Genomic DNA, 57,671 nt, shown 5'->3' with positions numbered 1-57,671 from the left:
CCATACCAACATCGCCATCGGGATTTTGTTCCGTGAGGCCGGAGGAGCCTGCGGGGAGAAAGCAAGGGCCTGCACGACAGCGCGGAGCCGCTCAGCGTGCTCGGGCGTGATGCTCCAGCCAGGCGACTGCGAAGCTGCAGATCGAGGCCGCATCGACCAGCACCGATGGCGCGTCTCCGACTGGACCCTGTGTGCCCTGCCCGCTGGCGAGAAAGGCGCTGACGATCCGGGCGAAGTAATCGCTTTCGAGGCCAGGCACGACCGGGTCGCCGGTATCGAATTCCTCGAGCATGCGCCATACCACGCCTGCTGGCGTGGCAAAGGGCACCTCGTAGCGGCGCAGGCGCTTGTTCGGGATTTCAGCCAGATGCTCGGCATGGTGGAGAAGGGTCATCGTGTCGAGCGGGGCTCCGGCTATGAGGACCTTGCCGCCGGCCGCCACGAGTTTGGCGAGCGGCGAGCCATCGCCATAGCCGTAATCGAGCGGATGATCGGCGGTGAGCCAGTCGGCCCTGACGCCGATCGCCGCGACCGAGGCGCCCGGATTGCCGCTGCGCCGCGCCCCTGGCGTGGTTCGAAGGAATTCCGGGAAGATGCCGTTATCGCGGATCGCCCGGGAACTGATGGGATCGAAAGGCGCAATATGGTCGCGCCATTCGAAAGGAACGCGGCCGTTCTCGTCGAGCAGTTCGTCATAGGCGCCGTTCCAGTCCGCATAGGCGACGATGGTGCCCGACGGGCCGACGACATCGCGCAGCGCATCGATGAACATGTCGGGACCGTTGAGCAACCGCCCCAGTCTGCTCATGGCGGCATGCACCATGACCATGTCGCCGGCGCGAAGTCCGAGCTTTTCCAGATCCTTGCTGAGCGAGAGACGGGTGTGAAAGTGCGGAGCGGTCATCGGCCAACGATCAGCAGGACACGACCCGGAGTCAATGCTCCCGGGCGGACCTCAGGGCACCATCGCTCGCGATACCCTGCTGCCGCTCACGCGCCTCCTGCCTCCGCGCCCGCGGCGGGCTTCCGTTTGGTGCACCGCTTTCAAGGACATGAACCTGGTGGTCATCGATGACGGTCCGTGGAAGCCTCCCTGCGGCCGCCGGTATGGATCTTCTACCGCCGATCGGTGCCCCCTGGGCCATCCTTGCGATCTATGAAAGCTTCGGCTTCATCCACCACGCGTTCCTTGATGGCATCGTGAGCATCGGACGCAACGTCCACGGCCTTGTGATAGACTTCCGACGCTACCTCTTTGCCTTGCGAGACGACGTCCTGGGCCTGATGACTGAGGCTATCTCTCGTGCTATCTGCGGCTTCGCCGACCAACTCATCCTCGGTATCGGTATGGGGCAGCGCCGCGCCGATCGCTGCACCGACCGCGAAAGCCAGGGCACCGCCGACGAGCGGCTGGTCGCGGAAATGGGTGAGGATCGACTCGTTGAGTCTGCTCGTTTGCTCCTGAAGACTGGTCGCCGCCGAAGAGGATCGGCTCGACAGCGAGCTCGCCGCGTCAGACGCACGGGCGCTGAGGTCGCTCGCGGCGCTTTTCGCCTGCTCCCATTTCTCCGCCGCCCAGCCGGTTGCCGCGTCGAGCATTGCACCAGTCTCGTCGGCGATCTGATTGATCTGCTTTCCGCTGGCGTCGGCGAAGCCACGATAGGTCTTGCCCGCCTCGTCCATGAAATGGCCGGCACGACCTCCTGTTTCGTCAGTCAACGCTTTCAACCTCTTGCCGGATTCATCGGCAAAATGGCTGTAACGGGCTCCGTTTTCCATTGCCGGCGGGCCAATCCGGCGAACCCGTCCAGTCGCCGGGTAAAGCGGGTATTCAGGATCCTTGCTCCAGGTCGCCGTGTCGCCTGATGAAGGACTGCCTTTTGCCATGAGCCAGGCGAGGCTCACGCCCATCAGCGCGACCGGCAGAGGGTTCGCCTTGAGGGCGTGGCCAAGATTGCTGACATACTCTGCGCCGCCGCTTCCCTTGGCATATGCGATGACCTCATCGATGAGTTGGCCCGGCGACATCCGTTCCTGAATCGCGTCAATCCGATCTCCTATGCGGCGGCGGTCTTGGTCGATCTCCCACTGAAGCTCGGCCGATGTTTTTTCCGTTGAATTTTCCATCAGATTTTGTCCTTCACAACATCGACGTCGCGGCGAAGCGAAGTCGCAGTACGATCCAGTTTCATGTTGTTGGCGCGAAGCGCGGCGAGGCCCCGGGCGACCAAGCCCCAAGCGATCCCGGCAATGATGATGCCGACGATCAGAGAGGCGAGCGCACTGGCAGTGGTTTGGGTAAAACCCTGTGTCACGAGGAAGGCCGCGAGCCCGCCGACAAGGGCACTCAGCAAGACGCCGACTGCCCCGATCGCCAGGACCACTCCGAATAGGAGAACCTCCACGCCGCTGAGCGCCTGCGAAAATTTTTCCGAGGCTTCCGTCTTGGCAAGGTCGATTTCCTTGCGGAGCAGGCCCGTGACATCACCCAAGAGGCCACCGACGAGCTCGGAGAGGGGTGTGTTCTCTGAAGTTTTAGCCATTGTTCTCACCTCCGGTCGTTGCGGCGCCGGGGCGCAGGCCAATCGACGGTTCGCGCGGCGCGGCAGCTGTTTGCCTTTTCGCGGAGGCTGTCAGGAAGCGGCTTGCCGCCAGGCCCGCAAGTGCGGCGATCCCGAGAAAGGCGAGCGGTTGCTTGCGCCCGAAATCCTCGGCCATGGTGGCGATTTCGCCGATGTCCTTGCCTTCCATCCGCCGAGCGACGGTCTGCACGCTCCGCCCGATTTGCCTGGCGTATCGCCCGACCTCAGCCTGACCGGAGCTTTCCATTTCGGCGCCAGCTTTCTCAAGTGCCGTTGCAACGCCGCCAACCTGGCGAGCAGCGAAGCTGGTGCGTTCGGAAATGACTTCCTTGGCTTTCTCGACGGCCGTGTCGGCGCCTTCCTTGATCGCTTCCTTGGCCGCGGAAATGTCTTCGCTCACCTTCGCTTCCAGATCGGAAACGGACGTGCGCGTTCCCGGCGAAGAACCAAAGGCTGGGGATGAGGACGGTGTCTGCGCCGTTGCGCTTCTTCCTGCCGGATCTGTGAAATCGTTTTGCATGTCTAACCTCCCATGTCGTGGCGGCGACTGCCGCAGCCCCGAACCACGGGTGCCCCGCTTTGTTCCGCAAATGCCAAACGTTCCGCTTCGGCATGGCTCAGATCTGCGACTGCAATGAAGCAGCGCCGTCCTCGGCTCCTTCTTGATCTTTGGCAGGCGTGACAATGGACGCTGCGACGTAACGCTCCTCCCTGTCGCCATCGTTGAAGTAGTAGACGGCGAGCAGGGATCCCTCCCCGCGTTTTACCATTCTGGGATAACCGAGATCAGCCGTGCCGCCGTCGCTGCGGATGACCTTCTCGGCGCCCCATGTCTGGCCGTCATCGAAACTCATGCGCATCCGGATACCAAATGGCGGATCACGATAGCCGTAGACGAGCAGCAGCATGCCTTCGATGCGTCCGAGCGCTGGCGGGTTGCCATTGCTGCCGGTGTCGCCGACAATGCAGCCTTTCCGTGTCCAGGTCTTCCCTTCGTCGTCGGAGGTGAAGGCTTCTATCCAACCCTTGCCACCACCCCTCCCCATGCAGCGCGTCAAGGTCAGCATGGCGCCACCGGCAAGCGCCACCGATGCCGGCATGATCGAATAGCCCTCAGGTTCCGGGCCGACAAAGCCTTGAAGGACGAAGCTGCGCCCGCCGTCGGCAGTGCGCGCGCAGAACACCCTGCCTTCCGAACCGTCCTCTTTGGAGGTGCTGAGCATGAAGAGCGCATGTTCCCTGCCAAGAGGCACGATATCGGTGCGCGCCGAGATCGGAAGGTGCAAACCGGTGAAACGATACGGACCCTGCCATGTCAGGCATCGATCCCGGCTGACATAGAACCAGCTGACCGCGTCGCCCTCTACATCGGTTCTGGCGCACATGACGATCGTCTCGGGATCGAGAAAGTCTATGGGTTCATCCAGACGGGCGAGGTCATCACGAACCGACAGATGCGGACGGATCTTGAGATCGGCGTTCAGGTGCTCATCGGCCGAAAGCGAGAGCCCACCGGGCACCCGGCCGCAGAACGGCTCGTCCATCCATGTCAGTCCGCCGTCGAGGCTGCGTGCCTGCCAGGGTACGAATGGATAATCACGGTCCAGTTCGTGAAATTCCCCCTTCGCTCCGAGTTTGCCGCGCGCGAAGACGACAACGATTTCCTCACCCCAGGACCAGAGGCCATAATTTGCCGGCCAGCCTGCGAACTCGCCCTGTCTCCTGTAGATTTCAATATGGCGGAATTGCATGTTCATTGGGGCTTCCGCTGTCATAGCGTCTCGACTGGAAGTGCCCGCACGAGCAGTTCATCCTGGCCGAGCAGCCGTTCGAGTTCGCGACGGTATTGGCGCCACCACGCCCGATCGAGACTGCCCACCATGACTTCGATCACGATGACGGTATCTTCTTCAGTGCCCTCGTCATTGGACCAAAGCCCTTTTGCGGGGGAATTGAGATAGGCCGTCACACCGCCATGGCGCTCCGTCATCTCGCGCTGAATTGTCGCGATAATGTCTCCGATGTCGATCGTCGCTTGCGGCGCTGCCGGAATAAACAACTGAATCAAATGCATGTGGAATTCTCCTCGTCTCGCAAACTTCGCAGATCTGACGAGGTTCCAGCCCGGCTCTAAATCTGGTGCGATGTCATGGTGTCGGCTCCGCGCCGAAATCGCCGAGATCCGTCGGACGACAAGGAAAGCGGCAGCAGGCGGTGGTCGCCTTCGTGCAAGGTGCTCCGGGCCGCGGTGGCGAGCCCAGACGCAAGGTGCCGTCATAGGGCTGATCAAGCATCCCTTTTCAGTTCATCCCGAAGACAGATACCAATTAGTCTTGACTCATCAATTAGTCACGACTATTGTGTTTACATGATCGAGACCACCCCAATTACCACCGTCATGCGCGCCCTTGCCGATCCTACCCGGCGGGCGGTGTTCGAGCAGATCGTCCTCTCCAAGGAGATCACCGTCGTCGAACTGACACGGGCGAGCACCGTCACTCAGGGCGCCGTCTCGCAGCACCTCAAGGCGCTGAAGCAGGCGGGCCTCGTCGCCGAGCGCCCCGAGGGCCGCAATGTCTATTACCGCGCCGAGCCCGAAGGCCTTGCGCCGCTTGTGGACTGGATGAGCCATTACGGCACCTTCTGGCGCGAACGTTTTGCCGATCTCAGAACCTTGCTGAAGGAAATCGATCCATGACCGACACCGCATTGAAGTCCGACACGCAGGAGATCGTCGTCGACGGAGTGTTCCCGCACGCGCCGGAAACCATCTGGAAAACGCTGACGTCAGCCGAGCTGATGGGCCGCTGGCTGATGATGCCGGCGGGCTTCGAGCCGGTCGAAGGCAAGCGCTTCACCTACCAGACGACGCCGGCCGGCGCCTGGGACGGCACCATTCACTGTGAGGTGCTGGAGGTGAAGCCGAATGAGCGTCTCTCCTATGCCTGGAAAGGCGGACATGCCGAAAATGCCGGCTACGGCTCGCCGCTCGATACCGTCGTCACCTTCCTTCTCTCCAGGACGGAAAACGGCACACGGCTGCGCCTCATTCATTCCGGCTTCCTGCTTCCGAGGAATGAAACCGCCTTCCAGAAGATGGGCGAAGGCTGGAAGAAGGTCGTGAAGAATATCGGCGCCCTCGCCGGCAGCGAGGACTGATCCGGCAGCAGCCACATCACAAATTTGTTCAGGAGAAAGCAATGAGCAAGCCTTATACCGGCGGCTGCGCCTGCGGCGCCATCCATTACGAGATTTCGGCCGAGCCGATTGCGATGAACGACTGCCAGTGCCGCGACTGCCAGCGGACGAGCGGCACCGGCCACGGATCCTATCTGACCTTCCCAAGCCGGCAGGCGGTGAAGCTTGAAGGAGAGGCCAGCCACTGGCAGATGGTCGCCGACAACGGCAATGTCAAAACGCGCGGCTTCTGCCCGGCCTGCGGCGCGCCTGTTTACCTGACCTTCTCATACATGCCCGATTTCTTCACGATCCACGCCGCCAGCCTCGACGAGCCCGAGCGATATCAGCCGCAAATGGCAACCTACACCGTGCGCGGACTCGCCTGGGATCGGGTCGACCCTGACGTGGCGAAATTCGAAAAGATGCCGCCGATGTGAGGCTGGCGCAGCGCCCGCAAAATGGTCTCTCGGGTGCTCGGTCGCGAGCGGGGAAGGTCCCGCTCACGACATCGTCGCTTAGCCACCGGGGTCGAGTTTTTTCGTGCGTTGCCGATCCAGCATAAATTGTCTTTGACATTTCTCCGCATAGAATATAACCATATGGCTATATAGCTGATTGGTGATGCATGGACGACAGGCTTGATGCGATTTTTTCCGCCCTCTCCGATCCTACGCGGAGAGCAATTCTCGCGCGGCTTGCCAGTGGCAAGGCGACCGTCGCCGAGCTCGCCGATCCCTTCGCGTTGTCTCAACCCGCCATCTCAAAGCATCTCAAGGTCCTGGAACAGGCCGGGTTGATCCGCTCCGGCCGGGAAGCGAATTCGCGTCCCCGCATCCTGGAGCCGGCAGCCTTGAAGACAATTGCGGATTGGATCGCCGATTACAGGCGCTTCTGGGATGAAAGCTTTGATCGTCTCGATGACTATCTGTCCAAGGTACAAGGAAACGAAAATGGCCAAACCCGAGACCGAAACAGACAATAGCCGTGACTTGGTTCTCGTGCGAAGGTTCGATGCTCCATGCGATCTCGTTTTTGGGGCATGGACCGACCCGAAAGCCCTGGTGCAATGGTGTGGCCCTCACGGCTTCACGGCGGTCGGCGACAGGCTGGAAGCCTGGCCAGGCGGCAGACACCGCGCCTGTCTGATTGCCCCGGATGGAGAAGAGCATTGGGTCGGCGGAAGATATCTGGAGGTCGAGCCGCCGCACAGGCTTGTCTTCACCCATGCCTGGGAGACCGCAACCGGCGAAACCAGCCCCGAAACGATCGTCACCATCACCTTCAGGGAAAGCGACGGCGGCACGGAAATGACTTTTCGGCAGAGCGGATTTGCCAGCGCATCCTCGCTTGAGGGTCATGAATCCGGTTGGTCTCAAAGTTTCGAACGATTGAACTCTTTTCTGGGAACCGCCGAAGGGCAAAATCATGGGTAAGGCGGCGATGAAGCTCTACTATTGCGAGACGCTCAATCCGCGAAAGGCATGCGCCGCCGCGCGTCTTCTTCAAGCCGACGTCGAGTTCGTCAGGGTTGACCTGGCGAGCGGAGAACAGCGAACCGCGGAATTCCTGGCGCTGAACCCGAACGGGAAAGTCCCGGTGCTGCAGGAGGAGGCCGGGACCTTATGGGAAGCGAACGCCATCATGTGCAGGCTGTCCGACACAGTCGCGTCGGATTTCTGGCCGCATGACCATCGGCAGATCGACGTGCTGCGCTGGTTGAGCTGGGATGCCAGCCATTTCACCCTGCATGGAGCAACGCTGTGGTTTGAAAGTTTGATCAAGCCGTTGTTCGGCGGGAAGCCTGACGTCGCCGTGATCGAAGACGCGAAGACGAGTTTTCGGCTCCATGCCCGGGTGCTCGACGATCATTTGGCCGAGAACAGCGTCGCCGTCGGGAAGACACTGACCGTTGCCGATTTCGCACTGGCAGCTGCGCTTCCTTATGCAACCGCTGCCGACATACCACTCGCCGAATTCCGGCATATCCAGAAGTGGTACGCACGGCTTGAAGAACTGGATGCTTGGCAAAACCCTTTTCCAGCCTGAGAGGCACGCGCCAAGGGCTATTGCGGTTTGATAGGTGTTATCGCCGAAGCCCCGCTGAGGACATCTTCGTCTCTCGACCTCTTCTCCGCAGCAACGATTCGTGCCTATATTGCCGCTATGCCGAGCACACCACGCCGTAATAGGCCGCGTTGCTGCAAAGCGTCCTGGGCATTGCCAAACCGGCGGGTACATTCTGTCGTGAGCACCACAAAGTACTTGCTGATCTTGCCGCTGATGGCGGTCATCGCCTACATGGCGATCGTGGCTCTGGTCTATTTTTCGCAGGCAAGACTGCTTTATCCCGGAGCCGGCGCCACACCTGCTCCGGACCACCCGAGTTGGGGCGAGTCGGTCCACGTCAAGACGCCCGACGGCGAGATGCTTCAGGGATTGTACAGCCAGGGCGACAGCGACAAGCCCTGCGTGCTCCTGTTTTTCGGAAACGGTGACCGCGTCGACAATTACGCGTTTCTCGCTCGGGCGCTGGCCGCGCGCGGGATCGGCTTGCTGGCGATTTCCTATCGCGGCTATCCCGGATCGACCGGCTCACCCAGCGAACAGGGGCTGCTGACCGACGGCATCGCCGCATTCGACTGGCTTTCGGCACACGCCGGAAGCGAGATCGTCGTGCTCGGCCGGTCACTTGGCACCGGCGTCGCCGTGAACACCGCCGCGAAGAGGCCTGCCGCCGGGGTCATTCTTGTATCGCCGTACCTGTCGGTTCTGTCGGTTGCGCAGGCGCGCTATCCGTTCCTGCCGGCTGAAATTCTTCTCAAGGATCCGTTTCGCTCGGACCTCAACATAGGCAAGGTCAGACAACCGAAGTTGTTCCTCCACGGCAGGCTTGATGACAGCATCCCACTGTCTTCAGGGCAGGCGCTGTACGAGATCGCACTCGAACCCAAGCGAATGGTGATCTATGACAGTGCGGGTCACAACGACATCTTCAGCGATAGCCTGGTCGGCGACGTGGTCCGTTTCGTGGAAGCGCTGAACGGAAGCGGTCCCAGATCCCGTCAGGAACAGGAGCCGGTTCCCGGCGTGATCGAGCGATAGATGGCTTGACTGTGTGATCAGCAGACAGTTAGCGCTTTTGGCGTCACGCACCGCCACCACATAATCGTTTCGCTTTTTCAGATTGAGGGCCACGCATGCGCGGCCTACGCATGCGCCGGCCGCCAATGCGGATAGGTGACATAGGCGGTGAGCGCGCCCTCCTCATGCGAGCGGATCGTCACGGTCTCGCCCTTCGGCATATAGACGATCTCGCCCGGCCCGGCGCTGACCGTTCCCGCCTCTGTCGAAACCGAAAGCCGCCCTTCCAGAACGATCATGACATCGTCGACCGCCATCGTTTCGGTCAGGCTCTGACCTGGCGCGTAGTGTCCGTAACCGATGGTGATCGGCCCGCCATGCCGCTCATCGACGAGATTGCCGACGCGGATGTCTGCCTCCTGCCCGGGGGAACGCTCCAGCGAAGCGTCAGCAATCGTGAATTTCTGCATCTTCATCGTCATCCTCCATGCCGCCGGCTTAGGTAACGCGGAAATCTCCTGCGCCAGGTCCGCAGCGTGGCGCGCGCCACGAAAGCCCCGACTTCATCGGCGCATAGAGTGGCAAAGGTCGCGTCGTCCGCACCCATTAGCCAGCCTGCAGCTGAACTCCTGTGCACCAAGGGCGTGTGAGGAATGACAGTGTTCTACCAACAAAGAGCTAATTGGAAAGTCCAAAGGATCGGAGCATAGTCCGCGCAGTGGAGTTCAGCGCGCGTGGGGAAAAGCGGGACACTGGACTCCCGCAGCCACGCCTCGACGACTTAGCAGACAACATTGACAGGTTGATGCGGAGGTAGCGTGATGGCGCAGGGCGTTGTTTCTCTCAGCGGGACTCTGACTCAAGATCAGACTTTGGCGGCAAACGTCACGGATGTTGACGGGTTACCGTCAGGGACGGTCATTACCTATCAGTGGCAGCAGAGCAGCGATAACGGTGCCACATGGAGCAGCATAACAGGTGCAGCCACAGCCGCCCTGACCTTGCAGCAGACTCAAGTCGGAAAGCGGGTGCGGGCAACCGCTGCTTACACCGATGCTTTGGGTAACCAGGAACTGGTTGCCAGCACCACCAATACCGCCGTCGCCAACGTGAGCGACATAGGCGTAGTCGCGATCACCGGTACACCCGTACAAGGCCAAGCCCTGACCGCCGCGGTCTTGGATCTCGATGGGCTCGCCAATGTATCGATCACCTATCGCTGGCAGCAACTGATCGGAAACACCTGGAGCAACATCGCGAACGCCACCGGCTCGACGTGGACGCTTCAGGCAGCGCAGGTCGGCAGGCAGGTCCGCGTCCAGGTAACCTATACCGATCAGTCGGGAGGAACCGAAAACAATCGAACCAGCCTGGCCACATCCCCAATCGTCGCGAGCAATCCTGCCGGCAACGACATTGGCGTCGTCTCCATCATCGGGGCCGCAAATCAAAATCGCACGATCGCGGCTGGTGTTACCGATGTCGACGGGCTCCCGGCCGGGACCATCGTCGCTTACCAATGGCAGCAAAGCAGCGATGGCGGCGGCACGTGGGGCAACATTGCCGGCGCCACTGCGAAAACCCTCAGCCTGCAGCAAGCACTGGTTGGGAAGCAGGTTCGGGCGACCGCCACCTACACCGATGCCCTTGGCAACAACGAGACGGTCGCAAGCGGTCCGACGACGGCAGTCGCCAACGTGAACGACGCAGGCGTGGCGACGATCACCGGTACGCCCGTTCAGGGCCAGGCCCTGACCGCGGCCGTTACCGACCTCGATGGGCTCGCCAACGTGTCGATCACCTATCGCTGGCAGCAGCTGATCGGGACGACCTGGACCGACATCGCCGGAGCCACCGGTCCGAGCTGGACACTCCAGGCAGCGCAGGTGGGCAGGCAAGTCCGTGTGAGGACCACTTACACCGATCAGCTGGGTGGTGTCGAAACCAACCGGGCAAGCGCGCCGACCGCAGCGATTGTCAGTGCCAACAACCACCCGGGTGTGCTTGGCATCAGCGGGACCGCGACGCAAGGTCAGGTGTTGACCGCCGCCGTCACCGACGCGGACGGTGTGCCGGGATCGGTGACCTATCAGTGGCAGCAGAGCAGCAACGGCACCACCTGGAGCAATATCGGCGGAGCGACTGCCAATACGCTGACCCTGCAGCAGGCCCAGGTCGGCAATTTCGTGCGGGCAACAGCCAGTTACATCGACAACCTCGGCAACAGCGAGAATGTCACCAGCCCGGCGACGTCCTCGGCAGTCGCCAATGTCAATGATCCCGGCGTGATCTCGATCACTGGCATAGCGAGCCAGGGCCAGACCCTGACCGCCAGCCTCAGTGACATCGATGGCCTGCCGGCAAGCGTCACCTATCTGTGGCAGAGCAGCGACAACGGCAGTACGTGGAGTGACGTCGCCGGCGGGCAAAGCCTGATCCTCGGCAGCAGTCTCGTCGGCAAGCGCGTGCGGGTGAATGCCACTTATACCGACCTGCGTGGCACTGGCGAGACCGTCGTGAGCGCGGCGACTGCGCCGATTACATCAGTAAGTTCCAGCCCCGTCAGCCTCTTCACCACCCAGACGCCGGCCCAGCCCAACTTCACCGACGGGCCGGGAGTGGACTGGGAAGTCGGGATGCGCTTCGTCAGCAGCAATACCGGTTCGATCCAGGCGGTCCGCTATTACAAGTCTCCCAGCGAGACCGGCACGCATGTCGGCCGCATCTGGTCGGCTACCGGGCAGCAGCTGGCAAGCGTCACCTTCACCAATGAGACCGCCTCAGGCTGGCAGCAGCAGACCTTGGCAAGCCCGCTGGTCATCAATGCCGGCACCACCTATGTCGTCTCGGTCAATGCCAACAGCTACTATTCGCTGACCTCGAACGGCTTCGCCAACCCGATCAGCAATGGCGGATTGACCGCCCCGGTCGGCGCCGGTGTCTACAACGAAACCATCGGCACGTTTCCAGCCCTGGTCTACCAGAACGAAAACTACTTCCGCGATGTCGTGTTTTCTGCCGCGGCGGCCAATCCCGACAACCGTCCGGGTGTGCTTGGCATCAGCGGGACGGCGACGCAGGGTCAGGTGTTGACGGCCGCCGTCACCGACGCGGACGGTGTGCCGGGATCGGTGAGCTATCAATGGCAGCAGAGCGGCAACGGCACCACCTGGAGCAATATCGGCGGAGCGACTGCCAAGACGCTGACCCTGCAGCAGGCCCAGGTCGGCAATTTCGTGCGGGCAACAGCCAGTTACATCGACAACCTGGGCAACAGCGAGAATGTCACCAGCCCGGCGACGTCCTCGGCAGTCGCCAATGTCAATGATCCCGGCGTGATCTCGATCACTGGCATAGCGAGCCAGGGCCAGACCCTGACCGCCAGCCTCAGTGACATCGATGGCCTGCCGGCAAGCGTCACCTATCTGTGGCAGAGCAGCGACAACGGCAGTACGTGGAGTGACGTCGCCGGCGGGCAAAGCCTGACCCTCGGCAGCAGTCTCGTCGGCAAGCGCGTGCGGGTCAATGCCACTTATACCGACCTGCGTGGCACTGGCGAGACCGTCGTGAGCGCGGCGACTGCGCCGATTACCTCAGTAAGCTCCAGCCCCGTCAGCCTCTTCACCACCCAGACGCCGGCCCAACCCAACTTCACCGACGGGCCGGGAGTGGACTGGGAAGTCGGGATGCGCTTCGTCAGCAGCAATACCGGTTCGATCCAGGCGGTCCGCTATTACAAGTCTCCCAGCGAGACCGGCACGCATGTCGGCCGCATCTGGTCGGCTACCGGCCAGCAGTTGGCAAGCGTCACCTTCACCAATGAGACAGCCTCAGGCTGGCAGCAGCAGACCTTGGCAAGCCCGCTGGTCATCAATGCGGGCACCACCTATGTCGTCTCGGTCAATGCCAACAGCTACTATTCGCTGACCTCGAACGGCTTCGCCAATCCGATCAGCAATGGCGGGTTGACCGCCCCGGTCGGCGCCGGTGTCTACAACGAAACCATCGGCACGTTTCCAGCTCTCGTCTACCAGAACGAAAACTACTTCCGCGACGTCGTCTTCTCTGCTGGATCAAGCGTTGCCTTGCGGGACAACGCCACCATCTACGTCAGTGAAACAGCGGGCGCTGCAACAATCACCGTCGTTCGCACAGGCAGTACGAGCGGACAGCTGACACTGGAGTACACGACCAACGAGATCGGCGGAGCCGGAGCGGCACAGGCTGGAGCGGACTATACGTTGCCGACCTTCAATGGCCGAGCCAATACCGGGCAAGTTGTTTTCGAGGACGGCGAGAGCAGCAAGACGTTTGCCATCCCAATCGTCAATGATCCTGATGCCGAAGGGACCGAGACATTTTCGGTCGGCATCCAGAATCCCGGGCCTGGTGGCTCCCTGGCAGCGCCGCGGACTGTTCTGGTCTCCATCGTCGACAACGATTCCGCACCCACCATCTCCCTGAACAATCCGGTCACCACCTTGTCGGAGGCCGCCGCCGCCGCCACCATCACGGTTCAGCGCAGTGGAAACATCGACGCCACGGCCACCGTCGCATATGCAACGAGCAATGGCAGCGCGATCGCGGGCTCCGATTATACGACAACAACGGGCGTGCTCACCTTTGCCGCAGGGCAAGCGATCCAGACCATTTCTGTTCCGGTGCTCAACAACACGACGGCCGAGAGCAACGAAAGCTTCACTTTAACCTTGAGCAACCCGACAGGTGCTGTCCTGGGGAGCCAAACGACTGCGACCGTCAACATCCTGGACGACGACAGCAACCTCGGCAATCTGGTCCGACAGACCGTCGTGTCCGGCTTGACCGAGCCAACGGCCCTCGATTGGACCCCCGATGGCCGCTATATGGTTGTCGCGCAACAGAATGGCATTGTGCGGGTGGTGGACAACGGCACGCTGAGATCGACGCCGTTTGTCGATTTGTCCAGCCAGGTCAACTATACGCCCGGAGACCGGGGGATGCTGGGGCTGGCAATTCATCCGAACTTCGCGGCAAATCCATACGTCTATCTGCTCTACACCTACGATCCGCCGGAAACCGCGAATGGAACCGGCCTGGCGGGACCGGATACCAAAGGGAACCGTCCTTCGCGCCTCGTTCGGCTTACGGTCAACCCCAACACGATGATTGCCGATCCGGCCAGCATGGTCGTGCTGGCCGGTACCAACAGCACCTGGGCATACACCAGCCGTCCGGATCTCGACAGTACCGGCGCTGTGAACATCCCGCCGTCCGGCATCGTCAACGGCACCACCATCACCGCCCCTGCAAGCCAGATCGAGGTGGGAACACAGGACAACGATCCAGATCGCGCCGGAATCCAGAACCAGAATATTCGGGACTATCTGGCGACGGACAGTGACTCCCATTCCAATGGAGCACTCCATTTCGGGCCCGACGGCATGCTGTACTTCAGCAACGGAGACGGCACCTCATACAATTTCATGGACCCTCGCACGGTTCGCGCTCAAGACGTTCACAATCTGTCCGGCAAAGTCCTGAGGATAGATCCGATGACCGGCGCGGGCGTTCCGGGGAACCCCTTCTATGACCCCGCAGATCCGAACAGCAATCAGTCCAAGGTATTCTATTCGGGCGTGCGCAACGCCTATCGCTTCACCTTCGATCCAGTGACCAACCTGCCCGTGCTCGGAGATGTCGGCTGGACCACTTGGGAGGAAATAAATACCGGCCCTGCAGGATCGAATTTCGGTTGGCCGTATCTGGAAGGTCCTGGCCGAACGGGCGGCTACCAGGATCTCCCTCAAGCGATCAGCTTCTACAACAATGGGAACCGAAACAGCCCTTCTGATCAGCCTGCTGTTTTTCCGCTGCTATCGAGAAGCCACGGTTCGCCCGACAACGCCACTGCGATCACCGTCGGGGACTTCTACAACGACAACACCCTGATGTTTGCGGATCTTGTCAATGGAAATGTCTACACCGCCACGATGAACGCAAGCCGGCAGATCTCGAACGTACAGGTCTTCGATACGGGCGTCGCCTATCTCGTAGACATTCAGAAGGGACCCGACGGCTGGCTTTACGGCGCTGATTTGGGCACCGGCACTATCCGTCGCTGGGCAGACCCCAATGCGCCGACCGGCGCGACCCTGTTGACACCGACTTGAGCCGCAGCATTCAGGATGGGATTGGTGGCACGGCTCATTCGGTCGTCTTTAAGCGGTGTGCCGCTGGCCACCGCTGAAGTCGTCTGGTTGAAGCTCCATAATTCCTTCAAAGCTGAAGGTCGCCCCTTATGGCATATTGAACGCGTAACAGGCGATGCCGAGACAATGAGGGAGGTTGGTGATGCCGCTGAGACCTAATCGGTCAAGCTCAGGGTTCAGGAATATCGGCATATTGAACTTCCTCCGCAAAATCCTGGTGGCAGTACTTCTGCCAGTTCTTTCAGCAAATCTTTCATTCGCTGCGGAAAGGACATTTAAAGTTCCTGGCTTCACTCACCCCTTTAGAGTTACGACGGAGCGCAATCAGCCGGGCGGCTTTACTATGGTGAAAGACCCGCTGGATCAGCACAACGCGGCCAAGGTGTTCAAGTTCTCGATCAATCCAGGCCCGTGCGTGCAGGACGACTGCGAGCAACAGTCGGCTCGCGCGACGGTTCAGCAGGGACGCAAGGCCAAGCAACCCAAGGAGGCATGGTATGGCTGGGACATGTATTTCGTGCCCGACTTTCCGATTGGTTCGAAACAGGTAAGAGGTCACGAGATATTCGTCGAATTCAAGGATCAGGACCAATGCCAACTCGTGGCCCTGACCACCAATCCCCATAGCAACGACCAATTCCTTTCATGGAGTATGGAAAAGCCAAGCGGGAAGCAGATGACCCAGTTCGGCGGTGACTGTATTAACCTTTTCGACATGCGCGTCGCCTCTATCAGCGAACTGGCGGGCGCTTGGCACCGTTTCGAACTCTTTGTCCGATGGACCAGGGAAGGCGACGGACGCTTCTTGATGTTTGTGGATGGGAAGCAGGTCGTGGACTATCACGGCGTTACCTGTTTTTCATGCGATAAGCTGAATTACTTTCTTTTCGGCAACTACCTGTGCTGCACGACTGGCACCAAATTGGTGGTGCCCGCGACGGTCTACTATCGCTACGTCAGCATGGCGAAATCTCGTGAGGCTCTCGTTTGGAAGTAGCTCAGCAGGATCGACGGCGATGGAGCTCCGCGCACAACGAAGTTTGCGGAGCCGAAGTGCACGGAGGGAGGTGGGCGGCCCGTCATCAAAATTTCCACGACTCACGAACCAATCCGCCGTCCTTGATCAGCAAATGTGTTCGACACTTATGTTCATTTGGCTGGGCTGACAAAGAAGTCGTGCGTCGCGTTGGGAGCCCACTGGGAAACTTACTCCGCACGACCCCACTCCGGGGTGGGGTGGATCGCAAGCTGAAAGGCGTGTGCGATCCGAAGTAACTACCTCTCTGCCGCGATCCGGTGACTTAACATCACTGTGCTGCCTGTGGTTCCGGTACACTACCGGACAAAAGCCCTCGCAAGGGGGCAAGTCTTGGCAGGCGGCGCCAGGCATTGTGGACATTGGAACATGAGCCGCCGCCAAACATTATGTGCTTGCAACCTGGCTCATTCCCATTGAAGGAGATTCCACGTGAATAACTTAATCTGGCTCGTCGGCGCCGTCGTCATCGTGCTCGCTATCCTGAGCTTCTTCGGCTTCCGTTGAGAAAGAAGTGCGGCGGCTCAACTGCACCATCCATGAACGCAGGAGCACGCCGCTACGCCGGACGAACAACCCGACTGGCGCAGCATGTTATATGGGGAGCATTAGCAGCGACTTAAATGTCTGCTGTCGTACCCACTGTGGATCGAGGCTGTCCGGTCGAACTCGCGAACTGGATGCGTCCGCGTTTGATGGCGCCTCACATGGAAACGGCGCCATGAGGCCGCGGGCGTTAGAACCCCTCACCTTGATACGATCCGAAGATGAATTCGATTGAACATCACTCGGCGATTTCTTTCGAATTGTCTTGGAAGTGGGCTCGGGCAGTCTCGTCAAGATCGATCAGCTTGTCGATCGCTTCCTCAACAGCGGCGGGGTGATCGGGCATAGTGCGGTTCCGGTACGATGCCGGACAAAAAAAGCCCCGCCGAAACGGGGCAAGTCTTGACAACACGGATCGCACAGGAGGAACACCCGTGCTTTCCTGTTGCCTCAACGAACGAGGACCGGCTAGGTTCCGTTACAGCGTTGGAGATAGTTAAACTCAGCTTCGGCCTTCTTAATTAGGCCAATCTCCGCTTGCTACGGTTTCGATTCTCGCCAGCCGGCCGCTCAAGCTTCGTCTATGTGATCCGGAACGGCCTGCAGTGGAAGGATGTGCCGTTTATCCGAGCTCGTCGATCTCGCAATCACGAGATGAGGTGTTGAATGGCCCTTCCGACGAGCCGCAGTTCGTCGAACTGTGTCACAAATTCATAGGATATGACAAAGAAACCAGAGAAGAACAAACCTGGAAAGCGCTCCTCAGCCGTTAGCACAGACGGCATCAATAGCTTCTGAAGAGGGCGTGCAACCAGAAGGGCTGTGCACACGCCTACAAAAGCGCCACCCAGGATGTCGGTCGCATAATGATAGCCAGCATAGATGCGCGGCAGGCAAATCACGAACGTCGACCAGATGAAGCAGGCCGCACCAAGCGGTCGGGATGCACGCCACATTGTTGTCGATACCGCGAAGGTCAGCGCGGCATGGTCACTGGGGAAGGAACTCCAATGCTCAAGCGCATTCGGATCGACGCCCAAAGGCAGCACGAAGTCGGGATTGCCTGAATGCAGCGGCCTGAGACGCTCTGGCAGGAACAGTTGTATAAATCGCGATATGCCAATTCCGAAGAACATGTCGATGATGCATTCGGTAACAACTGGCTTCCACTTATTTCGAAAAAACCATAGAAACCACAGTAATATAAATAAAGTCAGAAATTTTACAGTGTTCAAGTCAAGAAAATGAATAATGAACTTATTCGCTATAATAGACTTGGATGAATATTGACCCATCAGCTTCATCACGAAGGTGTCGAGACCGTTCAGCATTGAGAAGCCAGCCAATTTCTTTGGTTTGGAATGATCTACGATGTATAGTTATGTCATCATCCCATTAAGACCACTCCGCGCAGCCGGCGACACAGCAATAGTGCTCGATAATCAGGTTAGCGCCCGGCGCCGATGATGCCTTTATGCCCTTGTCCACTCATAGTGGTTACAGCAAATTCGTTTGCACCGGCTCCCCGGCGTTGCTGATGATGGTGGAGCCATAGGCCTCGCGCGAGATCACCCTGATTGCATCGTTCGGCAGCGGGCGGGCGAGCGCCTTCGCCTCTTCCCAAGGGGCGCGCATCCACACGTCGACTTCTTCTTGCGTCAGCAGCAAGACCGGCATCGCCTTTCCATGGATCGGTTTGACGACGTCGTTGGGGTCGGTGGTCAAGAAGCCGTAGAGGTCGTCGGTCGTAAGACCATCCTTGACTTTCCGAACGCTTTGCCATTGCGGAACGTGGATCCCAGCGAAGAACATCAACGGCCTACTGTCGTCACGGGCGAACCACGCGTTCGGCGTGCTTCCACCGTCCTGTTTACTGGCGGGATCGGGTTCGGCAAAACTGGTCACCGGCACTATGCAACGGCTCTGGACGCCGAACCATTTCTTCCAGTGCGAAACATTGAGGTTGCGGACGTTGGTGACGCCCTTATCCGGCTCCATCCGGATGAGCATGTCCATGTCGACGGGCTTGGCTTTTTGGCGCAATTTCTCTGCCCGGGCCTCAGCTGCCTGTTTGATCACGAAGAATGGCGAAGGAAGACCCCATCTCGCATGGACAAGCTGCTTACGGCCATCTGGTGTGTTGCGGACGATCGGGCCCAATTGGTCCGGGTTCATCTGGTAGGCCGGCATCAAGTTGACCAGACTCTCGACGTCTTGAGCCCACTTATTGACCCAATCCTTCGCATCCATCCGGTATAGATTGCACACATCTCCCTCCCTCGGCGTCCAGGCCCCATTGCGGGCCACTTCGTCCGTATCGATTAACTGGCCGTCCCAGCGATCCCTGAATTGCTCTGCAGCTTCGCGGCTGCTGAAGCAAAAGACAAGATAGCTATCCCACTCGATCGACGCCCTATAGCTCTTCGATCTGCTGTCCAGTGCGAGCGCGGAGGTGATGACCGTACCCCGATCGTGAACGGAATAGGGGTGTTCGCCGGAGTGATAGTTGCCCCACCAGAGTATGACGTGATGAGGAAGATCAGTTTTTAGGCGCCAGCGGGCGCTAGGGTTATCTCGGCGCGACGCCATCCTACAAAACTCCGTCTTCCCAGATTGGTTTTTTGACCGGTGTCACTTTGACCAGTCGGCGCACTGGAAGCTTGCCGATTTCAGCCCCCCATATCTGGACGACCTTCAGGTTCATGTATTCCCTTCGGTCGCAGAGCTGACACCGGAAGCGGCCGGCCAAGCGATCGAGGCTCACGTCCTTCGTCAGCTTCAACAGATCTCGCGGAAAAAACCGGTAAGTCCTTCGACACAGCTGGCACGTTACCTCGAGCAATTGGTTAGCATCAGCCGCGTCGCGCAGGGTCCACCCGCGCAACTTCTTGGAATAGTTGATTTCCGGCATGGTCAGTCTCGGTCGTATCTCGGCCGCCACCCACGCGTGATCCCTCGGCCCATAGCGCCTTCGGTCAGCACTAGCTGCCAGCGAAGGTGACGGATGTCTGCCAGAAGCGTTCCTATCGCCGCTTGCACATCGCCTTTGTGATAGGCAAGCACCTCGGCAATCTCATCATCAACCATGGCTTCGCCAATCGGCTGCTCGCGCATCCCGTGCTCCATACTTTAGTTTTCAGATTGGCGGCCGCACGCCGATGTTCTCATTATGTTCACGCGGGGCGATGGAGTCAATAATCCTCTGTTTCTTTTCGAGGGCGGCTGATGTCGTGGCAGTGTGGAGGGCGGTTCCGCCTCTCAGCGAAGCTGACGACGCTGCGGACCAAGATTAACCGGGCTGATGATCTCGGGGCCGGTATTCTTCAGATTGTCAACGCCCGTGCCGATCGGCCACATGGTCATAAGTTCGGCCGAGTATGGCTTCATCAGGTCGGATGGATTTGGATCAGGAGATAGCCAGCGCTCATAGTCCTTCCGGCGGAGGATGACTGGCATTCGTTCATTGAGCGTCTTCATCATCTCATTCGGCGCGCAGGTGATGACGGCGAAGGTGCGGATATCGATGCCGGCCGGGTGGCGCCAGACCTCCCAAATGCCTGCAAGAGCGAACAGGACGTCGGTCTTCATCGCGATAGCATAGGGTTGCTTGTCTCGGCTGTGGGTGGACGATTTCCACCCAAAGAATCCGTTGACTGGGATCAAGCAGCGGCGAGACCGGTAGGCAGGTCCGGCAAGTCTGTGTGAGGGAATCTTTTCGCAGCGAACATCGGCCAATGGGAGACGCCGGTCGCTGGGCGTTCTAGATGCCGGCGCCAGTCCCCACTTTGCTATTGCAAAGACCGGGGCAACGATACCGGTTCCCGGCGCTGCTTCTTGGATGATGATCGGATAGACTTGGCCTGGTGAGCCGTTGTATCGAGGGATGCGGTCAACCAAGCCGTCAAGCTCGCCGTATCCGGCGAAAGAGAAACTACGCGCGAGCTCGTGAAGCGATTCTTTGATGTAAACGCGACTACACATTCGGTATTCCATGGGGAGACTACTTATTTAGATATAACCCTCCCTCCGCAGGTCAAGGCAGCAGAAATGTTTTCCCCGCCGGCACTTCTGAAGCGTCAATACTCAATATGGGTCAATTGCATTTTGAGATATGGCTGATCAACTTGCGGTATGACAACGGCGCCTCGCAAGCCTTCCCAGCCGGAACTGGCTTTAAGGCAAGCCGCAAAAACCTGATCTGGATCAAGCCGAAACTCGTTGCGGAGATCGAATACAGAGCTTGGACACATGACGGGAAGCTGCGGCACCCCTCATATAAGGGGCTGAGGGAGGAACAGGATCACGCCGTGGTTTACGAACTGGAACTGCCAGCTACCGACCGCAGTCCGCACAATGTTTAACGATTCCTAGCAAACCCAAAGCGAGCCCCGTCGTCAAAAAAGAGCTTATCGCCACTGTGAAAGGCATAATCACGTAAAACTTCGCTTTCGGCGGCGCCAGTAAGCCCCCAACGTGGACTTCCGGCCCGAAATCTTTGCTGAAATCGAAGCCGTTCCTGCGGTAAAAAACGATCGATCTGATGCACCAATACCAACTGCAAGCGCAAAGGCCGGCCAAGAAGCAAAAGGCAACCCATAAATTAAATCGCTCTTCACTCAATCAAAGCTTCTCCATCCGTCTTGCCATCTTCGTCGAGTTCGTGCACCGGCGCCCAAAAGCTGACCCATGGCTCCGCTTCCATCAAACCGAAGAACACCAGGACTTCGACCGCGCTCTCGTCGGCAGTAATGGATATCAAGGCTGCGGCCTCCGTGAAGCGTCGGTGGGGAATTTGGAGTAATTACAATTGTTCAATGAGTAGAAGGATATGTCGTCGCCTATTTTGTTGGCCGATAGTTCCCACTCAAAGGTATCTGGGCCGCCCAGACCGCCTATCAAAGCCATAGTGCTCAGTTCCCAGAACCGATCCGGAGGGGGATACGGAAAACCATACAATGTCGCCTTCTTGCCGGTGAAGGTGCCTTTGATGACCCTCTTAATCTCCAGATCGACCCGTATCATCCTGTCCGGAAAATCCTGACTGATCATAAGGCCGGACGCTCCGATCCAGAACGATGTCACGCGTGCCTCAACCACAATCTTGGCCTTCGCAAACGTGTCGTTACGACATGGAGAGGTAGCGGCGGCCACGCCTGGAAAGGAAAGCATGAGCGCCAGAATTATCTGTATGCGCAATCGCAGAGATGAGTTTGCGGGCATCTTCGGCATCGGTATCCCTCTGATTTAGCCGATGCCATTTCAGAAGGATTGTGTGAGGCTTGATAGCAGCACCGCGCAACACCTATCATGTTCAGGCCTGGACGCATGACGGCGCTGCGCGGTGCTGCTGAAGAGGTGGCCATTTGCTTAAAACGGCCAGGCTAATTAGTTCCCGCCAAGCCTAAAACTATGAAAATCAACATAACAGAGGTCACTACCACGAAAGAAGGTCCGGCGATAAAGAACTTCTCTTTTGGCTTCATCAACACGCAATCATCATCACCTCCGCGATCGGCCCAGTGGGCCTCAGGCCCGAAATCTTCGGTGAAATTGAAGCCGTTTCTACTGTAGAAGATGATCGATCTGATGAACCAATACCAGTAGTAGGCGCAAAAGGGGCCCACGATGCACAGGGCAATCCATAGCTGAATTCGATCTTCACGCAATCAACCTTCCCCATCAACATCGCCATCTTCGTCCAGTTCGTGCACCGGCAGATAGGTATTTTCACTCGCGGGACGTTGCATCTCCACCATCACTTCCAGAAGTTGTCGCGCGTAGTTTTGAGAAATGCGTAATATAGAAAAGAAAATATCCCCATAAGCAGCATAGCTCCCCACAATGTCTCCAGGTAAAGCTTTGAAAAATATGATCTTTTCTACCCAGAGCCCATTCGTAAACAGAGCATTTCGCAATAGTGCATCTGTCGGAGCCGGGAAATAACCCGAAAATTACATTAGATACAATGTATGAAGTCAGCAGAATCACGAAAGATTTAACAGCCCTTTGCGACGTTTCTTTAGACGTGAGATCCGGTGTTCCGCGCATGCCACTCGCATGCATGACAATAAAAAAGAATGCGCTGGAGATTATTTGATTGCCGATTAGCAGAGCAGTGAAGTTCCGATGTGAAAGAAATAACTGACACGCGATCGAGATAAGGCCGCCCAGGAGAAGAAATGCAGCTAAAAATGCCTCCCCAGTGGTTGGCCTTTGCTTTACCACAGCGATGCCGCAAGCGTAAGCAGCCCACACTGTCAGAACAATTGGAACTGGGCCAATGACCCAAGGTAAAGCCGGAAACGGCATCTATCCCCCACAGCTATGCAGGCGCATTTCTCAAACCAAACGTGCAACTTCCACCTTCATCTACCAGTGCTAAGGTGCCGCACCGATGTCAATAAGGTTCCATAGCGCCCATTAGGCGCTCCGATCGACGTCCCCATCTTCGTCCAGCTCGTGCACTGGCAGATAGGTGTTCTGCTCCATCCGCCAATGGACGATGCTAACTACTGCCCCGTCGGCAGAAGCGTACACGGGCCGTTGTCATACGTACCTGCGCGTGCAATTCTGTCGCGTAGACTGTTTGGGCAAGGTGCACATGGCGGCAACAACATTCGCATCTCCACCCTGGTGGAGAATTGCAGTTGCACTAATCGTAGTGCCTTTGGTGGCATCCTTCGCATATGCGGTTTACGCACCAGCCTATCAGGGCCTGCCGGATATGATGGAGCGCGTTGTCCAAACGACTGCAGTCGTCGCGTTCTTCGGCGCGTATCCGCCAACTGTTGTATTGGGGATACCATTGATCCTCTACCTCAGGGGACGAGTACGGGCATCTCTTGCAAATTGTGCGATGGTCGGGGCCTCCATCGCGACCTTCCCGTGGTTTTGCCTAACTGTATTTTTCGGCCCCGACGAGGCCTACACGAATGATCACATGACCTACCAGCACGGGATGATGACGTGGTGGGGATTGCTGGAAGCAATCGAATTGCTCACGGAAACAGCTGTATTCGGAATTGCCGCCGGTGGATTGTTCTGGCTGATCGCCGCGGCCGGCATCAAAAAACAGCCCCCTTCTAAAGTGTTTGAATAGCGGCTCTCGGTATCGCCTGATGACGGTGCCGGACATGGTCATGCGATCTCGGCTGCCGTAACCGCTATTCCGACGGGTTCGAGAAGCCGCGGTAGAAGCGTGTCGGCTGCAGCAGCGAACTGGTGATGTTGGCGATGATCGGCCCATCCGCCTCGCTCTTCGCCTTCGCTTCCTTCCACTCCGGATCGGCGATGAACTCGGACCATTTTTGCTCGCGCTCCGCCAGCGACCGCCATTCGAGCAGGTAGGTCAGATCGTTGCTGGAAGAACCGATCATCGTTGTCCAGAAGCCGAGTGAGCGGATGCCGAGCCGTTCCCAGATCGCCAGCGTCGCGGTTTCGAAACGTTGTTGCAGTGCCGGCAGCCTCTCCGGCAGACAAGTATAGATGCGCAATTCGTGGATCATCGGATGCTCCTCATGAATGCCCTTTGGAGCGTCCTCAAGCCGCTCACGGTAATGAGGGGCAGCTTATAAAGTTTCGCAAGGTAATCAATGGTTCCGCGGCGCGCCATCCTCGAAAGCGAGGATCGGAGCTCAGGCGCATTCCGAAAACCAGTGCGAACTGACCGGCCCCGGCCGCATGCTGTCCCCCAAGGCCGTCGAGGTATTGGCGGGAAGATTTCAGTGTGCGCCGCCCGCTTCCTCCTGTGCCCTCACGATGGCGTCCGCTTCCTTGCCGTATAGCTCCTCGAAGTGATCGAAGGTCTTGGAAAAGTAACCAATGCCCTGCGTCGCCGAGCGCAGCGCCCGCGCCAGATCGTCAAGTGCGCCGCCCGGAACAAGTGCCCGGAAGATGTCCCATCCCTTGGCGTTTTCATCCCGGTCGAAGCCGAGAACCTGGCCCTTGAGAGCCGACACGATCTGGACGAGGCTGCCGGAATAGATCGACGGAATGTGAATTTCGCTGCGGAAGACCGGTTGCATTAAAACCGCCGAGCCTTCGGAAAGCGCCTGTCGCACTCCCATTTTCGAAGCAGTCCTGAAGGCGTGTTCCGAACTGTCGACAGCATGGTGCTGACCATCGAACAGCGTTACGCCGACATCGATGACCTGGAAGCCGAGCGGCCCCTTCTCCATCGCTTCGCGCGCGCCTGCTTCGACGGCAGGAATGTAGTTGCGCGGAACGACGCCACCCTTGACGGTTTCGCTGAAGGTGAAGCCCCGGCCGCGCTCGTTGGGGCGAATGCTGAGCTTCACATCCGCGAATTGCCCGGCGCCGCCGGTCTGTTTGCGATGCCGGTAGTGAACCTCGGACGGCTTCGCGATTGTTTCACGGTAGATCGGGCGGGGCGTTCGATCTGTTACCTCGATGTGGAAGACGTCGGACAGGGTTCGGCAGAGATCGCGCAGATGTACCGGGCCCTGGGCGCGGACGAGCTGGGCGCCCGTGCCTTCCTCCTGCAGAACGACAAGACCGCGATCCGTCTCGGCAAGCTTTGCCAGCGTTTCGGAGAGTTTGTTTTCATCGCGTTCGCTGCCCGGGACCAGGATCCTTTCAAGCATCGGCGTCGGTGGCTCGGTCCATTCGGGCGGGGCGACCGCCGCGTTTGATGTCAACAGCGACGGGACGGGCAAGTGGTCGGACTTGACTGTTGCGAAGACATCCCCCGATGCAGGCGTGATCGCCGAGCTGGACCGTCCGTTTGCGGGATCCTGCACGGCGCCGAGGCCGGAGCCGCCGAGTGATGCGCCTTGCCGCAGTCCCTCGCCAAACGCACGCACCAGCACAGTCTTGCCGATATTCTGACGATGATAGGCATGGAAGCTCACGGCGCTCAGCTTGTTTTCATCGACATTGCCCGCACGAGCCAGGCGCTGTCGAAGAGCCGTGACCTGCGGCGCCTCGTGGCGCAGCGCTTTCATCAGCCTCATCATGCCGTTGCCGTGACTTGCGGCGCCGATCAGGACCGGAATAATCCTGTTTTCGCTCAGAACCCGCGATGAAATGGCATAGAGCGCGTCGCTGGGCGGCTCACGATCTTCGATCAGTTCCTCGAGAAGCCAGTCATCGAATTCGGACAGGTGTTCCAAAAGCTCGCTGCGCGCTGCGTGCTCGCGCTCGGCAGCACTTTCGGGGATTGCGATCAGCGCCGAAGTCTGGCCTTCCCGGTAGCGCCACGCCCGTTCTGAAATCAGATCGCAACTGCCGACGATCCTGTCTCCCTCGCGAATCGGGATCTGGCGAAGCAAAAGCGTGTGGTTGGCGTAGTCTTGAAGAGCGGCGATCACATCCCTCAGCCGCCCTCTCGGTTCGTCCATCCGGTTGACGAAGAGGATGCAGGGCGTCCCCGAGGCTTCGATTATCCGCAGATAGGGCGCGGCGAGCACGGCCTCTTCGGGAGCCGGAGAAACACACAGAATGCAGGCGTCGCTGGCAAGAAGCGCGTGCTGCACATGCGCCAAGGCTTCGTTCGGTCCCGGCGCATCGAGCGCGCACCACGCCTCATTTCCAAAGGTGAATTCCGTGAGGTTCAGTCCATAAGGGGAGCTGGATTTTCTCGGCGTTCCCTCCAACGAGCCGAGCTTTTCGACGACCGTCGATTTTCCAGTCTGCGAGGGTCCAAGTACGGTAAAGCAACGCATCGGCATTCCTCCAACTGCCATAGACACAACTTTCAGCCATCATAGGATGCCCTGAACCGCGGCAAGGCGCCAGAGGGGTTCAGCCCCCTTGCTCCGCTACACGATCCATGCCTCTATTTAACCTTAGAGGGGTGAGCTTCAACGTCATGGCATCACGCACGAAGATAGCCGCTTCGCGGCAGCGCGGAGCTAGGGTCGACCTCCATCCCCAAGCAACAACGGAAGGCTTGAGGATGAGTGTTTTGCGCAAGAATTCAACTCGGGTTGGCCCCGGCTACCCACAGGTCGTTGTGCTCGTCGGCGCGACGGGCGATCTCTCAAGGCGCAAACTACTGACCGGGCTGTTCCACCTTACGAATGCGGGCTTCATCCCAGGATGTCGCATTATCGGCGTTTCGCTCGACGACATCGATGCCGATGCCTTCCGCACCATCGCCCGTAACTCACTGGACAAATTCTTGACGCGCAAGTTCTCGCCGTCCGAATGGGAAGCGTTTGCCGCATCGCTCGACTATGTTCCGCTCGCTGCCGGCGCCAATGCTCTCAAGGAAGCGGTCGACAGGGCCGAGAAAGCGCTGGGCGCCGAGACGCGGCGCGTGCATTATTTGTCCGTGCCACCAAGTGCCGCCCTTCCGGCCGTGCAACTCCTCGCCCAGGCTGAGCTGACTGAACGCTCCCGTATCATCATGGAAAAGCCCTTCGGCACGGACCTTGCCAGTGCCGTTGCACTGAACAAGAAGCTGCACGAGGTGTTCGACGAGAAGCAGATCTTCCGCATTGACCATTTCCTCGGCAAGGAGCCGGCGCAAAACATCCTGGCCTTCCGATTTGCCAATGGCCTGTTCGAACCAATCTGGAACCGCAACTTCATCGACCATGTGCAGATCGACGTTCCGGAGACGCTCGGCCTTTCCACCCGCGCCGCCTTTTACGAGACCACCGGCGCCTATCGTGACATGGTGGTGACCCACCTCTTCCAAATCCTCGGCTTCATGGCGATGGAGCCGCCCACTGCCCTTGAGCCTGCGCCGATCTCGGAAGAGAAGAACAAGGTGTTCCGCTCCATGTTGCCGATCGAGCCGCGCGACGTGGTGCGCGGTCAATACATCGGCTACCGCAAGGAGCCTGGCGTCGATCCCGAAAGCGACCATGACACCTTCATCGCCCTAAAATGCGGCATCGACAACTGGCGCTGGGCCGGCGTGCCCTTCTACCTGCGTACCGGCAAGCGCATGGCCGAGGGGCAGCGTATTATTTCCATCGCATTCCGCGAGCCCCCGAAATCGATGTTCCCTGCGGGCTCTGGTGTGGGGGCACAAGGCCCTGACCACCTTACCTTCGACCTTGCCGATGCCTCCAAGGTCTCGCTTTCCTTCTATGGCAAGCGCCCTGGACCGGGCTTCCGGCTCGACAAGCTCTCGCTACAATTCGCCATGAGCGAAACCGGCCTGATTGGCGAAGTTCTGGAGGCCTATGAGCGTCTGATCCTCGACGCCATGCGCGGCGACCACACGCTGTTCACTACGGCCGAGGGTATTGAGCGGCTCTGGGAGGTTTCCCAATCTCTCCTCGATAACCCGCCGCCCGTACGCCTCTACGACCAGGGCGGCTGGGGGCCGAAGTCGATCCACCAACTCATTGCCCCGCACGCCTGGCGCCTGCCGTTCGAGCGCGCCTGGAGGGATGCGGCAAAGCGTGATTGAGGGTCAACCGTTGGATCGGTGCCGGCGACCAGAATGGCGCTGACCAATTGCATGCGGAGCGTCGGGGCCCTCTCTGGCTTCAGCCGCAGGTGATCGGCCGCGACAAGGAGGACGGCCGTGTCGCCGAGCCGGAGGACATCCGCATCTGGAATGACTCCCTCTGCCGGCGGCTTCCGTCCCCCACGTTGAGAGGCGTCGTCACGGCGGGTCACCGCTATGGCCGACGCAGGTGTCAGGTAGCTTAAGTGCCGACGGCGTGGTATTCTGTGGGGAAATTTCAAGGTGAAGCTATGCGCCGGTTTCTTACATCGGTGGCGTTGTTTTTTTCAGCGACAGTGGCGGCCGCTGGGGACCCCTTGTTCGATGCCATTTCAGCAGGAAACACCGTTGCCGTGGAACAGTCTCTGGCTTCGGGTGCCGATGTCAACAGCCGCACGCGCGATCAAGCGACACCACTCATCAACGCCGCGCTTGAAAATCAGCTTGCCGTTGCCGAGCTGTTAATAGACAGACATGCCGATGTTATGGCGAGGAATTCAGGCGGCTTTACGCCCCTTCATGCTGCGGCATTTTCGGGTAGCCTACCCATCAGCAAACTGCTCCTGGAGCATGGAGCAGTTCTCGACGATGCATCCAACAAAGCCGGTGTTACGCCCCTCATGGTTGCGGGCGAAGAGAACCATGTCCTCCTAGCTGAGTTTTTGCTTGCCAAGGGGGCCGATGTCAACCACGCCGAGGTTCACGGCTACGCGCCAATCACGAGGTCCATGTGGAAAGGCAATTTCGATATCGTCCGCCTGTTCAAGCGACATGGTGTGGCCTGCCCTCCGGGCAGCATCCTCGGCGCGGCCAATTACGCTAAGTGCATGGAAATACACGATTAAGACAGGAGGAGCAGATGCATTCTGGAAACGGGACACGATGCATTGGCCGTTCTTCGGCAATGATCGGTCTGGCTGTCGCAGGTGCAGTCAGCGGATCACCAGCCATGGCCGACGATTCCGTAAACACGGGCTACTTCGGCGGTGTCGCTATCATGGGGTACGACACTGTCGCCTACTTTACCGAAGGCAAAGCGACGAAAGGCTCGGAAAAAATCTCCTACGAATGGATGGGGACGCCATGGCATTTCGCCAATGCCAAACATCGTGAGATGTTTATGAGCGAGCCGCTTAGATACGCGCCTCAGTACGGCGGCTACTGCACGGGCGAGGTGAGCGGCGGGTCCGTCACCGTCAACATCGATCCGGAAGCCTTCAAGATCGTCGAGGGCAAGCTTTACCTGATGTATGACAAGGCGGATGCGGAGGACTTTGCCGCGCATCCGGCGGACACTGTGGCCAAGGCCGATGCCAAATGGGCGAAGGTCGCGGCCGATCTCGAGCTGGATCAGTACCACTGACGGACTGACAAGCGCCTATTGGGCAGGTGTAAAATAGAAGACCTTGGTTGAATTTACGTAAGCATAGCTGGTTTCGCCAGCCGGGTTTGCGTGTCTATAGACCGGGCCGCAATCGGCTCGCCCAAATGCGTTTTCACTTTGCTCACAAAGCAGGTCCCCTTTGACAGAAATCTTCTCGGTCATCATTTGGGACGCCGAGCGGAATGCGGCCTTTCCGTCCAGTTGGACTTGCATCAGCGCAGGGCTATCGGACGGCTCAGTCTTTCCCCGCAGTAGTTTGCCCATGACCGTGGCAGCGATCTCGGCACCCTTCAACCGATTTTGCTCGTCCCCCTGGAAGCGGAACGGCCATTCCGGAAGCCCCGCCTCGCGCAGCGCGTCGAGGATAAATGCCAAATCCTGGTCTCTGAAATGGGCACTGCCCAGCCGCCATGACGCGAGGCAGTCACGCCCCCCCATAAGACGTTCGGCCTCGGCGACAGTCGCTCGAGCCTCATCAATGCGACCGACACGGACATAGGCCATGGCGAGAGCGGTAACGAACTCGCCGTTACCTTGGGAGCCATAGCCAGCGCGTTTGAAACTGTCTATCGCCCTCTCGTAGTCGCGTTGCAGATAGAAAATCATGCCAGCCGTATATCGGTCGACAGCAGAGGGGTTCGGATCGAACCTGAGCGCCTTGTCGACCGCCGCAGCAGCGTCGGCGTGATTGCCCGTTACCAATTGAACATATGCGGCCGCCATATGGGCCTCGGCATCGGCAGGCCCGAGCGACACGGCCTTCTGCGCCGAGGCGATCGCCTGGTCATAACGTCGGTCCACGACCTGCATGATAGCGAGGACCGCATAAGGCGACGGTAGTTCGGGATCAAGGGCGAGCGCGCGACTTGCCTTGTCGTATGTTCTTTTTCGCGCCAGGGCACTCTGGAGGACGTCGTCATATGCGCTTCGCCAGACAAAGGCCGACGCATGCGCATCGGATGTGAAGGCTTCAGCAAAGCCGCTGTCGAGTTCCTCGGCCTTGTCAAACAGCGCCAATGCCTCCAGCATCCGAGAACGACGGCCGGTACGGGCCGCCTGCTCGGCACGCAGATAATAGTCATAAGCTTCGAGATTGGCGGTCGGGGGTCGGGCAATTCGCTCTACCTCGGACGGGGTGAGTTCCAGACCGAGCGCATTGGCGATCTGGCGGCTCATCGCATCCTGGACAGCAAACACATCCGCCCCGCTGCGATCAAACCGATTGGCCCACAGATGGTCGCCGCTCACAGCGTCGACCAGCTGCGCGTTGACGCGCATCAGGTCGCCCATGCGCTGAACACTTCCCTCCACGACAAAGCGCACGCCGAGGTCACGGCGTATGTCTGCCAGCAAGTGGGGCTTATCCTTGTAGGCAAAGACGGAATTCTGGGAAATGACATCAAGTTTCGACAACCTGGTGAGGTCGGTGATCAGGTTGTCGGTAATGCCGTCGGCGAAGTAATCCTGGGTTTGGTCACTCAAGTTGGCGAAGGGTAGCACTGCGATCGATGCGCGTTGCTTCTGGGGCCATTGCCAGGCGACGACAGCCGCGCTGGCAAGGATCAACAGCGCCGCGAGCGCCAGCAGTGCCATACCTCGTGACCTTGGCCGAGGGGAAAAGACGACCGTTCCGATGTGCCCTGGGTCAAGCAGAACGCGATAGACGCGAACCGGGTCCGCAATGTTTTTCAGTCGATGCTCGCCGAGGGCCGAGAAGCCGACATCGACCTTGTGCACAACGTGGTCGAATGCGGTCCCGGATATGAAGATTCCGCCAGGTTCGGCAATTGCCTGCAGACGGGCGGCTATGTTGACGCCGTCGCCATAGATGTCATCGGCTTCAACGATAATGTCGCCAAGATTGATCCCGATGCGAAATCGAATGCGCTGCTCCTCGGAAACTCCCTGGTCTCTGCTGGGCATTTTCCGCTGGATGACGGCCGCACATTGAACCGCGTCCACAACGCTGGCAAACTCGACGAGTGCGCCGTCACCCATGAGTTTGATGATCCGGCCATGGTGTTCTTCGATGGCGGAATCAACCAGCTCCCGGCGGCAGGCCTTCAACCGCTCGAATGTGCCGCTCTCATCCACTCCCATGAGACGACTATAGCCTACCACGTCAGCGGAAAGTATCGCGGCGAGACGCCTCTCCATTTCTCTGCCCCACGCTTTCGATACAGGGAGCTGAGCATCTTACCACGACCGAGGTCGCGCTGGCACAGGAGTCCGGTCTTTTCGCCAATTTGTCCGGCGTTCATGATGCGGCCTTGCCATCGCACCTACCTTCTACCAGCCGATCATCTCCCCAGCAATTTCTACCCTGCCGTAAGTACAACTTATCGACCGCGGCAGATTTTTCGACATTTACAATGGTTTTGTAAAATTGGAGGCTACGCACATAGAAGCGTCTCCGTGCCGTCAGCGCTCATTGCGTCGTGCACCTTTGAGCTTCACATCGACAAAGGGGTGCCGGCATGACCAAGAAGCAGATGAAACTGGGGCTCTCGATGCGGTACATGGGCTACCATGTCGGAGCCTGGAGGCACCGGGATACCGTCAAAGGCGGGAACTCGATGCTCCAGTCGTTCCTCGGCGTCGCCCAGACTGCCGAGCGCGCGAAATTTGACATGGTTTTCCTGGCGGACGGCATCGGTGTGCGACTGGACGACAAGCCGAAAGGCTCGCTTTGCCGCTCCCATCATAATGTCGAACTGGAGCCTCTGACGCTGCTTTCAGCGTTGGCTGCGCTTACGCAAAACATTGGTCTCGTCGCCACGGCCTCGACCACATACAATGAGCCTTTCCATATCGCCCGTAAGTACGGATCGCTAGACCAGATAAGCGGTGGACGTGCGGCCTGGAACGTTGTGACTTCTTGGTCGGACCAGGAAGCGTGGAACTTCTCGATGAGCAAGCAGCTCGATTACGATACGCGCTACGAGCGCGCTGCGGAATTCGTCGATGTCGTCACAGGTCTCTGGGATAGCTGGGACGAGGACGCGTTCATCATCGATAAGGAAACCGGCATCTTCTTCGACGACAGCAAGATGCATGTGCTCGATCACGTCGGAAAGCATTTCTCCGTACGCGGTCCGCTCAGTGTCCGCCGTTCGCCGCAGGGTCGGCCGATCCTCGTCCAGGCCGGCGTCTCCGAACCGGGCCAGCAGATCGCCGCTCAGCATTGCGACATGGTCTTTATGGCAAAGAATGATTTGAAATCAGCCCAAGATTATTATGCCTCCGTTAAGGATCGTCTCGAGGGATACGGGCGCCAGCGCGGCGATCTTCTGATGATGCTCGGCCTCACTCCGATCGTCGGCCGCACGCGTGAAGAAGCGCAGGAGAAATACGAGGAGCTGGAATCGCTTATCGACCCGATCGTCGGCCTGCAGCTACTGTATCGTTCCTTCGGCGATCTCTCGCATCTGCCGCTCGACGGACCGGTGCCGAAGCCCGATCTCGAAAAGGTCGGCCTCAAGAGCAGTGCGCAGATGTACTACGATCTAGCCCAGAAGCAGAACCTGACGATCCGCCAGCTCTACAAGAAGCTCGGCATGGCGCAGGAACACAAGACGGTCGTCGGCACGGCCAAGGACGTTGCCGACGAAATGCAGAGCTGGTTCGAAGCGGGTGCCGCCGACGGCTTCAACATCACCCCGACGCACCTGCCGCAGGGCATCGATGATTTCGTCGAATTGGTGCTGCCTGAGCTGCGCAAGCGCGGCCTCTTCCGCGCGGAGTACGAAGGCCGTACTCTTCGCGAAAACCTGGGTCTTCCCGTGCCGGTAAGTCGCTACAAGCAGGCCTCGGCCGACAACAAGCTGATGGCGAGCTGACATCTAGGGGATCTGCGACATGCACACCACAATCACGGCAGACGCCACTGATTTCAATCAGCCAATCGAAGAGGGCAATCCGGCGGCGGACAATCGCCTGTTCCGGAGATGCCTTGGCCAATACGGAACCGGTATCGCCATCATAACCACGGAGAACGAGGGCCGCCGCGCCGCCGTCACCGTCAACTCGTTTTCATCGGTCTCGCTCGATCCGCCGCTCGTCCTGTGGTCCATCGCGCGAACTTCCCGAAGCTTTTCGATCTTCACCGGCGGTGGGCGCTTTGCGGTCAACATTCTGTCGTCGCGCCAGATGGATGTCTCTCGCCACTTCTCCAGCAAGCTCGAAGACAAGTTCGCAGACAGTGCGTGGACACCGGGACCGCACGGCTCCCCGCTGATCGACGGATGCCTGGCGCATCTGGAATGCGAGACACATGCGCTGGTTGAAGGTGGCGATCACGTCATCATCATCGGCCTCGTCAAGCGGGCACGGCGTTTCGAAGGAATGCCGCTCCTCTTCTCACAAGGGCAGTATAGCGTCCCGGAACCCCATCCCGAGACGTCCCCAACCCCCGAGGCAAGCGGCGCCGCCCCGGATACCACGTCCGAAGGTACGATCGTCTCCCAGATTTTCGAGGCTCACAACCTGCTTTCTTCCGTTTTCGACGAACATCGACGGGCTGAAGGCGTCAATATCTCCGTCGCTCGTGTTCTGGCATGTCTCTACGACGCGGAGGGCCTGAAGGCGGATCAACTGGCCGCTGCCACCTATCTCGGCCAACGGGATACCGAGGACGCGATAGCGGAGCTGGTGAGGCGCTCGCTGCTGGTCAACAATCAGGGACACCTGTCACTGACGCCAGAAGGAAGAAAGGTCCGGGAGGCGATCAGGAGGCGCTGGCAGGACTTCCAGCAGGCGCAGATTGCCGGTATCCCTGAGCCTGATCTCAAGAGCACGATCCGGGCACTGTCAAAGCTGATCAATCAAAACAAGACAATGCGGTAATCGAGGCCCTTTATGAACTGGGACTACATCGTCATCGGCGCCGGATCGGCAGGTTGCGTTCTTGCCAACCGATTGAGCGCCGACCCCTCGGTCAAGGTGCTGGTTCTCGAAGCCGGCGGCAGTGACAAGAAATTCAACATCATGATGCCGTCGCTGGCATTCAAGGCGATGGCCGACAAGCGCACAAACTGGAAGTTCATGGCCGAACCGGACCCGACGCGCAACAACCGCCGGGACATGGTGCCGCGCGGCAAGGTTCTTGGCGGTTCCAGCTCGATCAATGCCATGTTCTATGTACGCGGCAATCGCGGCGACTACGACCATTGGGCGCAACTCGGTAATCGCGGATGGTCCTACGACGACATTCTCCCTTACTTCAAGAAGGTGGAGGACAATCGCGACGGCGTGACCGATATCTACGGCAAGAGCGGCCCGATCGTCGTCAGCGCCGTGCGCAGGCCGCCGAAGCTCGCGCATGTCTTCATCGAGGCGATGAAGGAACTCGGCTATCCCCACAATCCGGCCTACAATGCGGAACCGACCGAAGGGGTCGCCATCAGCCACGTGACCCAACACATGGGGATCCGGTTCAGCGCCGCCCGGGGATACCTCGACCCGATCAAGTCGCGGTCGAACCTGACGATCATCACCGGCGCTCTGGTACAAAAGGTCCTTTTCGAGGGGCGGCGGGCATCTGGCGTGGAGTTCCAGGTCGACGGCAGGCAACGTATTGAGCACTGCCGCGGCGAAATCATCGTCGCTGCAAGCGCCATCAATTCCCCGAAGCTGCTCATGCTCTCCGGCATCGGCCCGGCCGAGCAACTCAGGGCACATGGAATACCGGTCTTGCAGGACAGCCCCGGCGTCGGACGCAACCTTCAGGAACATCCCAGCACGCAGGTGAAGGCCTATGTTAACGTCAAGACGCCGAACCAGGAGTTTAACCTCCTCGGCATACTGAAATACGGCGCACAGTTCCTATTCGACCGTTCGGGTTACGCCACCTACACCTATACCGGGATGGGGCTGATCCGCACGCGCCCAGACCTCGAATATCCCGACATCCAGTATCACTTCGGTGCGTTCTCCGCGAACTACACTGACGAGGGGATCGAGATGCAGAAGGAGGCGGCGATCAACCTCCAGCCGAATGTCAACAATTCGCGCAGCCGCGGCTTTCTGGAGCTGCGCTCGGCCGACCCCAACGAGCAGCCGAAGATTCAGTTGAACCTCCTGAGTGATCCCTACGACGTCGCAACCCTGATGGCCGGCGGCCGGATCGCGCGGGCGGCGCTGCAATCGAAGGCATTCGCCCCTTATGTTACCGGCGAGATGAAGCCCGGCAAGGATGTGCAAACCGATGACGAGTGGATTGCCTACATGCGCGAGAACGCAAGTGGAAGCTACCATCCGTGCGGCACCTGCAAGATGGGGATAGATACCGCGGCAGTCGTCAGTCCCGACCTGAAGGTCATTGGCGTCGAAGGATTGCGCGTCGTGGATTCCTCGATCATTCCGCAGATACCGAGCTGCAATCTGAATGCGATCAGCATGGCGATAGGCGAAAAGGGTGCCGACCTCATCCTGCAGGACCGGGCACGCCGCGCCGCCGCTTGAAGGATCAGAAGACGAAGTTGAGATACGAATGAACAGTCCGTCCGCAAAGACTTTCGTTTTCTATATCGTGACTGACTTCACGCTGCTGGCTTTTACCTCCGCCATCGAAGCTTTGCGCCTGGCGAACGCCGTTCGAGGAACGGAGGCATACCGCTGGCGGATCGTGTCTGGAGATGGGCTGCCCGTGAAGGCGAGTTGCGGCCTCACCATCACGCCGGACGGTTCCATCGCCGAGGAGAAGGCAAGGCCACACGCCGACAGGGCCGACATGGTCGTGGTTTGCGCCGGATGGCACGTCGAACGCGCGGTGGACAGATCGGCCGCAGCTTGGTTCAGGTGGTCTCGCAATGCCGGATCGGCGATCGCGGGGATTTGCACCGGTGCGTACCTGCTTGCCCACGCCGGACTGCTCGCCGGCAAGCGCTGTACGATTCATTGGGAAAACCTGCCTGCTTTCAAGGAAAAATTTCCAGCCGCGATTGCCGGAACGAACCTGATTGAATGTGATTCCCAGATCTATACATGCGCGGGAGGGGCAGCGTCCTTCGATCTCATGCTGAACTTCATAGAGCACGATTTCGGAAGGCGCACGTCGCTGGCGGTTTGCGAGCAGGCAATTTTCGACCGCATTCGTCCACCGTCCGAGCGGCAACGCAGTCTTGTACGGACGCTCGGCAAGCTCAATCCGCTTCTGCTCGCAGCCATCGAATTCATGGAGGAGGCAATGGCTGATCACGCGAGCATCGAAGCCGTTGCGCGCCACATCAAGCTCTCCCGCCGCCAGTTGGAACGCCTGTTCGCCAAAGAACTGGCGACATCGCCATCCCGGTTTTACCTTGAGCTGCGCCTCGATCATGCCCGCCTGATGATACTGCAATCCGGCATGGCTGTCGTCGATGTAGCCGTTGCCTGCGGCTTTGTCTCGAGTTCGCACTTCTCGAAATGTTACCGCGAGTACTACGGTGTCTCACCGAGCAAGATGAGGTTAAAGGCGCCACGCAGCGCAGAATTGCGATCTCTCGCCGCCACGTCCTAAAAGCTTCTGAGGCAACAGTGCGCACCTGTCGGCGTGATCGCCGCTTTGGCGAATACCACCAGGCAGCTTTTACCATCACCCCTTGACTGCAGCGGTGACGCTCATTCTTCATGCCTGAAGACCGCCGATTGCCTTCAACTCCACGAAGGCTTCGAAGCCTGCTTCGCCGCACTCGCGACCATTTCCGGACTGCTTGAAACCGCCGAAGGGCGCGGAGGCATCCCACGCAGGATAGTTGATCGCCACCTGGCCGGCGCGCAACTGCTTGGCGATTGCCTTCGCCTTGGAAAGGTCCGCGCACTGGAGATAGGCCGCCAACCCATACGGAGTGTCGTTGGCGATTGCGATTGCCTCTTCGACGCTGTCATACGGAATGAGGCTGACGACGGGTCCGAACATCTCTTCGCGCGCCGCTGTCATGTCAGGTGTGACATCCGCAAAGACGGTCGGTTGCACGAAATAACCCCGGCTCAGCGACTGGGGCCGGGCGCTGCCTCCGGCAACGACGGTTGCACCTTCCGCGATCGTCTGGTCGATGAGCGACTTCACCCGCTGGTATTGGCGTTCGTTCATGACCGGGCCGAGCATGACACGATCGTCGGTGACATCGCCAAGCACGACGGACCGAGCAGCCTGTCCGGCATACGCAATCGCCTCCTCCTGCAGGTGACGCGGCACCAGCATACGCGTCGGCGCCGTGCAGGACTGACCAGCATTGCGATAGGCGCCAAGGACACCCTTCGTCACGGCGCTCTCCAGATCGACGCCGTCGACCAGAATATTCGCGGAATTTCCGCCTAGCTCCTGATGGACGCGTTTGACTGTATCGGCGGCACTCTTGGCCACCTGGACGCCGGCACGTGTCGAGCCGGTGAAGGAAACCATATCGACACCAGAATGGCTCGACATGGCCTCGCCGACGGTCGGTCCGTCGCCGTTGACCAGATTGAAGACACCCGCCGGAAAACCGGCATCGTGAAGGATTTCCGCAAACAGCATCGGACTGATCGGCGCATATTCGCTCGGCTTCAGCACCACCGTGCAGCCGGTCGCGAGCGCCGGCATGACTTTGGTGACGATCTGCAATACCGGGAAATTCCACGGCGTGATCAGGGCACAGACACCGACGGGCTCCAGCGAGAGCAAGGTCGGTCCGGCCATGCGCTCGAATTCGTAATGTTCGAGGATCCGGATCGCATCGGCTATATGCGCGCGCGAGCCGGCGATTTGCGCTTCCCGCGCAAAGGTGATCGGCGCTCCCATCTCGAGAGTCGTCAGTTGCGCCAGCTCCTCGGCGCGTTCGTCGAAGATCGAAAGTAGCCGGCGAAACAGCGCCAGCCGTTCCTCGCGGGAGGATTGGCTATAGGTTGCAAAGGCACGGCGTGCTGCCTTCACCGCCAGATCGACGTCTTCCCCAGTCCCCATCGCGATCGTTCCCGCAACTTGTTCCGTCGCAGGGTTGATGACGTCGCGTCGCGCCCGGCCGTCGGTCGTGACAAAGCGGCCGTCGATGTAGAAGTGATCGAGATATTTCAAAGAGCATGCTCCTGCTGTTGCTTGTCGTCGCAAGGCGGCTCGCCGGGTTGCGCCTTGCGCGCACCGCGCGGCACCAAGGCCTTGAAGGCGTCGGCCATCTTGACCACGCCCGTCGGGACGCCGTCCTTGAAGACCACGAAGGACTTGGCGACATCGCCTTGCGATAGGGCGATCAAGTGTTCGAGATTGTCGTCGGCGTCGACCCGTCCGTCTACGTGGATATCGGGCACGCCCCCTGCAGTCATGATCGTTTCGGCACGCAGTACGCGCGCCAGATTGATGTCGTTGACGAATTTCTCGATATAGGCATCCGCCGGATTGAGGATGATTTTCTGCGGCTCACCCTGTTGCACGACGACGCCGTCCTTCAGGATCACCAGATGATCGGCGATCTTCAGGGATTCATCGAGATCGTGTGTGATGAAGACGATCGTCTTGTCGAGTTCCTCCTGAAGCTCGAGCAGAAGATTTTGCATGTCCGTCCTAATCAGCGGATCGAGCGCCGAGAAGGCTTCGTCCATCAGCATGACGTCCGAATTCGAAGCAAGCGCGCGGGCGATGCCGACACGCTGCTGCATGCCGCCGGAGAGTTGTTGCGGATAGTAATTCTCGAAGCCCTTGAGGCCCAGTCGCTCCAGCCACTTCAGGGCATTCTTGCGTGCGTCACCCTCGCTATCGCCGCGCGCGCGCTGCGCCATTTCCACATTCTGCTGCACCCGCATGTGCGGCATCAGCGCGAAGTTCTGGAAAACCATGGACATACGGAAACGACGAAGTTCGCGTAACGGCGCCCCGGTCAGCCCCGCGACATCGGTGCCGTCGAGCAGGATCTCGCCAGCGGTCGGCCTGATCAGGCCGTTGATGTGGCGGATCAGCGTCGATTTTCCCGAGCCGGACAAGCCCATGATGACGGTGATCTCTCCCCGTTTCATGTCGACATTGATGTCCCGCAGGCCGAGAACATGGCCGTGCTTGTCGAGCAACTCCGCCTTGCCCATGCCGGCCCGCACATGCGGCACCATCTCATGTGGCTTGGTTCCGAAAATCTTGTAAAGGTTGCGGATCGATATCTTCGGTTGGTCGGTCAATGGCCTCCCCCTCGAGGTTGGAGAGTGGAGTTTACGCGCGACATGGAAGCCTTGCTGACGCGATCGAAGTTGATGGCCAGAAGGACGATGCCGAAACCCGCGACGAGGCCGACGCCGAGTTCGAGATTGTTGATGCCGCGCAGCACGAGAACGCCGAGCCCGGGCGCGGACACGAGTGACGCGATCACAACCATGGACAGCGACATCATGATCGTCTGGTTGACGCCGGCCATGATGCTTGGAAGTGCGAGCGGCAGCTCAACCTTGATCAGCTTCTGCCACGGATCGAGACCGAACGCGTCAGCCGCCTCGCCGACATTGCCGTCGACCATCCGGACGCCGAGGTTGGTCAGCCGGATCACCGGCACGACGGCGTAAAGAATGATCGCGATTCCGTAGAGCTTCGACTCGGTGACCGAGAACAGGAAGATCAGCGGAATCAAGTAGACGAAGGATGGAAGGGTCTGGAGCATGTCGAGGATCGGCAGCGAAAACCGCTCCATGCGCTTGCTCTTCGACATCATGACCCCCACGGGAATGCCGATGACGATACAGATCAGCGTACAGGCGAACACGATCACCATCGTCTGCAAGGCGTAATGCAGGTGGTCGACGAAGCCCAGCGCCAGGAGGCTGGCCGCCACCAGAGCAAGAATGGCCCACGAGCGTGATGCGAGATAGACAATCACCAAAAGCGCAATAACCAGCACCCACCAGGGAACGACCTCCACGACGTGCAGCGAAAAATCCAGGAGCCATGACAGCGGCTGCGTCAGGGGATCCAGCACCGTCTTCAAGCCGACGCGCAAATGCAGAAAAGTGCTCTCGATACCTGACGTCAGATCACGGGTGCGCGGTATCGCCTGACATGCATCATGCAAAGCATCGAGCGACGGAAACGGTGCGTCTACAAGCGATGGGCCGGACGTATCGTTGGCCTCCTTGGCTCGCTTGAGCAATTCCGCCATGCTCATCGGACCGCTGCCCGCGCCGGCATTGCACCAGTCGCGAAGCCCCAGCCCATCGAAAAGCCCAGTGTAGAACGCCATGGTCCACCTCCGTAAGGAGCATTATCCTGAACCGGGCAAGTCTACGAGGACGGCCCGATACGACAAGAGGCCCGCCGAGCACCTGGGTGCGGACGGGCCCGTGACATCCTTTACTTGATAATGGCGGCGATTTTGGTCTTGGCGTCGTCGGACAGCCAGTTCGGCCAGACGTCCTTGTAGGTTGTGAGGTAGTGCACAGCGGTCTCGTCGGCCGACGCCTTGTTCTCTTCCTGCCAAGAGAGAAGCTTGTTCATGACCTCGTTGCTGAAGGTGACCTTGCTCATCAGCGCCACCAGTTCCGGGTTCTTGTCGTAGAACGGCTTGGCCATCGTCGTCAGGACGGTCGCCTTTGGCCAACCGGTCTTGCTCGGGGTCGCGCAATCGGCCGTGGCGTTGCACTTCGCCTTTTCGGTATCGATTGGCCCCATGTCGACCTCGACCATCTTGTATTTTCCGAGCACGCTGGTCGGTGCCCAGTAGTAGCCGAACCAAGGTTCCTTTGCCTCGTAGGCCGATGCGATCGAGGCAGCGAGCGTCTCGAGAGATCCATGGTTGAAAACCTCGATGCCGTGCTTTTCGAGCTCGAAGGCCTTGGCCAGATTGTCGCTCGAGGTGCGGCAGCCGGTTCCGACAGGGCAATTGTTGAAGCGGCCACCGACCAGATTCGGATTCGCAAGAATACCGTCGATCGTCTTCAATTCGGGATGTTGTTCTGCCAGGTAGTCCGGGATCCACCACGCATCAACGCCGCCATCGGACAGAACGTTGGCGACCTTGACGATCTTTCCTTCTTTTTCCAGCTTGTAATACACGTCGGCGACACCCGGCCAGACTTCGGTCAGGATGTCCGGTTGACCGGTTTCGGCAAGCGAGGTGAGTGCAGGCACCGTCGAGGTCGGAACCTTCTTAACGGTGCAGCCGTAGCCCTGCTCCATCAGGAAGCTTGACACCGCCGTGACGACTGCGGCCGATGACCAGTTCATTTCCGTTATCGTCACCGTTCCGCAGGCAGCGCTGGCGGAAGAGGTGCTCGCGAAAAGGCCCGCGCCCACCATACCTACTACTGCAAGAAATGATTTCATTTTTTGTTCCCCTATTGGCTTTGCCGATGACCGTCCGTGCAAGGTGTTCGGGCATGGACGCGAACGGTGTTCAGTCCGTTCTTTTGCTTACCAAGGGAAAGATTACGGTGCGACCAAGAGATAACAAGTTGCTAAATACCTACGTCATGCGTAACCTCAGCTTTATGCAAAGACTTCGCTACAAGTTGCCGCCGCCAAATCTTTTGATCACTTTCGAGGCCGCGGGACGTCATCTCAGCTTTACCAGAGCGGCAAGCGAGCTCAACGTCTCGCGTGTCGCCGTCAGTCAGCAAATCCAGGCGCTTGAGAAATTCCTCGGGATAACTCTGTTTCAGCGCCTGCAGCGGTCGGTGAAGCTGACGCGAGAGGGCGAACGCTATCACCTTGCAATTTCCGACGCTCTGGAACGTGCCCTGCGGGCAACCACCGAAATCAGCAAACGTGCGGAAAGCAATGTCGTCAATGTCGGAACGACGCCCGGCTTCATGACCTACTGGCTGTCACCGCGCCTTGGTGAGTTTCGAACCCTGCATCCCGACGTCGACCTTCGTTTCATCGTCTCCGATAACAATCTTGGCTTCGAAGACAATATCGATGTGGCCATTCGCTATGGCGTCCCGCCTTTCGATGGAGCGGACGCAACCTTTCTTGCGAGGCAGGCGATTGCTCCGACCTGCGCAAGCACATTTCTAGCGGAAGGCACACATCTCCAGCCGACGGATCTCCTCAATCAGCCCCTCCTGCATTTGGAGGGGCCCTACGATGAACAGACACGCTGGTCGTCCTGGTTTCGCGCACAAGGTCTCGACATGGCGAAGGCCCGCGCGGGCATCACACTCAATTCGTACACGAGTCTCGTGCAGGCAGCACTCGACGGCCAGGGATTTGCTTTGATCGGCCCACCGTTGATCGGGAAGTTTCTGTCCAACGGTAGCCTCGTCCAGCCAGTTGACGGACAGCCAATCGTACGTCATGCGTTTCACCTGCTTATGCCGAAGGCTACGCGACCGTCGGTGGCTGTTCTCGCTTTCGCCGGCTGGATCAAGGCGTCATTTATGGTGCTGGCAGAAAATGCCGCCGAACAACAGAGTTGAGCGCAAACCGAAATTCGAACGCTGTCTGCCGCCGAAAGCGGAGTAAGTTTTTCATCCCACTCAAATCGCAGGCTGCCTTGATCTTGAAGGGAATTCAACGCCGCTACGAGCTCGTCTGCGCGTGCAGCGCCGCGAAAGCTCGTAGGCTAGCCTGTTTTCACTTTCGTTCCGGCGCCAGCACGAAATCGTGCTCGACCTGCCAGAATGATCCTGCGAAACCGAGCTCCCCTGCCCTTGTGGGGTCGTCCGTCAGCTTGAATTCGGCCAGCAAACTCTCCTTAACGCCGAAGACCGCATCGGAATGGATGTAGCGATCGTCGGGGTCAAAAATATGGGTCGTCAGCGTCTCGAACCCGTCTGCCTTGATGATATAGTGCAGATGGGCAGGTCGGTAGGGGTGACGGCCGAGCGCACCGAGCAATTGACCCACGGGACCATCGTCTGGGATCGGATAGTATTTCGGCTTCACCGCGCGGAACCAATAGTGTCCGTCCTTGCCGGTGCGGAATACGCCGCGCAAATTGAAATCGGGCTGGATGCCCTTCTGCTGGACGTCATAGAACCCTTCGTCATTCGCCTGCCAGACGTCGAGCACCGCATTTTCGATCGGGCGGCCTTCGGTATCGAGGATTCGGCCGCTGATCACCATGTCCTCACCCTTCTGGTCGAGGCAGATATTGGCGCCCATCGGAAGCTCCGGCGCATCCGCGACATGGAAGGGGCCGAGAACCGTGCTTTCGGACGCGCCCGATGGTTTACGGTTGTTGATTGCGTCGACCAACATCGATACGCCGAGTACGTCTGACAGCAGAATGAATTCCTGCCGCCAGTCGGTGCAGGTGTGACCGGTGCGGGTGAGAAAGAGGATCGCTTCCATCCATTCGTCCTGGGTCGGCTCCAGCTCTTTCACCGCCTCATGCAGCTTGCGGGTCACCACCTCCATCACCTGCTTCAGCCGCGCATCGAGTGCATTGGTGTTGCGGCCGGTGACAACCTCGACAGAGTTTTCCTCAGTGAAATAGCCTTTTTCTTCAAAGCTCATTGTCGCCTCACCGATCCAGAATTGCTTTCAATACACGACGCAGCTCGTTTTCCGGATCGGCGACTGCGGCATGCGAACGCCAGCCGACATGATGGTCCGGACGCACGAGCAGAACGCCGGCATCGCGGATTTCGCGGGCGCGCGCCCAGTCTCCCGTCAGGTCCTGCCATTCCTGCCGCGGGCCGATCTTATGGGTCGTGATCGGCAGGCCGAACTCCTTCGACAAAGCCCTCGCCGCCGCAATCCAGCCGTCGCCACCGATACCGGTCAACAGGGTGAAGACGCCATGACCGGTGAGATCGAGGCTCGATACTTTCCTGCCGCTGTCGTTGAACAGCCAGGCATGCGGCAGCCGCGCGCCCGGCCACGTCGTCGGTTGGAAATGCAGCTCGGCATCCTTCTCGTAGGCTGGCTCCGGCTGCCCGTCCTTGACGACGGCATTCGAAGCGTAGCGATGGTTCATCTCCACGCCATGCGCGTCGAACTCATAGACCTTATAGGCGATCGCCTCGCGGATTGCCGTGCGCTGGCGTTCGGCATCGGCGGTATCATCGCAGCGCGCATCCATGTTCTGCTGCATTTTCACCGGATCGACGGAATCGAGCAGACCCAGCGACTTGAAGATCGGGCCGAATTCCTCGATCGACTTGTTGGCGCGGGTAACGATCTGCTTGGCGACCGGCGCACGTTCGGCCTGGTAGCTCTCGAGCAGGGCCATGCCCGCCTGACCCTTGAGGACCAATGCGAGCTTCCAGGCGAGGTTGAAGCCATCCTGGATCGAGGTGTTGGAGCCGAGGCCGTTCGAAGGCGGATGGCGATGGACGGCATCCCCCATGCAGAACACCCGACCGTTCGACATACTCGTCGCGTACATGTTGTTCACAGTCCAGGTCGAAACGGATTTGATCTTCGGCTTGAGATCGGCAACGCCGACCAGTTCGCGCACGACCTTGGTGGCGAAAGCATCATCGACCTGAGGCGCGGGCTGATTGATGTCGTAGCCCCAGACGATCAGCCATTCGTTCCATGGCCGCACCATGCGCACAAGGCCCATACCGATGCCGCCGACATCGGCGCCAGGCTGCAGCACCCAGTAAAGCACCGACGGGCGATGGGCGACATAGCGTGAGAGATCGGCCTCGAACAGAATGTTCATCGAGCCGGCAACGCCCATCTTGCCTTCGAAGGTCAGGCCGGCATGCTCCGCCACCTTGGAGTTGCCGCCATCAGCGCCGATCAGGAATTTCGAGCGGATCACCAGCTCCCTGCCGGTCATGCGGTCGAGACAGGTGGTCGTGACCCCTTCGGCATCCTGAACATGGCTCACATACTCCGTCGACATGCGCGCCTGCGCGCCGCGCGAGCAAGCTGTCTTGAACAGCAGCGGCTCCATGTAAGTCTGCGGCAGGTCGTTCATGCGGGCGGGCGATGAAAGAAGGTGCTCGGCACGCGACAGCGGGTGGTTGCCCCAGCTCTGCATGCGGCCGATTTCCTCGCCGGCAACCGCCGTGCAGAAGACATTCTGCCCCATCAGATCCTGTTCGACCGCGAAGAGATAGGCCTCTTCCTCGACGTCGCGGCCGAGATCGCGCAGAACCTCCATCGTCCGCTGGTTGGTGATGTGCGCGCGCGGCGTGCTTGCCAGCCAGCGATAACGATTGATCACCATCGGCTCGAGGCCGTAGGTCGCAAGCAGCGCTGATGTCGCCGAACCGGCGGGTCCCGTACCGATGATCAGAACGTCGGTGGTGATGTCAGCCATTTGGCCCTCCCTTTTCATCATGTAGCGTTGATCCGCCTCTCAACAGGCGGCGGACCGGAAAGAGTTCCCAACCGGTACGGCTGGATATGAGACCCCACAGACCCCGCGGCGCGAACAGCATCGTGACGATAGCAAGCGCGCCGAGCGCAAGGAGATACCAGGAGCCGTAGCTCGAAAAGGCATTTTGCAGCAGGAAGAAGACGAGCACGCCGACCAGCGGCCCTTCGATGGTGCCGATGCCGCCTATGACGACAATGAACACGACATAGGCGGTCCAGTCGGTGAGCGAGAAGGCGGCATCCGGCGATATGCGCGCCTTCTGCAGGTAGATGAGCGCACCGACCATGCCGGTCACGCAAGCGGTTGCCAGATAGACAAGGATCTTCAGCCGCCGCGCATCGACGCCGAGCGCACGGGCCGCTGTCTCATTGTCGCGCACGGCGGCAAGGCCAAGGCCCTGCTTGCTGCGCAGCAGCCGATAGATGAAGCCGATCGTCAGCGCGACGAGAGCCAGCGCCAGCCAATAGGTGAGCGCATCGGCCGCGGCCGCGGAGCGCATGCCGAACCAGTTCTGCAGCACCGAAATACCGAGCATATCCTTGGTGGCTTCGCGCGGCAGCGAAGTTCCCGTTCCGCCGCCGAGCATCTTCCATTGGGCGAACAGCAACCGCCCGACTTCGGCGATGACCCAGGTGCCGATCGCAAAATAGGGGCCGTAAAGCCGGAAGGAAAAGAAGGCGGCCGGCGCTGCGATCAGCATTGCAAAGAGGCCGGCGAGCGGAATGGCAAGGATCGGGTCGACACCGGCAAGAATGACGAAGCCGAACAGCGCATAGGCGCCGGAGCCGACAAAGAGCTGCTGCCCGACCGAGATCAGTCCGGCATAGCCGGCAAGCAGGTTCCAACTCTGCGCCAGCGCCAGCATCGTCAGGATGAAGAAAAGATCCTGCACGACGCCGCGCGACACCATGAAGGGTGCAGCGGCGAGCGCGGCCGCCGCGACAAGCGAGAGGATGATGAAGATGCTCGAAAGCCGCGTCCGCGTTTCCACCCGCCAGCCCGGCGGTGCAGCAATTTCGCTCGGCATTGTTTCGAAACCCGGAGTCATGGCGCCCTCAATCCACGGCGCGAGGGAAAAGACCGCGCGGCCGGAAGAGCAGCACGAGCAGGAAGGCGATATGCCCGGCAAGAATCTGCCATTCGGGATTGACCGCAGCGCCGACCGTCTGGGCAACTCCCAGGATGACCCCGCCTGCAAGCGTGCCCCAAAGCGAGCCGAGACCACCGATGATAACGGCTTCGAAGGCGTAGATCAGCCGCGCCGGCCCAGCCGTCGGATCGAAGTTCGCCCGCATACCGAGATAAAGGGCAGCAACCGTCACGATCATCATCGCAAGCCCGGTCGCGACGGCGAAGATCGTATTCGGCCGAATGCCCATCAGGCTCGCCGTCACCACATCGTCCGAGGTGGCTCGAAAGGCGCAGCCGAGCTCGGTGCGGTAGATGAGCTGGTTGAGACCGACGATGACGAGGACTGCCGAGGCAAAGGTGATGAGGGGCATCAGGCCGGCGCCCACACCCCCGAATTGCAGTGAAGCCGTTTCGAGGGCGCCCGCGGAGATCCGCCGGCTATCGGCCGTGAAGCCCTCCAACAGACCGTTCTGAATGACGATCGACAGGCCGAAGGTGACGAGCAAGGGTGGCAGGATGTCCTTGCCAAGGGTGCGGTTCAGCAGGTGATATTGCAGCAGCCAACCGACGGCGAACATCAAGGGTGCGGCGATCAGCGCAGCCAGGAACGGATTGAGCCCCAACAAAGAGACAAGTACCAGGATCAGGAACGCCGCCAGGACGATGAGATCGCCATGGGCGAGATTGACCAGGCGCATGATGCCGAAGACGAGGCTGAGACCTGCCGCGAACAGCGCATAGAGCCCCCCGAGCAGAACACCTTGCAGAAGCGTATCAAGCCAGTTCATGGGTGTCCGCTCCAAAATAGGCCGCATGGATATCGGCGCGATCGAGTTCTGCGGGACGGCCAGTCAGGGTGATGCGGCCCTCCATCATGCAGTAGATACGATCGGCCACCTTCAGCGCCTGGGCGATATCCTGCTCGACGATGACGGTGGCCGCACCCGCAGCACGGATATGGGAAAAGGCGGCATAAATGTCCTTGATGACCACGGGGGCGAGGCCGAGGCTCAGCTCGTCGCACAGAAGAACCTCCGGATTGGACATCAGCGCCCGGCCGATGGCGACCATCTGCTGTTGCCCGCCCGAGAGCGCCGTCGCCGGATTGCGGCGTCTCTCCTTCAGGACCGGAAATAGCGAATAGATGCTGTCGAGCGTCCAAGGTCCAGCGACGCGGCGGCCATAGCGGCCGATCTGCAGATTTTCCTCGACCGACAGCGACGGGAACAACTTCCGCCCCTCCGGCACGAGCGCGATGCCGCGCCGCACGACATCGGATGCAAGCATTGCCCCAATCGGCTCGCCATGGTGCAGGACCATATCGGGCTTGTTGGCAATGACACCGGCGATCGAGCGCATCAATGTCGATTTCCCCGCGCCATTGGCGCCGATAATGGCGATGGTCTCGCCCGCCTCAAGCCTGATATCAACCCCGAGCACGGCCTGGAAATCGCCGTAGGAGGCCGTTAGGCCGCGAGTTTCGATGAGGCTCATCGTCAGACCTCCATCCCGAGATAGATTTCGCGCACCTCGCTCGAACCCATGATCGCATCGGGCTTGCCGATGCCGATCACCCGGCCGAAATTGAGCACGAGGATGCGCTCGGCCACAGCTGTAAGAGCATGCAGCACATGCTCGATCCAGATGATGGCGATGCCGCGCTGGTGAACCCGCTTGATCGTCGCGACGAGCTGGCGGCATTCGCCTTCCGTCAATCCGCCGGCGATCTCGTCGAGAAGCAACAGCTTCGGCTGGGTGGCGAGCGCACGCGCCAATTCCAGCCGCTTGCGTTCAAGCAGGGTCAACGATCCGGCAGGCACATTGGCTTTGGCGATCAAGCCGGTCTCGACAAGGATGTCCGCGCACGAAGCCGAGACATCGCTTTCCCTCGCCTTGGCACCGAAAGCACCGGCAACCAGCAGGTTTTCATAGGCCGTCAGACGCGCGAAAGGCTGCGGGATCTGGAAGGTGCGGCCCATGCCGGCAAGGCAACGTTGCATCGGCGGCACATGGGTGACATCGCGGCCGTCGAACTGGATCGATCCTCCGGCAACGGAGAGATTGCCGTTGATAAGGTTGAACAGCGTCGATTTGCCGGCGCCGTTCGGCCCGATGACGCCGAGCGCCTCGCCAGGCTCGACAGAGAAGCCGATATCCTCGGCGACGACGAGCGCGCCGAACGACTTCGAGACTCCCTTCAATTCCAGTAGGGGCATTGTCGTTCTCCGTTGGCGGCCGCCCGACCGAGTGCCGGGCAACCCTCCTTTCACGCAAGGGCTTCGAGCTTGCCGCCAAGCGGTACGTTCGGCGCCAGCCCGTTTTCGACGACGACGAGATCGTAGCCGCCGCCGGATTTCAGCCGCCATTGGCCGCCGACCAGCGGCGTCTTGGCGACATTCTTTTGCGCGAACGGCGGCAGTTTCTCGTTGCCCCAGGCAACCGGCCCGACGAGCGTGTCGAGCTTGGTCTCGCCGATCGCCTTGGCGACGGCATCGCCATCGCTCGCATCCTCGCTCCGCGTCATGACATCGACGGCGAGCTCGAACAGTGCATGGGCAAAGCCGATCGGCTGGGTCCATGGTCGGCCGGTTGTCTTGGTGAAGGCAGCCGCCACGGCGGCTGCGGTCTCGCCCGTCAGCGACGATTTGAACGGATGCGTCGGGGTCCACCAAACCTCGGTCGAGAGATTGTGCCCGGCATTTCCCAACGCTTCGACGGTCTGCGGGAAGAGAAGCGCCTTGCCGATCGAGGCGACCTTGGGCTTCAGGCCTTGCTGCTTGGCCTGGTTCCAGAAAGTGGTGAGGTCGGGTGGGATCATCACCCCGGTCAGGATATCGGTGCCTGCCTGCTTGAAGGCATTGATCTGCGCCGAGAAATCATCCGTGAGGTTCTGGTAGCGGCCGGTATCCGTCAGTCCGTAGCCGAGCTTTTCCAGAACCGGCGGGAAGCCGACGACCTTGTCGCCCCAGGCATTCCCGTCACCATCATTCGGGAACAGGCCACCGACCTTTTTATTCGTCTCGATTTGGCTCCACATGCCTGTAAAGACGGCGATGATATCCTCAAGGCCCCAGAAGAAATGATAGGCGTAATTGAAGGGCTTCCAGGAGGCCGGATCGCCGGGATTGCCCTGCTGGCCGATGAACCAGGGCTGCCACGGCGCGACCGTGGAAATGCACGGCATCTCCTCGCCCTCGCAGGTCGTGGAAACCGGATTGGTCGTCTCCGGCGTCGAGGATACGAGCATCAGGTTGATCTGGCTGTCGACGATCAGCTCCTTTGCGACCTCGGCAGCGCGGTTCGGGTTCGACTGGCTGTCCTTGACCACGACCTCGTAGTTCAGGCCCTTTGCCTTCGTCGTCGCCAGAAAGGCATCGATGACGAACTTGTCGGCCTCGCCGAAAGCGGCGAGCGGCCCCGTCTGCGGGCTGACATAGCCAAGCTTGATTGCCGCATTCTTGGCAATCGCCGGCATGGGCAGGCCCGACGTTGCAATCAATGCGCCGCCGGCCGCCGTCGTCTTCAGAAAATCGCGTCTCGTGAACATGTTTCCTCCTCCCATTGTCTCTCCTCCCAAAGAGCGCGCCCGCAGGCGCCTGTGTCTCAGTCCGTCGGCCGCCGGCCCTCCCAAGCGTCCTGCAGAAGCTGGCGGATCGCGTTCCGTTCGATCGGTCGCGGATTCCAGTAGGGATTCTCGACAGCGATCGCAGCCGCGCGATCGAGATCATTTTCTGTCAGACCGAATTCCTTGAGCGATAAGGGCGATCCGATCGCCCTGGCTAAATCCCAGAGCCCGCCACCGATGGCGCCGCCGAAAATATCGGCCGCGCCTGCCAGCTCCGATGCCGCGGCTGCGGCATTGAAGGCGGCCGTATGCGGCAGCATCACCGCATGGGTTTCGGCATGCGGCGTATCGAAGGAACCGCCGAGCGTATGACAAATCTTGTGATGCAACGCCATGCCGACCGTGCCGAGCACCGAGCCGCAGAGCCAGGCGCCGTAAAGGGCATCGCTGCGCGCCTCAGCGTTCTTGGGATCGTTGACGATAACCGTCAGGCTTCGGGCAAAGGCGCGCAGGCCTTCCAGCGCCATCAGGCTGGAAATCGGATTGCGGTCTTGCGCGTAAAGCCCTTCGATGGCATGGGCCATGGCGTTCAGGCCACTCGTCACGCTCATGGCGACCGGCAGGCCGAGCGTCAGCTCGGGATCGTAAATCACGATCTCCGGCAATATGCTGGCATCGCGCACCGTCGTCTTGCGGCCGGCTTCGGTCTGCCCGAGGATCGGCGTCACCTCCGAGCCGGCATAGGTCGTGGGAATGACGATCTGGAGAAGATTGGTGCGATAGGCAATCGCCTTGCCGAGCCCCGTTGTCGATCCGCCGCCGAGGGAGACGACGCAGTCCGCCGCGGTTTCCGCCACCACCCGCATCGCCGCCTCCGTCACCTCGACGGGCGTGTGCATGGTCGCGCCCGAGAAGACGCCGCAGGCAAGCGGCCCGATCTCTTCGGCCAGCGCGTCTGCATCAGCCTTCTGATGCGGCGTCGAGAGGATCAAGGCCCGCTTGCGGCCGGCTTTGGCGACCCATTGCGCGACCCGATTGCGGCTGCCGGCACCGAAGACGATTTGGGCGGGACTGCCCGCATAGGAAAAATCCCGGGTCATGCCGCCCTCCCCGGCTTTGCTCGCACCATCACGAAGGTGAGGCTCAACGCCTTGGCGGGCTGTCCATCGATCTCGGACGGCTCGAAGCAGACAATGAGCTCGGGCCGCACGCCGAAGAGGGCGTCTTCGCCAAGGTGTGGATCGCTCGCATCGTAAATCTGGGTGGTGATCGTCTCGAAGCCCTTGGCACGAACGACGAAATGCAGGTTCGCCGGGCGACGCAGCGGATAGCCCGCCTCGGCGAGCAGCCGCCCGACCGGGCCATCGTCCGGCACGCCATAACCCGACGGCATGACGGAGCGATAATGGAACCGTCCGTCGATATCGGTATGGAAGAGGCCGCGCAGATTATGTTCCGGCTGCAAATCCGGCTGCTGGTTCTCGTAAAAGCCCTCGGCATTCGCCTGCCAGGTTACGACCTCTGCACCTGCGATCGGCAGGCCATCGAGATCCTGCACCCGCACGGCCACCGCCAGCGGCTCGCCGATGCCGTCAAGCGAGATCGAAGAGCCCGATACGCTTGCTGGCGCATCATTGCGGAAAAACGGTCCGCGAATGGTATTCGGCGTCGCCGCTTTCGGTCGCCGCGAATTGATTTCCTCGACCAGGGCCGACGCGCCGATGAGATCGGACAGAAGCACCCATTCCTGTCGCCGCTCGTCCGAGGCATGGCCGACATCGGTCAGGAAGGCAATGACCTTGCGCCACTCGTCCTGGGTCGGGCGAAACTGCTTGATGAGATCATGAACATGGATGACGGCGGCAGCGATCAGCCGTGACAGATTGCCGTCACTGCCGGCGGAGAAGCGTTCCGAGAAAACCTCGGCCGACGTCGCCTCGCTGAATGTGAGCGCCTTTGCACGCTCCGCCATGCCCATCCTCCACGATCTCACGTGTATCCGAGATTGATACTAGCAGTCGGAATTGCATGGATTGATGATTTTGTTGCAAAACAATATAACGGATCGTTATGAAGTTCGATGAACGTCACCTGATCCAGCTTGCCGCCGTTGTCAAAACAGGCGGCGTAACCGAAGGTGCGGCCTTACTAGGCCTCGCTCAGCCTGCCGTGTCGCGCACCTTGTCCATGTTGGAGAAGCGCGTGGCCGAGCCGCTCTTCGTCAAGGGTCGCCGGCCATTGCAGCCGACGCCGTTTGGCCTTTCGCTCGCCGAGCACGGCCTCGTCATGCTCGCAGCCTCGCGCAAGGCCTCCGATCTCGTCGAAAGCTTCCGCGTCGGCAAGAGCGGCGTCGTACGGATCGGCGGCACGCCCTTCTTCATGGATGCGCTGATTGCCGGGCTGTGCGCGGAGTTTCAGACAAGCCGTCCGGACGTGCGGATCGATCAAAGCTACGGTTATTTCCCGGATCTGCGCGCAGCGCTGAAGGCAGATCAGATCGACCTCGCCATATGCCCGATCGACATACTCGACGAGGGTTCCGGGCTCGAATTCCAGCAGATCCTCCCGGGCCGCAATGTCGTGGCCTGTCGGGTAACCCATCCGCTGCTTCTGAAACGGCGGCCGCAGCCGAGCCATCTGCTCGACTATCCGTGGATTGCGCCGCCACCGGGAAGCCCGCTGCTGGCGGACCTGCGCGCACTGCTGCTCTCCTTCGGCGCCACCGAGATCAAGATCCGCTACAGCGGCGGCTCGCTGATGAGTGTAATCAACTACCTGAAATCGGCCGATGCGCTGACCATCATGCCGCACAGCGTCGTCTTCGCGCAGCGCAAGGAAAAGACGATCACCGCACTGCCAATCACGATCCCTCACCCAGAGCGCGCACTTGCGATCCTCAAGCGCGTCGATGCTCCACGAGCTCCCGCCGTCGATCAATTTGCCGAATTCGTCCGCCTGGGTTTCCAGGATCTTCGGCACTTGATCAAACGTCATGAGGAGTCGGTGATTTGGGGAGTTTGAGAGCCCCGTTAAAATCAGTCGGGTCTGCCACAAGCCTGCAGCAGTGATCTAAGATTTGCTTTTGCAGTTGACGGACGAACCGAGACCGCGTTCTTGGCTAGAAGCCCACTATCTCAAATGTTCCAGCAGCAGGCTCGGCTGCGGCCGAGAAGGAATGACCGATTTGGGGCCGACAGTGGACTGGCAGCTTTCGGCGTCGCAACCGAGATTGCTGACGTACAATCTGAAGGAATTGAGGTCCTGATCTGACCCGAAGGCGGAGATCTTAAAACTCGCAAGCTTGGACCGAGCCAGGTTGCGAGTTGTGTCTCGTGGATTCAGAACTGAGGAGGTCGGCTCGGATTACAGCCTGATGCCGCCTATGGTGAAACCACCATCAACGGTGATCTCCTGACCTGTGACGAAAGCCGCATCATCCGAAAGCAGCCAGGCTACTGCGCCTGCTACATCTTCTGACCTGCCATTCCGACGAAGAGGCGTGTGGTTGGCTAGAGCCATGGCAAAAGCTGGGTCAATGACGTCGTCCGCCATTGGCGTCAAAATAATGCCCGGATTGATGGCATTCACACGGACGTTTCGTGGACCTTGTTCGACCGCCAAAGTGTGCATCATTGCAAGTAGCGCGCCTTTAGTGCTGGCGTAGGCTCCGGCACCAGGCATCACGCCGGCCGCGGTCCAAGAGGCGTTTATCAGAATGCTGCCATTGGCCAGGAGGGACAGGCAGTGCTTGATCGTGAAAAATGTGCCGCGAAGGTTGGTCGCGATTAAGGTGTCCAACTCATCGACGTCGGTCTTATCCAACGGCTTGAATTCGCCCAACACGCCAGCATTGGCAAAAAGGCCATCCAGTTTCCCGAAGTGAGACACAGTCGCCTGCACGGCCGCCTCAACCGAACTGTTATCTGCAATGTCACAGGAAATTGCGATCGCGGCGCCGCCAGCCTTTTCGATTTCCGAGCGAAGTTCATTGATCGGTTCGGGACGCCGCCCGATCAGAGCAACCTGACCGCCTTCCGCAACAAGACGAAGAGCTGCTGTCCGGCCCATGCCAGTTCCGGCGCCCGTAATGAGGATTGTTTTACCCGTAAATCTGCTCTGCATTATCTCGCTCTCCTTGATCGCGTTGTCAGAGCATGTGTATTCCATCGGCGGAGGATGATAATTGGTGCGAGATTTTATTCATATGAAAGGAAAACTATTGAATGGACTTATTTCGCTCGATGCAAGTTTTTTTGAGAACTGTGGAGGAAGGCTCGATGACCGCAGCGTCTGCCAAGCTTGCTATGTCACCTGCGATGGTCGGACAACATGTGGCGGCATTGGAGGAGCGACTTGGAACGCGTCTTCTGAATAGAACTACGCGCCGGCAGAGCTTGACGGACTTCGGGTCGAGCTACGTGGAACAGTGCAGGGATATTCTGGAGCGTGTGGCCGTCGCTGACGAGCATGCCGAGGCATCTCTAGCAAAGCCGCGGGGGCGGCTGAAGATCACGGCGCCGACCACCTTTGGCGCGGAAGTTCTGATACCGGCGTTACCGCGCTATCGTGAAATAGCTCCAGATGTAACGCTCGATATCGATCTGTCTGATCGCAACGTCGATATCGTGGACGAGGGTTTCGATATCGCGTTTCGCATCGGAAAATTACCCGATAGCCGTCTGATAGCACGCCCACTTGCCCCCTACCGGATGGTGATCTGTGCTGCGCCAGAATACCTCGCACAACGAGGCTATCCAGACCATCCACGTGACCTTCGCGATCATGATGCCATCAGCTTTACCCCAGCGGCGAGGTCACCATGGAAATTGGTGAAAGGTGACGACGAGATCGAAGTCGAACCGCGAACGTCTGTGACGGTCAATAGCGGTCAAGCTGTTCGCATGGCAGCGCGCGCTGGGCTGGGCGTGATTATGCAACCCTCCATCTTGCTGCGTGCGGATATAGAGGCCGGCCTCCTCGTTCGGCTCTTCTCTGATTGGGATCTGCGCGAGCGATCAATGTCGCTGATCTACCATCGTGATCGCCGCATGACGCCGCGTCTACGAAGCATCGTTTCATTTGCAATTTCTGAATTCGGCTTGCCACGTAAGGAAGGTTAGACAAGTCCTTCATCAATGTCGACAAATGGGCGCATAGCGGCTCCCGACGAGGCACGGCCCCGCTGTAGAGCGAGGCCGCACATTTTCATATCTCTGTAGTATGCTCCGCCAGTTCCAACGCCCGCCTGCGGTCTGACTGCATCCCGAATGCAAGAGACAAAAGCGGCCAGTCCGGGGCGGTTTGCCGAAGTCCGCAATCCGCCCGAAGCGCATTTCGCTTCGGGTGAATTGTTCTGAGGATCATTGCGCCGGCAAGATGACGTAGCGCCTATTGGAATCGTCGTTCCAGGCCTCCCCAATCTTACTCAAGGGCACACTCGCAAAATCGGTATCAAAGCCTGCTGCGGGGGCTGCCTCCAGAAGCTCGCCTGCGCAGGCCAACAGGTCGGTCACGGCAACGCTCCCAATACCGCTGCCCATCAGCTCGAGCCCGGTACTGCGAAGCATATCTCCTCTGATAGGGATTTCCGAGCCCGCCATCGTACCCAACTGGACATAGCGCAGACGCGGTTCGCCGAGGCGGGACCCCCGGTCCTTGGTTGCCGCCTGAAGGATCCGAACGGCGGGTTCACCCCAGACAAAGTCGAGAACGACGTCGATGCCGTGGTCGAACTGCGCGCGCAGCAAATGATCCGCTCCGTCGTCCAGCGCGATCTGGACGTCCGCATCGAGCCTATCGAGCTTCTGATTGTTGCGGCCGACGGCGACAATCTTGGTTGCGCCGAAATGCCGGGCAGTCTGAATTGCCATGCTGCCCGACGAGCCAGTTGCGCCGACAATGAGGACAGTTTCACCTTTCTGCAGCTTGGCCCGGCGCGACAGCGCCACCCAGGACGCCAGCGCGCCTGTCGCCAAGGCCGCAGCTCGATCGCTTGGGAGGATGTCGGGAACCGGAACGGTCATAGCTCGGGCCGACAGTGATTTCTGTGCCAGCGAGCCGAAAGGTGCCTTCGGGAAAAGGAAGTAGACGCGCTTGCCGTCGGCATCCCGCCCTATACCATCCACGCCCGGAACGAACCCGGCCTTTGCGGTGCTAGTGTAGTGACGGCCGGAGGCGAGTAGCTTGACGATTGGGCTGATCGCGGCAGCCTCGACGGTGACGGCCGTCTCGCCATCGCCGGCTTCCGGTTCGGGGAATTCCTGGAATGACGGCGTGACACCAAAGGCGTTAACGACTGCAGCTTTCATGTGGTTGAGCTCCTTATTGTCTGCTCCCAGCTTGGTAGACCTTCGCACCTGAACGCTCTATGCCTTGAAGTCGCAAGTTTGTTCGCCATCGTCCAAATTGGGGGCTGACAATGGATGTCCTTTCCGAACTTCTCAGTCTTTTGAAGCCTCGGAGCTATATAACCGCCGGATTCGATGCGGGCGGTCAGTGGGCATTGACGCTCGATGATCTCGCAGGGAGGATAAAATGCTATGCGGTAATGAAAGGCGAATGCTGGCTCTCGATAGAGGGCATCGGCGGGGCGCTGAAAGTGTCTGCCGGGGATTGCTTTGTTCTTCCTAGCGGTCGACCAGTCCACATCGCGAGTGACCCTCAGGTCGAGCCGAGACGAGCGAGCGAAGTGCTTGATCCCAACCGCAGTGGAGAAGTCGTCACCTATAATGGCGGCGGAGACGTCCTCTTAGTCGGCAGCCGATTTGAGGTCGATGGGCGCCATGCGGCATTCATGCTGAAAACCCTGCCTCCGCTCATTCGCATCGATACGTCGTCAGATAAGGCCAGGCTGCGGCTCTACCTCGACCTCATGATGGCGGAGCTGAAGGAGATGAAGCCGGGGGCGATGTCCGTCGCCCAGAACCTGTCGCACATGATCCTGGCCCAAGCGTTACGACTTTACCTCGAAACGGTGTGTGAGGCGGAGGTCGGCTGGTTCGCCGCCCTTTCGGACGCCCGCCTAAGAAAGGCTATGGAGGCGATGCATTCCGAGCCGTCACGCGCCTGGACTCTGGAAGCGCTTGCCGACAAGGCCGGAATGTCGCGTTCGAGTTTCGCAAATCATTTCCGAAGACGCGTCGGAGAGACCCCTATGTCATATCTCACGCAGAGACGCATGATGTCGGCGGCAGAGAGACTCTCTCAAGGAAGGGAGTCCATCGCACAGATTTCGGCTTCGCTCGGATATGCGTCGGAGCATTCCTTCAATACCGCTTTCAAGCGTGTTATGGGCCGGCCGCCCAGGCAGTTCGGCAGGGGTAAGGAACAACTTGGCACA

General features: G+C 59.6%; 55 protein-coding genes and 1 pseudogene. 22 read left to right on the top strand and 34 right to left on the bottom strand.

The window, feature by feature from the left end; translation table 11 throughout:
• Positions 1–91 precede the first annotated feature (91 nt).
• From aac(3) to PH551_RS10615, 6 genes are all read right to left on the bottom strand, one after another.
• On the bottom strand, positions 92–904 hold the full coding sequence (aac(3), locus tag PH551_RS10640; RefSeq protein ID WP_285192964.1) for an aminoglycoside 3-N-acetyltransferase: 813 nt from the start codon (positions 902–904) through the stop codon (positions 92–94).
• Between the two features lie 212 nt (positions 905–1,116).
• Positions 1,117–2,127, bottom strand: a complete 1,011-nt coding sequence (locus PH551_RS10635) for a DUF3618 domain-containing protein (RefSeq protein WP_285193136.1) — start codon at positions 2,125–2,127, stop codon at positions 1,117–1,119.
• Positions 2,127–2,543 carry a phage holin family protein gene (locus PH551_RS10630; RefSeq protein WP_285192963.1) on the bottom strand — a complete coding sequence of 139 codons (417 nt, stop codon included), beginning with the start codon at positions 2,541–2,543 and terminating at the stop codon, positions 2,127–2,129. Before PH551_RS10630 ends, PH551_RS10635 begins: the two co-directional genes overlap by 1 nt.
• Positions 2,536–3,102 (bottom strand): nutrient deprivation-induced protein, encoded by a 567-nt coding sequence (locus PH551_RS10625; protein ID WP_285192962.1) that lies wholly within the window; start codon positions 3,100–3,102, stop codon positions 2,536–2,538. Before PH551_RS10625 ends, PH551_RS10630 begins: the two co-directional genes overlap by 8 nt.
• Before the next feature lie 97 nt (positions 3,103–3,199).
• Complete coding sequence (locus PH551_RS10620; protein ID WP_285192961.1) at positions 3,200–4,339, bottom strand: sialidase family protein; 1,140 nt, start codon at positions 4,337–4,339, stop codon at positions 3,200–3,202.
• Positions 4,340–4,353: 14 nt separating this feature from the next.
• Positions 4,354–4,656, bottom strand: a complete 303-nt coding sequence (locus tag PH551_RS10615) for a hypothetical protein (protein ID WP_085777335.1) — start codon at positions 4,654–4,656, stop codon at positions 4,354–4,356.
• 294 nt (positions 4,657–4,950) lie between these two features.
• Between PH551_RS10615 and PH551_RS10610 the strand changes: the two genes are divergently transcribed.
• From PH551_RS10610 to PH551_RS10580, 7 genes are all read left to right on the top strand, one after another.
• Complete coding sequence (locus PH551_RS10610) at positions 4,951–5,280, top strand: ArsR/SmtB family transcription factor (protein WP_097601500.1); 330 nt, start codon at positions 4,951–4,953, stop codon at positions 5,278–5,280.
• Positions 5,277–5,741, top strand: a complete 465-nt coding sequence (locus PH551_RS10605; protein WP_285192960.1) for an SRPBCC family protein — start codon at positions 5,277–5,279, stop codon at positions 5,739–5,741. The genes PH551_RS10610 and PH551_RS10605 overlap by 4 nt, the downstream gene beginning before the upstream one ends.
• Before the next feature lie 41 nt (positions 5,742–5,782).
• Positions 5,783–6,199, top strand: a complete 417-nt coding sequence (locus PH551_RS10600) for a GFA family protein (protein ID WP_210628765.1) — start codon at positions 5,783–5,785, stop codon at positions 6,197–6,199.
• Between the two features lie 188 nt (positions 6,200–6,387).
• Complete coding sequence (locus tag PH551_RS10595) at positions 6,388–6,744, top strand: ArsR/SmtB family transcription factor (RefSeq protein WP_285192958.1); 357 nt, start codon at positions 6,388–6,390, stop codon at positions 6,742–6,744.
• The gene (locus PH551_RS10590) at positions 6,713–7,195 is read left to right on the top strand and encodes an SRPBCC family protein (RefSeq protein WP_285192957.1); all 483 of its coding nucleotides are present in this window, start codon (positions 6,713–6,715) and stop codon (positions 7,193–7,195) included. The genes PH551_RS10595 and PH551_RS10590 overlap by 32 nt, the downstream gene beginning before the upstream one ends.
• The gene (locus PH551_RS10585) at positions 7,188–7,808 is read left to right on the top strand and encodes a glutathione S-transferase family protein (protein ID WP_285192956.1); all 621 of its coding nucleotides are present in this window, start codon (positions 7,188–7,190) and stop codon (positions 7,806–7,808) included. Before PH551_RS10590 ends, PH551_RS10585 begins: the two co-directional genes overlap by 8 nt.
• Positions 7,809–8,006: 198 nt before the next feature.
• The gene (locus PH551_RS10580) at positions 8,007–8,864 is read left to right on the top strand and encodes an alpha/beta hydrolase (protein ID WP_285192955.1); all 858 of its coding nucleotides are present in this window, start codon (positions 8,007–8,009) and stop codon (positions 8,862–8,864) included.
• Between the two features lie 104 nt (positions 8,865–8,968).
• On the opposite strand, the gene PH551_RS10575 is transcribed toward PH551_RS10580, so the two are convergent.
• The gene (locus tag PH551_RS10575) at positions 8,969–9,319 is read right to left on the bottom strand and encodes an AraC family ligand binding domain-containing protein (RefSeq protein WP_285192954.1); all 351 of its coding nucleotides are present in this window, start codon (positions 9,317–9,319) and stop codon (positions 8,969–8,971) included.
• A gap of 345 nt (positions 9,320–9,664) precedes the next feature.
• Here PH551_RS10575 and PH551_RS10570 point away from each other — a divergent pair, with 345 nt between their 5' ends.
• Positions 9,665–14,995, top strand: coding sequence for a DUF4082 domain-containing protein (locus tag PH551_RS10570; protein ID WP_285192953.1), 5,331 nt, complete (start codon positions 9,665–9,667; stop codon positions 14,993–14,995).
• A 181-nt stretch (positions 14,996–15,176) separates the two neighbouring features.
• On the top strand, positions 15,177–16,031 hold the full coding sequence (locus tag PH551_RS10565) for a heparin lyase I family protein (protein WP_285192952.1): 855 nt from the start codon (positions 15,177–15,179) through the stop codon (positions 16,029–16,031).
• A gap of 1,232 nt (positions 16,032–17,263) precedes the next feature.
• On the opposite strand, the gene PH551_RS10560 is transcribed toward PH551_RS10565, so the two are convergent.
• The 5 genes from PH551_RS10560 to PH551_RS10540 form a co-directional block, all read right to left on the bottom strand.
• A complete protein-coding gene (locus PH551_RS10560; protein ID WP_285192951.1) occupies positions 17,264–17,947 on the bottom strand; it encodes a phosphatase PAP2 family protein in 684 nt (227 codons plus the stop codon).
• Between the two features lie 166 nt (positions 17,948–18,113).
• Complete coding sequence (locus PH551_RS10555) at positions 18,114–18,884, bottom strand: SOS response-associated peptidase (protein WP_085779999.1); 771 nt, start codon at positions 18,882–18,884, stop codon at positions 18,114–18,116.
• Positions 18,885–19,206: 322 nt separating this feature from the next.
• Positions 19,207–19,527 carry a hypothetical protein gene (locus tag PH551_RS10550; RefSeq protein ID WP_285192950.1) on the bottom strand — a complete coding sequence of 107 codons (321 nt, stop codon included), beginning with the start codon at positions 19,525–19,527 and terminating at the stop codon, positions 19,207–19,209.
• 2 nt (positions 19,528–19,529) lie between these two features.
• Positions 19,530–19,730, bottom strand: a complete 201-nt coding sequence (locus PH551_RS10545) for a hypothetical protein (RefSeq protein WP_085779998.1) — start codon at positions 19,728–19,730, stop codon at positions 19,530–19,532.
• Between the two features lie 144 nt (positions 19,731–19,874).
• Positions 19,875–20,597 carry an SOS response-associated peptidase gene (locus PH551_RS10540; RefSeq protein ID WP_285193135.1) on the bottom strand — a complete coding sequence of 241 codons (723 nt, stop codon included), beginning with the start codon at positions 20,595–20,597 and terminating at the stop codon, positions 19,875–19,877.
• Between the two features lie 200 nt (positions 20,598–20,797).
• On the opposite strand from PH551_RS10540, the pseudogene PH551_RS10535 reads away from it, so the two are divergent.
• A pseudogene (locus PH551_RS10535) lies at positions 20,798–20,977 on the top strand (ATP dependent DNA ligase); the annotation flags it as partial.
• A 251-nt stretch (positions 20,978–21,228) separates the two neighbouring features.
• Here PH551_RS10535 and PH551_RS10530 read toward each other — a convergent pair.
• From PH551_RS10530 to PH551_RS10515, 4 genes are all read right to left on the bottom strand, one after another.
• Complete coding sequence (locus PH551_RS10530) at positions 21,229–21,375, bottom strand: hypothetical protein (protein ID WP_285192949.1); 147 nt, start codon at positions 21,373–21,375, stop codon at positions 21,229–21,231.
• Entirely contained in the window at positions 21,372–21,845 is a 474-nt protein-coding gene (locus PH551_RS10525) for a hypothetical protein (RefSeq protein WP_285192948.1), read from the bottom strand. The genes PH551_RS10530 and PH551_RS10525 overlap by 4 nt, the downstream gene beginning before the upstream one ends.
• Before the next feature lie 152 nt (positions 21,846–21,997).
• The gene (locus PH551_RS10520; protein ID WP_285192947.1) at positions 21,998–22,282 is read right to left on the bottom strand and encodes a hypothetical protein; all 285 of its coding nucleotides are present in this window, start codon (positions 22,280–22,282) and stop codon (positions 21,998–22,000) included.
• The gene (locus PH551_RS10515) at positions 22,283–22,531 is read right to left on the bottom strand and encodes a hypothetical protein (protein ID WP_285192946.1); all 249 of its coding nucleotides are present in this window, start codon (positions 22,529–22,531) and stop codon (positions 22,283–22,285) included.
• Positions 22,532–23,217: 686 nt separating this feature from the next.
• Here PH551_RS10515 and PH551_RS10510 point away from each other — a divergent pair.
• Entirely contained in the window at positions 23,218–23,715 is a 498-nt protein-coding gene (locus tag PH551_RS10510) for a hypothetical protein (RefSeq protein ID WP_285192945.1), read from the top strand.
• Positions 23,716–23,779: 64 nt separating this feature from the next.
• On the opposite strand, the gene PH551_RS10505 is transcribed toward PH551_RS10510, so the two are convergent.
• Positions 23,780–24,121, bottom strand: a complete 342-nt coding sequence (locus PH551_RS10505; RefSeq protein WP_085777321.1) for an NIPSNAP family protein — start codon at positions 24,119–24,121, stop codon at positions 23,780–23,782.
• A gap of 216 nt (positions 24,122–24,337) precedes the next feature.
• Positions 24,338–26,299, bottom strand: coding sequence for an elongation factor G (locus PH551_RS10500; RefSeq protein WP_285192944.1), 1,962 nt, complete (start codon positions 26,297–26,299; stop codon positions 24,338–24,340).
• 233 nt (positions 26,300–26,532) lie between these two features.
• On the opposite strand from PH551_RS10500, the gene zwf reads away from it, so the two are divergent.
• The 3 genes from zwf (at position 26,533) to PH551_RS10485 (ending at position 29,404) form a co-directional block, all read left to right on the top strand.
• On the top strand, positions 26,533–28,002 hold the full coding sequence (gene zwf, locus PH551_RS10495) for a glucose-6-phosphate dehydrogenase (protein WP_285192943.1): 1,470 nt from the start codon (positions 26,533–26,535) through the stop codon (positions 28,000–28,002).
• 290 nt (positions 28,003–28,292) lie between these two features.
• A complete protein-coding gene (locus tag PH551_RS10490; protein WP_285192942.1) occupies positions 28,293–28,886 on the top strand; it encodes an ankyrin repeat domain-containing protein in 594 nt (197 codons plus the stop codon).
• Positions 28,887–28,900: 14 nt separating this feature from the next.
• A complete protein-coding gene (locus PH551_RS10485; RefSeq protein WP_483315413.1) occupies positions 28,901–29,404 on the top strand; it encodes a YHS domain-containing (seleno)protein in 504 nt (167 codons plus the stop codon).
• A gap of 15 nt (positions 29,405–29,419) precedes the next feature.
• On the opposite strand, the gene PH551_RS10480 is transcribed toward PH551_RS10485, so the two are convergent.
• Complete coding sequence (locus tag PH551_RS10480) at positions 29,420–31,582, bottom strand: tetratricopeptide repeat protein (RefSeq protein ID WP_285192941.1); 2,163 nt, start codon at positions 31,580–31,582, stop codon at positions 29,420–29,422.
• Between the two features lie 320 nt (positions 31,583–31,902).
• On the opposite strand from PH551_RS10480, the gene PH551_RS10475 reads away from it, so the two are divergent.
• From PH551_RS10475 to PH551_RS10460, 4 genes are read left to right on the top strand one after another with little or no spacing between them, the layout of a single operon-like run.
• Positions 31,903–33,264 carry an LLM class flavin-dependent oxidoreductase gene (locus PH551_RS10475; protein WP_285192940.1) on the top strand — a complete coding sequence of 454 codons (1,362 nt, stop codon included), beginning with the start codon at positions 31,903–31,905 and terminating at the stop codon, positions 33,262–33,264.
• A gap of 19 nt (positions 33,265–33,283) precedes the next feature.
• A complete protein-coding gene (locus PH551_RS10470; protein WP_285192939.1) occupies positions 33,284–34,270 on the top strand; it encodes a flavin reductase in 987 nt (328 codons plus the stop codon).
• Positions 34,271–34,282: 12 nt separating this feature from the next.
• Complete coding sequence (locus PH551_RS10465) at positions 34,283–35,887, top strand: GMC family oxidoreductase (RefSeq protein ID WP_285192938.1); 1,605 nt, start codon at positions 34,283–34,285, stop codon at positions 35,885–35,887.
• Between the two features lie 22 nt (positions 35,888–35,909).
• Positions 35,910–36,923, top strand: coding sequence for a GlxA family transcriptional regulator (locus PH551_RS10460; protein WP_483315415.1), 1,014 nt, complete (start codon positions 35,910–35,912; stop codon positions 36,921–36,923).
• A gap of 108 nt (positions 36,924–37,031) precedes the next feature.
• Here PH551_RS10460 and PH551_RS10455 read toward each other — a convergent pair whose 3' ends face one another.
• The 4 genes from PH551_RS10455 to PH551_RS10440 form a co-directional block, all read right to left on the bottom strand.
• Positions 37,032–38,459: an aldehyde dehydrogenase family protein gene (locus PH551_RS10455; protein ID WP_285192937.1), complete on the bottom strand. Its 1,428-nt coding sequence runs from the start codon at positions 38,457–38,459 to the stop codon at positions 37,032–37,034.
• Positions 38,456–39,547 (bottom strand): betaine/proline/choline family ABC transporter ATP-binding protein, encoded by a 1,092-nt coding sequence (locus PH551_RS10450; RefSeq protein WP_285192936.1) that lies wholly within the window; start codon positions 39,545–39,547, stop codon positions 38,456–38,458. Before PH551_RS10450 ends, PH551_RS10455 begins: the two co-directional genes overlap by 4 nt.
• Positions 39,544–40,596 (bottom strand): ABC transporter permease, encoded by a 1,053-nt coding sequence (locus tag PH551_RS10445; protein ID WP_285192935.1) that lies wholly within the window; start codon positions 40,594–40,596, stop codon positions 39,544–39,546. The genes PH551_RS10450 and PH551_RS10445 overlap by 4 nt, the downstream gene beginning before the upstream one ends.
• 110 nt (positions 40,597–40,706) lie before the next feature.
• A complete protein-coding gene (locus tag PH551_RS10440; RefSeq protein ID WP_285192934.1) occupies positions 40,707–41,678 on the bottom strand; it encodes an ABC transporter substrate-binding protein in 972 nt (323 codons plus the stop codon).
• A gap of 53 nt (positions 41,679–41,731) precedes the next feature.
• Between PH551_RS10440 and PH551_RS10435 the strand changes: the two genes are divergently transcribed.
• Positions 41,732–42,772 carry a LysR substrate-binding domain-containing protein gene (locus PH551_RS10435; protein ID WP_285192933.1) on the top strand — a complete coding sequence of 347 codons (1,041 nt, stop codon included), beginning with the start codon at positions 41,732–41,734 and terminating at the stop codon, positions 42,770–42,772.
• Between the two features lie 157 nt (positions 42,773–42,929).
• Here the strand turns inward: PH551_RS10435 and PH551_RS10430 are convergent, their stop codons facing one another.
• The 9 genes from PH551_RS10430 to PH551_RS10390 are packed head-to-tail and all read right to left on the bottom strand — an operon-like array spanning position 42,930 to position 52,304.
• Entirely contained in the window at positions 42,930–43,814 is an 885-nt protein-coding gene (locus PH551_RS10430; protein ID WP_285192932.1) for an intradiol ring-cleavage dioxygenase, read from the bottom strand.
• A gap of 7 nt (positions 43,815–43,821) precedes the next feature.
• Entirely contained in the window at positions 43,822–45,576 is a 1,755-nt protein-coding gene (locus tag PH551_RS10425) for an FAD-dependent oxidoreductase (protein ID WP_285192931.1), read from the bottom strand.
• Entirely contained in the window at positions 45,569–46,684 is a 1,116-nt protein-coding gene (locus PH551_RS10420; RefSeq protein ID WP_285192930.1) for a branched-chain amino acid ABC transporter permease, read from the bottom strand. The genes PH551_RS10425 and PH551_RS10420 overlap by 8 nt, the downstream gene beginning before the upstream one ends.
• A 7-nt stretch (positions 46,685–46,691) precedes the next feature.
• Positions 46,692–47,555 (bottom strand): branched-chain amino acid ABC transporter permease, encoded by an 864-nt coding sequence (locus tag PH551_RS10415; protein ID WP_097597505.1) that lies wholly within the window; start codon positions 47,553–47,555, stop codon positions 46,692–46,694.
• Positions 47,542–48,261 (bottom strand): ABC transporter ATP-binding protein, encoded by a 720-nt coding sequence (locus PH551_RS10410; RefSeq protein ID WP_285192929.1) that lies wholly within the window; start codon positions 48,259–48,261, stop codon positions 47,542–47,544. The genes PH551_RS10415 and PH551_RS10410 overlap by 14 nt, the downstream gene beginning before the upstream one ends.
• A gap of 2 nt (positions 48,262–48,263) precedes the next feature.
• The gene (locus PH551_RS10405) at positions 48,264–48,983 is read right to left on the bottom strand and encodes an ABC transporter ATP-binding protein (protein ID WP_285192928.1); all 720 of its coding nucleotides are present in this window, start codon (positions 48,981–48,983) and stop codon (positions 48,264–48,266) included.
• A 50-nt stretch (positions 48,984–49,033) separates the two neighbouring features.
• On the bottom strand, positions 49,034–50,314 hold the full coding sequence (locus PH551_RS10400; RefSeq protein WP_285192927.1) for an ABC transporter substrate-binding protein: 1,281 nt from the start codon (positions 50,312–50,314) through the stop codon (positions 49,034–49,036).
• 56 nt (positions 50,315–50,370) lie between these two features.
• Positions 50,371–51,432 (bottom strand): maleylacetate reductase, encoded by a 1,062-nt coding sequence (locus PH551_RS10395; protein ID WP_285192926.1) that lies wholly within the window; start codon positions 51,430–51,432, stop codon positions 50,371–50,373.
• The gene (locus tag PH551_RS10390) at positions 51,429–52,304 is read right to left on the bottom strand and encodes a dioxygenase family protein (RefSeq protein WP_285192925.1); all 876 of its coding nucleotides are present in this window, start codon (positions 52,302–52,304) and stop codon (positions 51,429–51,431) included. The genes PH551_RS10395 and PH551_RS10390 overlap by 4 nt, the downstream gene beginning before the upstream one ends.
• A 98-nt stretch (positions 52,305–52,402) precedes the next feature.
• On the opposite strand from PH551_RS10390, the gene PH551_RS10385 reads away from it, so the two are divergent.
• Positions 52,403–53,353, top strand: a complete 951-nt coding sequence (locus PH551_RS10385; RefSeq protein ID WP_097597518.1) for a LysR family transcriptional regulator — start codon at positions 52,403–52,405, stop codon at positions 53,351–53,353.
• 342 nt (positions 53,354–53,695) lie between these two features.
• Here PH551_RS10385 and PH551_RS10380 read toward each other — a convergent pair whose 3' ends face one another.
• Entirely contained in the window at positions 53,696–54,454 is a 759-nt protein-coding gene (locus PH551_RS10380; protein WP_285192924.1) for an SDR family NAD(P)-dependent oxidoreductase, read from the bottom strand.
• Between the two features lie 101 nt (positions 54,455–54,555).
• On the opposite strand from PH551_RS10380, the gene PH551_RS10375 reads away from it, so the two are divergent.
• The gene (locus PH551_RS10375) at positions 54,556–55,452 is read left to right on the top strand and encodes a LysR family transcriptional regulator (RefSeq protein ID WP_285192923.1); all 897 of its coding nucleotides are present in this window, start codon (positions 54,556–54,558) and stop codon (positions 55,450–55,452) included.
• Between the two features lie 240 nt (positions 55,453–55,692).
• Here the strand turns inward: PH551_RS10375 and PH551_RS10370 are convergent, their stop codons facing one another.
• Positions 55,693–56,640 carry a quinone oxidoreductase family protein gene (locus tag PH551_RS10370; protein WP_285192922.1) on the bottom strand — a complete coding sequence of 316 codons (948 nt, stop codon included), beginning with the start codon at positions 56,638–56,640 and terminating at the stop codon, positions 55,693–55,695.
• A 110-nt stretch (positions 56,641–56,750) separates the two neighbouring features.
• Between PH551_RS10370 and PH551_RS10365 the strand changes: the two genes are divergently transcribed.
• Positions 56,751–57,671 (top strand): AraC family transcriptional regulator (locus PH551_RS10365; RefSeq protein ID WP_285192921.1); only part of this gene is annotated, 921 nt, incomplete at its 3' end.

Source organism: Rhizobium atlanticum (assembly GCF_030182485.1).
In the GTDB taxonomy this organism is placed as follows: Bacteria; Pseudomonadota; Alphaproteobacteria; order Rhizobiales; family Rhizobiaceae; genus Rhizobium.
This window is presented reverse-complemented; position numbering and strand designations above follow the sequence as displayed.

Bases quoted from the DNA above. Each gene is read 5' to 3' on its own strand.
- PH551_RS10635 (WP_285193136.1), bottom strand. From the start codon at position 2,127: ATGGAAAATTCAACGGAAAAAACATCGGCCGAGCTTCAGTGGGAGATC.
- PH551_RS10630 (WP_285192963.1), bottom strand. From the start codon at position 2,543: ATGGCTAAAACTTCAGAGAACACACCCCTCTCCGAGCTCGTCGGTGGC.
- PH551_RS10625 (WP_285192962.1), bottom strand. From the start codon at position 3,102: ATGCAAAACGATTTCACAGATCCGGCAGGAAGAAGCGCAACGGCGCAG.
- PH551_RS10620 (WP_285192961.1), bottom strand. From the start codon at position 4,339: ATGAACATGCAATTCCGCCATATTGAAATCTACAGGAGACAGGGCGAG.
- PH551_RS10615 (WP_085777335.1), bottom strand. From the start codon at position 4,656: ATGCATTTGATTCAGTTGTTTATTCCGGCAGCGCCGCAAGCGACGATC.
- PH551_RS10610 (WP_097601500.1), top strand. From the start codon at position 4,951: ATGATCGAGACCACCCCAATTACCACCGTCATGCGCGCCCTTGCCGAT.
- PH551_RS10605 (WP_285192960.1), top strand. From the start codon at position 5,277: ATGACCGACACCGCATTGAAGTCCGACACGCAGGAGATCGTCGTCGAC.
- PH551_RS10600 (WP_210628765.1), top strand. From the start codon at position 5,783: ATGAGCAAGCCTTATACCGGCGGCTGCGCCTGCGGCGCCATCCATTAC.
- PH551_RS10595 (WP_285192958.1), top strand. From the start codon at position 6,388: ATGGACGACAGGCTTGATGCGATTTTTTCCGCCCTCTCCGATCCTACG.
- PH551_RS10590 (WP_285192957.1), top strand. From the start codon at position 6,713: ATGGCCAAACCCGAGACCGAAACAGACAATAGCCGTGACTTGGTTCTC.
- PH551_RS10585 (WP_285192956.1), top strand. From the start codon at position 7,188: ATGGGTAAGGCGGCGATGAAGCTCTACTATTGCGAGACGCTCAATCCG.
- PH551_RS10575 (WP_285192954.1), bottom strand. From the start codon at position 9,319: ATGAAGATGCAGAAATTCACGATTGCTGACGCTTCGCTGGAGCGTTCC.
- PH551_RS10570 (WP_285192953.1), top strand. From the start codon at position 9,665: ATGGCGCAGGGCGTTGTTTCTCTCAGCGGGACTCTGACTCAAGATCAG.
- PH551_RS10565 (WP_285192952.1), top strand. From the start codon at position 15,177: ATGCCGCTGAGACCTAATCGGTCAAGCTCAGGGTTCAGGAATATCGGC.
- PH551_RS10560 (WP_285192951.1), bottom strand. From the start codon at position 17,947: ATGCTGAACGGTCTCGACACCTTCGTGATGAAGCTGATGGGTCAATAT.
- PH551_RS10550 (WP_285192950.1), bottom strand. From the start codon at position 19,527: ATGCCGGAAATCAACTATTCCAAGAAGTTGCGCGGGTGGACCCTGCGC.
- PH551_RS10545 (WP_085779998.1), bottom strand. From the start codon at position 19,730: ATGCGCGAGCAGCCGATTGGCGAAGCCATGGTTGATGATGAGATTGCC.
- PH551_RS10540 (WP_285193135.1), bottom strand. From the start codon at position 20,597: ATGTGTAGTCGCGTTTACATCAAAGAATCGCTTCACGAGCTCGCGCGT.
- PH551_RS10525 (WP_285192948.1), bottom strand. From the start codon at position 21,845: ATGCCGAAGATGCCCGCAAACTCATCTCTGCGATTGCGCATACAGATA.
- PH551_RS10510 (WP_285192945.1), top strand. From the start codon at position 23,218: ATGGCGGCAACAACATTCGCATCTCCACCCTGGTGGAGAATTGCAGTT.
- PH551_RS10505 (WP_085777321.1), bottom strand. From the start codon at position 24,121: ATGATCCACGAATTGCGCATCTATACTTGTCTGCCGGAGAGGCTGCCG.
- PH551_RS10500 (WP_285192944.1), bottom strand. From the start codon at position 26,299: ATGCGTTGCTTTACCGTACTTGGACCCTCGCAGACTGGAAAATCGACG.
- zwf (WP_285192943.1), top strand. From the start codon at position 26,533: ATGAGTGTTTTGCGCAAGAATTCAACTCGGGTTGGCCCCGGCTACCCA.
- PH551_RS10490 (WP_285192942.1), top strand. From the start codon at position 28,293: ATGCGCCGGTTTCTTACATCGGTGGCGTTGTTTTTTTCAGCGACAGTG.
- PH551_RS10485 (WP_483315413.1), top strand. From the start codon at position 28,901: ATGCATTCTGGAAACGGGACACGATGCATTGGCCGTTCTTCGGCAATG.
- PH551_RS10480 (WP_285192941.1), bottom strand. From the start codon at position 31,582: ATGGAGAGGCGTCTCGCCGCGATACTTTCCGCTGACGTGGTAGGCTAT.
- PH551_RS10475 (WP_285192940.1), top strand. From the start codon at position 31,903: ATGACCAAGAAGCAGATGAAACTGGGGCTCTCGATGCGGTACATGGGC.
- PH551_RS10470 (WP_285192939.1), top strand. From the start codon at position 33,284: ATGCACACCACAATCACGGCAGACGCCACTGATTTCAATCAGCCAATC.
- PH551_RS10465 (WP_285192938.1), top strand. From the start codon at position 34,283: ATGAACTGGGACTACATCGTCATCGGCGCCGGATCGGCAGGTTGCGTT.
- PH551_RS10445 (WP_285192935.1), bottom strand. From the start codon at position 40,596: ATGGCGTTCTACACTGGGCTTTTCGATGGGCTGGGGCTTCGCGACTGG.
- PH551_RS10440 (WP_285192934.1), bottom strand. From the start codon at position 41,678: ATGAAATCATTTCTTGCAGTAGTAGGTATGGTGGGCGCGGGCCTTTTC.
- PH551_RS10435 (WP_285192933.1), top strand. From the start codon at position 41,732: ATGGACGCGAACGGTGTTCAGTCCGTTCTTTTGCTTACCAAGGGAAAG.
- PH551_RS10430 (WP_285192932.1), bottom strand. From the start codon at position 43,814: ATGAGCTTTGAAGAAAAAGGCTATTTCACTGAGGAAAACTCTGTCGAG.
- PH551_RS10425 (WP_285192931.1), bottom strand. From the start codon at position 45,576: ATGGCTGACATCACCACCGACGTTCTGATCATCGGTACGGGACCCGCC.
- PH551_RS10420 (WP_285192930.1), bottom strand. From the start codon at position 46,684: ATGACTCCGGGTTTCGAAACAATGCCGAGCGAAATTGCTGCACCGCCG.
- PH551_RS10415 (WP_097597505.1), bottom strand. From the start codon at position 47,555: ATGAACTGGCTTGATACGCTTCTGCAAGGTGTTCTGCTCGGGGGGCTC.
- PH551_RS10410 (WP_285192929.1), bottom strand. From the start codon at position 48,261: ATGAGCCTCATCGAAACTCGCGGCCTAACGGCCTCCTACGGCGATTTC.
- PH551_RS10405 (WP_285192928.1), bottom strand. From the start codon at position 48,983: ATGCCCCTACTGGAATTGAAGGGAGTCTCGAAGTCGTTCGGCGCGCTC.
- PH551_RS10400 (WP_285192927.1), bottom strand. From the start codon at position 50,314: ATGTTCACGAGACGCGATTTTCTGAAGACGACGGCGGCCGGCGGCGCA.
- PH551_RS10395 (WP_285192926.1), bottom strand. From the start codon at position 51,432: ATGACCCGGGATTTTTCCTATGCGGGCAGTCCCGCCCAAATCGTCTTC.
- PH551_RS10390 (WP_285192925.1), bottom strand. From the start codon at position 52,304: ATGGCGGAGCGTGCAAAGGCGCTCACATTCAGCGAGGCGACGTCGGCC.
- PH551_RS10385 (WP_097597518.1), top strand. From the start codon at position 52,403: ATGAAGTTCGATGAACGTCACCTGATCCAGCTTGCCGCCGTTGTCAAA.
- PH551_RS10380 (WP_285192924.1), bottom strand. From the start codon at position 54,454: ATGCAGAGCAGATTTACGGGTAAAACAATCCTCATTACGGGCGCCGGA.
- PH551_RS10375 (WP_285192923.1), top strand. From the start codon at position 54,556: ATGGACTTATTTCGCTCGATGCAAGTTTTTTTGAGAACTGTGGAGGAA.
- PH551_RS10370 (WP_285192922.1), bottom strand. From the start codon at position 56,640: ATGAAAGCTGCAGTCGTTAACGCCTTTGGTGTCACGCCGTCATTCCAG.